The sequence below is a fragment of the Pseudomonas sp. SO81 genome, assembly GCF_030374125.1.
In the GTDB taxonomy this organism is placed as follows: Bacteria; Pseudomonadota; Gammaproteobacteria; order Pseudomonadales; family Pseudomonadaceae; genus Aquipseudomonas.
The window spans coordinates 1,066,956-1,120,154 of record NZ_CP126126.1 but is presented as its reverse complement, the minus strand read 5'-3'; the positions used below and the strand labels follow the sequence as shown (position 1 = coordinate 1,120,154).

Genomic DNA, 53,199 nt, shown 5'->3' with positions numbered 1-53,199 from the left:
CCGGCCAACTGCAACTGAGGCAAAAAGAAGGGGGCCGACTGGCCCCCTTCTTCATTAGCGCTGGATCACACTCGATCGGCCAGCGCCAGCTTGATACCCAGCGCGGTGAACAGGCCACCGGTGCAGCGCTCCAGCCACAGGCCGACACGCCGCCCGACCTGCAGGCGCTGCTGGGCGAAGGCGGTGGACAGGGCCAGGAAGTGGCACCAGAGCATGCCGTTGAAGTTGAAGATGGCCCCCAGCAGGATAAACGCCAGCGCCTTGTGCTCGGCGTCCGGGCTGATGAACTGCGGCACGAAGGCGAGGAAGAACAGCGCCACCTTGGGGTTGAGCACGTTGGTCAGGAAGCCCTGGGCGAAGATGCGCCCGTAGGGCAGGGCGGGCAGCTCGATGGCAGTCGGCTCGACAGCCTCCTTGCGTTTCGCCAGCAGCATGCCGATGCCGATGTACAGCAGGTAGGCGGCGCCGATCAGCTTGACCACCATGAACGCGGTGGCCGAGGTGGCGAGCACCGCGGACATGCCCAGCGCGGCGGCCACTATGTGCACGCAGGTGCCGGCACCGATGCCCAGCGCCGCCGCCGATCCGGCGCGCCAGCCCTGGGTGGCGCTGCGCGCCATGATCAGCAGCGAGTCGGGGCCGGGGGCCATGTTCAGCAACAGGCCGGAGATGACGAACAGGAGCAGATCATGGGTGCCGAACATGGCGAGTTCCTTTGCCGTGGGAAGGGACGATTCTGCGCCGTTGCTGAGCGCCCGGTCAAAACGGCGTGACGTCAGGAGCAGCGCTGTCGATGAGCCTTGCCTGCGGTTTTTGCCAAGCCCGACACAATGCTGCCGCTTTTGCCGAAAATCGCCGCAATTACCCTGTGCCTTGCCGGCCTTATCGAGCATCTCCACTGAAAGCGCGCTGCCGCACCGCCAGTCTGGTGTCGTGTCGCGATGGCAGCGCCACAGGCCCCGGCTATGGCAAACTCCGCACTTTGCAGAGCTGCGCCACTGCCTGGCCCCGAACAGCAGCCGCACCGAATTCGCGCCGCCGTGGCGCAACCGACAAGCCAGCCGCTCCGGGCGGCCATAGAAGAAGAGGAATGTCCCGTGCACAAAGCCGTAATCAGTGGCACTGGCCTGTACACCCCCGCCAACAGCATCTCCAACGAAGAGCTGGTGGCCTCCTTCAACGCTTACGTCCAGCAGTTCAATGCCGACAACGCCGCCGCCATCGAGCGCGGTGAGATCGAGGCGCTGACCGAATCCAACAGCGCCTTCATCGAGAAGGCTTCCGGCATCAAGAGCCGCTACGTGATGGACAAGGCCGGCATCCTCGACCCGCAGCGCATGACACCGCGCCTGCCGCAGCGCAGCAATGAAGAGTGGGGCATCCTCTGCGAGATGTCCGTGGCCGCCGCCAAGGAAGCGCTCGAGCGTGCCGGCAGGACCGTTGCCGATATCGACGGGGTGATCGTCGCCTGCTCCAACCTGGAGCGCGCCTACCCGGCGGTGGCCATCGAAGTACAGGCCGCCCTGGGCATCGACGGTTGGGGCTACGACATGAACGTGGCCTGCTCCTCGGCCACCTTCGGCATCCAGGCCGCCAACAACGCCATCGCCACCGGCCAGGCGCGCGCGGTGCTGATGGTCAACCCGGAGATCTGCACCGGTCACCTGAACTTCCGCGACCGCGACAGCCACTTCATCTTCGGCGATGGCGCCACCGCGGTGATCATCGAGCGCGCCGACCAGGCCACCTCCAAGCACCAGTGGGACATCGTCGGCACCAAGCTGCTGACCCAGTTCTCCAACAACATCCGCAACAACTTCGGCTTCCTCAACCGCGCGGCGGAAGAGGGCATCGGCGCCAAGGACAAGCTGTTCGTCCAGGAAGGCCGCAAGGTGTTCAAGGACGTCTGCCCGATGGTGGCCGAGCTGATCGGCGCGCATCTGCAAGAGAACCAGCTGAACGTCAGCGACGTGAAGCGCTTCTGGCTGCACCAGGCCAACCTCAACATGAACCTGCTGATCGCCCGCAAGCTGCTCGGCCGTGACGCCGAACCACACGAGGCGCCGGTGATCCTCGATACCTACGCCAACACCAGCTCCGCCGGCTCGGTGATCGCCTTCCACAAGCACCAGGATGATCTGCCGGCCGGCAGCCTGGGCGTGCTCAGCTCGTTCGGTGCCGGGTACTCGATCGGCAGCGTGATCCTGCGCAGAAAGGCCTGATCGCCGCGCATGTCAGGGACTGACGCCGAGCTGCTCGCCCGCCTGCTGGCCGGCGAGCAGCATGCCTTCCGCGAGCTGGTCAGTACCTACCAGGGCGCCATGCGCGCCGTGGCTTACGCCATCGTCGGCAGCCGCAACGCCGACGAAGTGGTACAGGACGCCTGGCTGGCCGTGGTGCGCAACCTGCCTGGTTTCCAGCAGCGTTCCAGCCTCAAGACCTGGCTGCTGACCATCACCGCCAACACCGCCAAGAGCCGCCTCAAGCAGCAGCGCCGCGAACCGCTGCTCGACGATCTGCCGGCGCCCCATGGCAGCGTCGGTGCCGAGCGTTTCGCCGAGGACGGTCACTGGCAGACCCCGCCCAGTCAGTGGGAGCAGGACACCCCCGAAGCCCTGCTGGCCGCGACGGAACTGCGCGAGTGCCTGGAGAAGACCATCGCCAGCCTCTCCGAGACGCAGTCCAGCGTGCTGCTGCTGCGCGAGCGGCAAGGGTTGGAGCTGGAGGAGATCTGTAATCTTCTCGATCTCTCGCTCTCCAATGTCAGAGTGCTGTTGCACCGCGCCCGGCTCAAGGTGTTCGCCACCCTGGAGCATTTCGAGGAGACCGGCCAATGCTGAGCTGCAAGGAACTGGTGGCCCATTCCAGCGATTACCTCGACGGCCAGCTGCGCCTGCGCGAGCGCATCAGCGTGCGTACCCATCTGGCCGTGTGCAGCCATTGCCGGCGCTTCATCCGCCAGCTCAGGCTGAGCCAGGCGGTGCTGCGGCAGCTCCCGGACGAAGCGATTCCCGAGCTGGATGCCCTGGCTGAGAAGCTCGCCCGCCAGCGTCGCCAATCCTGATCCGCAGAAATTTTTCCAACCCGCTGTAACGAGGCGCAACGACCTCCGTCTAGTGTTGCGAAGGGGCCAATTGCTCCTCGCACAATAACCACGACTGGAGAGATTCCATGAAACAGCGCAATTCCGTAGCCATCACCCTGGGCGCCGCCCTGCTGAGCACTGCCTTCGCCGCCCAGGCCGGCAGTAATCCGTTCGCCGCTCAGGAACTCTCCAGCGGCTACAGCCTGGCGGCCCACGAGAAGGGCCACGAAGGCTCCTGCGGCGAGGGCAAGTGCGGTGCCGAGATGATGGGCGCCGAGAAAGCTGCCGAAGGCAAGTGCGGCGAGGGCAAATGCGGCGGCGACAAGGCCACCAAGGAAGGCAGCTGCGGCGAGGAGGGCAAGGCCGGCCACGAGGGCAAGTGCGGCGCCGAGAAGACCGAGTAAGGGCGCCGGGACATGGCCTACGGCAACTTCGTCAGCGGCGCCGGCCTGGGCCTGCGCCGCGGCCTGCTGGCGGCGCTGCAGGACAGCGCCTCCGGCTCGGTCGACGAGCAGGTGGATTTCCTGGAAATCGCCCCGGAGAACTGGATCGGCGTCGGCGGTCGCTTCGGCCGCCAGCTGCGCGCGCTGACCGAGCGCGTGCCGTTCCTCTGCCACGGCCTGTCCCTCAACCTCGGCGGCGTCGCCCCGCTGGACACCGAGCTGCTGCGCGCGATCAAGGTCTTCCTCGATGAGCACGGCATCCGTGGCTACAGCGAGCATCTGTCGGCCTGCGCCGACGATGGCCAGCTCTACGACCTGATGCCGCTGCCGTTCAGTGATGGGGCGGTGCGCCGTGTGGCCGCGCGTATCCGCCAGGTGGAAGAGGTGCTGGAGCGGCCGCTGATCATCGAGAACGTCTCGGCCTATGCGCGCCTGCCCGGCGAGCTGGACGAGATCGAGTTCGTCCGCGCCGTGCTGGAGGAAGCCGACTGCCAGCTGCTGCTGGATATCAACAACGTGCAGGTCAACGCCCACAACTTCGGCTTCGACCCGCGCGCCTATATCGAGGCGATGCCCAGCGAGCGCATCGCCTATCTGCATGTGGCCGGGCACCTGGACCAGGCCGCCGACCTGAAGATCGACACCCACGGTGCGCCGGTGTGCGACCCGGTGTGGCAGTTGCTGGCGCACAGCTATGCCGTGCATGGCATGCGTCCGACCCTGCTGGAACGCGACTTCAACTTTCCGCCGCTGGCCGAGCTGTATGCCGAGGTGGGACAGATCCGCAGGCTGCAGCGGGAGGTCGGCGCATGAGTTCGCGCGACCAGGCGGCGTTCGCCGCGCGCATTCGCCAGCCCCAGGCAGAACCGCTGTTGCCGGGGATATCGGCCGAGCGCATGGCGGTGTACGAGGAGCTGTTCTTCAACAACCTCGACGGCTTTATCACCAGCGGCTTTCCGGTGCTCTGCCGGATCCTCGGCGAGGCGCGACGGCAGCGGCTGGTGCGCGAATTCATTGCCGGGCACCGCTGTGCCACGCCGTATTTCCTGGCGATAGGCGAGGAGTTCGTCGCCTGGCTGGAGGCCGGCGGTGGTGCGGAGCAGGGCGATCCCGGCTTTGTCGCCGAGCTGGCCCACTACGAGCGCGTCGAACTGGCGCTGGATGTGGCCACTGATCGCTTGCCGGCCCACGGCTGGTCGCCATTGGCCTGGCCGCTGGCCTATGCCTGGCCGGTACAGCGCATCGGCGCCGATTACCAACCCCGCGGAGTGCCCGCCGAGCCCACCTGCCTGCTGGCCTGGCGTGATTCGGCGGAGCGGGTGCGTTTCCAGCAGCTATCGCCCTTTGCCTATCACCTGGCCCTGCGTCTGCAGGCCGGTCAGCCGCCGCTGGAGGTCCTGCTGGATCTGGCCGAGGCCAGCGGGCTGGCGGCTGACGAACCCTTCTTCACCAATGCCCGCGCGCTGCTGGATGGCTGGCAGCGCCAGGACATCTGGTATCCCTGACGGAGAACATCATGCTGAGCCTGCTCAACCGACTCCAGGATGGCCTGGACGCAACCCGCCGCCTGGATTTTCTCGCGCCGCTGCTGCTGCGCCTGTATCTGGTGCCGATCTTCTGGATGGCTGGCACCCACAAGCTGGCGGACATGGACAGCACCATCGCCTGGTTCGGCAATCCGGACTGGGGCCTGGGCCTGCCGTTTCCTGGCGTGCTGGCCTGGCTGGCGGCGCTGACCGAAGTGGGCGGTGCGCTCCTCCTGCTGTGCGGCCTGGCCGTGCGCTGGATCAGCGTGCCGCTGATGGTGACCATGCTGGTGGCGATCTTCGCCGTGCACTGGGAGTTCGGTTGGCAGGCCATCGCCGATGCCTCCGCGCCTTTCGCCAACGAGCGGGTGCTGGCGGCGGGAGAGAAGCTGGAGCGTGCCCGTGAGCTCCTGCAAGAACACGGCAACTACGAATGGCTGACTGCCAGCGGCAAATTCGTGGTGCTGAACAACGGCATCGAGTTCGCCGTCACCTACCTGCTCATGCTGCTGGCGCTGTTCTTCGCTGGGGCGGGGCGCTGGTTGAGCATCGACTATTGGCTGGCGGTGCGTTTTCGTCAGGCTTGAAGGAGGCGCCGGCCCAGGCAGGCCGAGGCTCTCCGGCTTATTATGAAAAGGAGTAAAAAGTTCCTGTGTAATTTAACTTTCATATAAATAAAACCGGGCTGAAATAACCCGCCGCCAAGATTCCCCCCCAACACGCAGGGCCGAAGCCCAGTGTTTTCCAAAGACCAATAGGGGAATCCTTCATGAAGCACTTCGCCGGTTTTGCTGCCAGCGCCCTGGCTCTGGCCATTTCCGCCCAGGCTTTCGCCGGTACCGTCACCACTGACGGCGCCGACATCATGATCAAGACCAAAGGTGGCCTGGAAGTAGGCACCACCGACAAGGCCTTCAGCTTCAAGCTGGGTGGCCGCGTTCAGGCTGACTACAGCCGCTTCGATGGCTTCTACACCAAGAACGGCAACACCGCCGACGCCGGTTACTTCCGCCGCGCCTTCGTCGAGCTGGGCGGCGTGATGTATACCGACTGGGCCTACCAGATCAACTACGACCTGTCGCAGAACGCCGGCGGCGACAACCGCAAGGAAGATGGCTACTTCGACGAGGCTTCCCTGGCCTACAACGGCTTCGCCCCGGTCTCGATCAAGGCTGGCCGCTTCGATCCGGAGTTCGGTCTGGAGAAGGCCACCAGCTCCAAGTGGGTGACCGCTCAGGAGCGTACCGCTGCCTATGACCTGGTCGACTGGGCCAACGCTCACAACGGTGGCATGGGCATCCAGGTTTCCGGCGCCGCAGGTCCGACTCTGTACGGTTCCGCCGGCCTGTACGCCAAGGACGCCACCAACTCCACCGAAGATGGCGACAGCGCCACCCAGTTCAACCTGCGCGGTGTGTTCGCGCCGATGTACGAAGCCGGCAACGTCCTGCACTTCGGCCTCAATTACGCCCAGCGCGACCTGTCCGACACCGAGTTCGACAGCCGCGTCCGCAGCCGTCTGGGCATGCGCGGCGTGAGCACCGACGGTGGCCAGGACGCTGGCGACAACGGCAACCGCCTGACCCTGGCCGGTGCCGAAGACACTCCTGCCGGCGCCTTCGGCGACGATGCTGCCTGGGGCGTGGAAGCTGCCTGGGCCATGGGCGCGTTCTCCCTGCAGGGTGAATACGTGTCGCGCAGCCTGGAAGCCGATGACGATGCCTACGAGGACATCGACGCCGATGGTTACTACGTACAGGCCGCCTACACCCTGACCGGCGAGCCGCGTGGCTACAAGCTCGGCAAGTTCGACGCGATCAAGCCCGCCAACAAGCAGCTGGGCGCCTGGGAAGTCTTCTACCGCTACGACAACATCAGCGCCGAAGACGACAACGGCAGCTTCGCCAGCAAGGACGACGTCGAAGGCAAGGTGCACAACGTCGGTCTGAACTGGTATGCCAACGAGTCCGTGAAAATCAGCGGCGTGTACGTCAAGTCCAAGGTCGACAACGCCGAGAACGCCAACGGCGACGACAGCGGCGACGGCTTCGTGATGCGCGCCCAGTACGTCTTCTAAGCACAACGAACGCTTCTCCGCTCCTACTTCCAAGCCCCGCTTCTGCGGGGCTTTTTTTTGCCTCGGCGAGCCGCCAGACTGACGGCATGCCGCTTATTACCCTGCACCGCCTCGCCGATTTCGACCCCACCGTCTGGGACGCCCTGTTGCGCGAGCCGCAGCCGTTCCTGCGTCATACCTTTCTCTCGGCGCTGGAGGACAGTGGCAGTGTCGGCGGGAGTTCCGGCTGGCAGGCGGCGCATCGCTTGCTGTACGACGCGAACGATACGTTGCGGGCGGCGCTGCCGGCCTATCTTAAGCAGCATTCCTATGGCGAATACGTATTCGACATGGGCTGGGCCGATGCCTGTCATCGTGCCGGCATCGCCTACTACCCCAAGCTGCTCGGCGCCGTGCCCTTCAGTCCGGTGAGCGGCCCGCGTCTGCTGGGCGATGGGCAGGCTGCCGGCCAGTTGCTCGACGAGCTGGTGGCGGAGCTGGCGGGGGAGGGGTTGTCCGGGCTGCATATCAACTTCCTGCGGGCCGAGGACGATGCGCTGTTCCAGGGGCGCGACGGCTGGCTGCAGCGCCTCGACTGCCAGTACCACTGGCACAACCGTGGTTATCGCGACTTCCAGGATTTCCTCGACGCCCTCAGCTCGCGCAAGCGCAAGCAGCTGCGCAAGGAGCGCGAGCAGGTGGCCGGGTACGGCATCGACTTCCGCTGGCAGCTGGGCCATGAGCTGAGCGAGGTGGACTGGGATTTCGTCTATGCCTGCTACGCCAGTACCTACCATGTGCGCCGTCGCGCGCCATACCTGACTCGCGACTTCTTCAGCCTGCTGGCCGAGCGTATGCCCGAGGTGGTACGCGTGGTCAGTGCTCTGCGGAACGGTCGTCCAGTGGCTATGGCCTTCAGCCTGGTGGGCGGCGACAGCTTCTACGGGCGCTACTGGGGCTGCCTGGGCGACTTTGATCGTCTGCATTTCGAGACCTGTTTCTACCAGGGCATAGAGCGCGCCATCGAGGAGGGCCTGCAGCGCTTCGATGCCGGCGCCCAGGGCGAGCACAAGCTGATCCGTGGCTTCGAACCGCAGATCACCCGCTCCTGGCACTACCTGCTGCATCCCGGTTTGCGCGCCGCCGTGGATCAGTTCCTCGCCGAGGAGCGGCCGGCCGTACTGACCTATGCCGAGCAGGCGCGGCAGCTGCTGCCCTATCGCCAGGAAGGAACCTGAGATGCAGAAGCTGTTGCTGGGCCTGGGTGTTCTGGCACTGAGCCTGCCACTCGGCGTATTGCTGGCCTTGCTGCTGGTGCCGTTGTGGCGCTGGCTGGAGGATGTCGGCGGTGTCGAAGCCATCGGCCATTCCGGGCCTGCGACCTGGTGCTATGGCATCTGCATCGGTCTGTTCGCCTTGCTGGGTTTGCTGCTGTTGTGGCGCCGGCCGTGACCCGTGCCCTGTTCATCTGCAGTCGCAACCGCCTGCGCAGCCCCACGGCCGAGCAGATCTTTGCCGCCTGGCCGGGCGTGGAGAGCGACTCGGCCGGGCTGGCGCCGGATGCCGAGGTGCCGCTGTCCGCCGAGCAGGTGCAGTGGGCCGAGCTGATCTTCGTCATGGAACGGGTGCACCAGCGGCGCCTGCAGCAGCGCTTCGGCCCGCTGCTCAAGGATCGGCGGGTGATCTGCCTGGGCATTCCGGACGACTACGAATACATGCAGCCGGAGCTGGTCGAGCTGCTGGAGCGCAAGGCGGGCGCCTATCTGCGCTGAGTCCGGGATGGCTCGCGGATCGGCAGGAGAGAGAGGTTGGCGCAGCCGCTGCAGCGGCCGCGCCAGGCGTCGCAGTTCAGAGCTTCTTCGCGCTGAGGATCAGCACCGGTTCGACCGGCACGTTCTGGTGCATGCCGCGGTTGCCGGTGCGTACCTTGGCGATGCGGTCGACCACGTCCATGCCGCGCACGACCTTGCCGAACACCGCGTAGCCGAAGTCGCGGCCGCCGTGGTTGAGGAAGTCATTGTCCTTGTGGTTGATGAAGAACTGGCTGGTGGCCGAGTCCACCACCTGGGTGCGCGCCATGGCGAGGGTGCCGCGGTCGTTGCGCAGGCCGTTGTCGGCCTCGTTCTTGATCGGCTTGAAGGTGTCCTTCTCGCCCATGTCGGCATCGAAGCCGCCGCCCTGGATCATGAAGCCCGGGATCACCCGGTGGAACTGGGTGCCGTTGTAGAAGCCGGCGTCCACGTAGCCGAGGAAGTTCTGCGTGCTGATCGGCGCCTTCTCGGCGTTGAGCTCGATCTCGATGTCGCCGAGGCTGGTGGTCAGCAGCACGTGGGGATTGCCGGCGGCCAGCAGGCTGGTGCTCAGCAGCAGGCCACAGGCGGAGAGGAGGAGTTGCTTCAGCATGGTTGTGGGTCCTTGTTTTTCTCTTGCGGTTGATTGCGCTCGACCTGGGCGAGGAACTCGTCCAGGACGGCATTGAAACGTTGCGGCTGGTCCATCGGGGTGGCGTGGCGCGAGCGCTCGATTACCACCAGGCGCGCGTTGGGAAGCTCGCGTACATAGGCCTCCTTGCTGGCGACCGATGTGTAGTCGCGGTCGGCCGTGACCACCAGGGTGGGACAGGTGATCGCGGCCAGGCGTTCGCGCACGCTCCAGCCGATGATGGCGTCCAGGCTGGCGAGGTAGGCGCGCTTGTCGTTCTCTGGCCAGCGCTGTTCGATCTTGGCGCGCAGCTCGGCCTGTTCCGGGTGCGGGAAGAGGATGCGGCCGAGGCCCTGGCCGATGGTCTGCATGCTCAAAACCCGCGACAGGGTCCAGCGCTTGGCCAGCATCCACCAGTCGGCGGCGCTCTTGGCGCGCACCTCGGGGCCGCTGTTGACGATGGTCAAACTGCGTAGCAGTTCGGGCCGGTCGACGCCCAGCTGGAAGCCGACCATGCCGCCCATGGAGATGCCGACCAGATGTACGCGTGGCAGGCCCAGGTGTTCGATCAGCGCCGCCACGTCGGCGGCGAAGCCGGCCATGCTGTAGCGCTCGCGCGGCTTGCCGGAACGGCCGTGGCCGCGCAGGTCGATGGCCAGCACGCGGCGGCCTTGCAGCAGGTGCGGCATCTGGTATTCCCAGTCCTGGATGCTGGAGCCGAGGCCGTGCACCAGCAGCACCGGCTCGCCCTGGCCGCGGTCTTCGTAGTGCAGCTGGCAGCCCTGATGTTCGAAGTAGGACATGGTGTTGGCCTCAGTTGCCCGACAGTGGCGCGGCGAAGGGTGCCTCCAGCGGCGCGCCGTCGAAGTTCTTGATCAGCTCGATGAGAATCTGGGTGGCCGGGCCGAGCACCTTGTCCTTGTTGCTGTAGAGGAAGAAGCGCGGCCGGCGGGTGCCGCCCTGTTCCATCGGCAACGGCTTGAGCAGGCCTTCTTCCAGTTCGCGGGCGATCAGGTGGTGCGGCAGCCAGGCGAAGCCCAGGCCGCTGCTGACGAAGGTGCGCGCAGTGGGCAGGCTGCCGACCGTCCAGCGCTGCTCGGCGCCGAGCCAGCCGGCGTCGCGCGGCTGCACGCGGCCGCTGTCGCGGGTCACCACCTGCATCTGGCCCTCCAGGTCCTGGAAGGTCACTGGGCGTTGCAGGCGATGCAGCGGATGTTCCGGGTGCGCCACGGCGAGGAACTCCACCTCGCCCAGTTCGATGGGCAGGTAGCCGGTGATGTTGAGGGCGCTGATGGCCAGGTCCGCGGAGCCTTCGCGCAGCACTTCCTCGACGCCGGACAGCACCTCCTCGCGCAGGCGCACGCGGCAGCCGCGGCTCTGCGGCATGAAGGCGGACAGGGTGCGCACGATGTTGGCGGTGGGGTAGGCGGCATCCACCACCAGGCGTACCTCTGCCTCCCAGCCCTGTTCCATATGATGGGCCAGCTCCTCCAGCTGGCTGGCCTGCTTGACCAGCTGCCGCGAGCGGCGCAGCAGCACTTCGCCGGCCTCGGTGAGCACCGCCTTGCGTCCGTCGATGCGCAGCAGGGGCGCGCCCAGCTGCTCCTGCATGCGCGCCACCGTATAGCTCACCGAGGACTGCGAGCGGTGCAGCGCCTCGGCCGCCTGGGCGAAGCCGCCGTGGTCCACCACCGCCTGCAGGGTGCGCCATTGATCCAGCGTGACACGGGGCGCTTTCATCGCCGCTTCCTCTTCTCTAATCTGGGCACCCCCAAAAGGAGAGTGCCGATGAAAAACTGCTGCCTGGTCCTGCTCGCTATGCTGCCGCTGACCGCCTTCGCCTACCCGACCGAGCTGAAGAAGCAGCTGAACGGCGCCGAGGTATCCGCCACGATCCAGGAGATAGACAGCAATATCGGCGGCCTCACCCTGTACAACTACGGCACTCTCGATGCCAAGTGCAGCGCCCGCTTCCAGAACGGTCCCGAGGCGCCGCGCACCCGCGCTTCCGAGCTGAAGGCCGGGGAGAGCGTGACCCAGACGGTGAAGTTCGCCCGCAACATCATCAAGCTGCGCGTGGATCTTACCTGCGAGCAGAAGTGAGCCTAGGGCTCGCTTCGCAAATAATCAACTTAATCGATTATTTGAAGCGGATATTTGCGCTTTTTAATCTTATTGGCTGACCATAACCTTCGCTCCATCGAAGCAAACAACCCCGATGGAGTTAGCCAAATGTCCCGCATCCTCGTTATCGAAAGCAGCGCCCGCCAGGAAGGTTCCGTATCCCGCCAGCTGACCGCCGACTTCATCGCCCAGTGGCAGGCCGCCCACCCGCAGGACCAGGTGACCGTACGTGACCTGGCCAAGCAGCCGGTACCGCACCTGGACGAAACCCTGCTCGCCGGTTGGATGAAGCCTGCGGAGCAGCAGAGCGATGCCGAGCGGGCCGCTGCCGCCCGCTCCAACCAGCTGACCGACGAAGTGCTGGCCGCCGACGTGCTGGTACTGGCTGCGCCGATGTACAACTTCGCCATCCCCAGCACCCTGAAAGCCTGGCTGGACCATGTGCTGCGGGCCGGCGTCACCTTCAAGTACACCGAGACCGGCCCCCAGGGCCTGCTCACCGGCAAGCGCGCCGTCGTGCTGACCGCCCGTGGCGGCATCTACGCCGGCAGCGGCCTGGATCACCAGGAACCCTACCTGCGCCAGGCCCTGGCCTTCATCGGCATCCACGACGTGCAGTTCGTCCATGCCGAAGGCCTGAACATGGGCGCCGAGTTTTCCGAGCAGGGCCTGGCCAAGGCTCGTGAGCAACTGGCTCAGGTCGCCTGATTCACCGACTCTCCCCTGGGGCCGAGCTTTGTCGGCCCATCCACCGGTTCGCACGGGTGCTCCTCCCGGCGGGCCGGTTTTTTATTGGCCGCGAGAAAGCCCGCGAGCGCGTTGCCAGGCGCAACCAATCGGCTGTTTCCGTAGCGCGACATGACTTCGCCGAGCTGTACTCATCCGCCTGTTCATAACTGTGTTTGAAATATTGAACGGCATGTGTTGCCATAGCCCCACCTTGAATCGGGTGGTCGGAGGCGACGGTGCAGTTGTCGGGTCGTGGTGTGGTGCTGTCGGTGGTGGCGTCGGTGCTGTTCGTGCTGATTCCCGGCTATGTGCGCGAGCTGGCGCCGCTGGACGGCCTGCAGGTATTCGCCCAGCGCATCCTCTGGTCGATTCCGGCCGTCCTGCTGCTGGTGGCGCTGGCCCGGCAATGGGATGTGCTCGGCGCCGCCTTCGTGCGCCTGCGCCGCGAGCCGCTGCTGTTGGCTGCCTTGCCGCTGGCGGCGGCGCTGATGGGCGTGCAGTGGCTGCTGTTCGTCTGGGCGCCGCTGGCCGGCAGGATGCTCGATGTGTCCCTCGGCTACTTCCTGCTGCCACTGGCCATGGTGCTGGTCGGCCGGCTGTTTTACGGCGAGCGCCTGCGTCCGTTGCAGCGCATCGCCGTGGCCTGTGCGCTACTGGGCGTGGCGCACGAACTGTGGCTTACCCGCGCCTTCTCCTGGGTGACCCTGGTCGCCGCCCTCGGTTATCCGCCGTACTTCATGCTGCGCCGCTGGATGCGCCTGGACGCGCTGTCCGGCTTCGTCCTGGAGATGCTGATGCTGGCGCCGCTGGCCATCTGGCTGATCCATGCCTATGGCCCGCCGGCGGTGTTCACCGAGGCGCCGCAGCTGTGGTGGCTATTGCCCGGCTTGGGCCTGCTCAGCGCCCTGGCCTTCGGCGCCATGATGGCGGCCAGCCGCCTGTTGCCGCTGGGGCTGTTCGGCATCCTCAGTTATGTGGAGCCGGTGCTGCTGTTCGGCGTCGCCGTGCTGTTCCTCGGCGAGGCCTTCGCCCCGCAGCAGCTGTGGACCTATGTGCCGATCTGGCTGGCGGTGCTGCTCACCGGCTGGGACAGCGCGCGCCTGTTGCGCAAGCAGGCGCGGCAACTGGGCTAGTCAGGCGTCTTCCGCCAGCACCTGGTAGTGCAGCTGCGTCACGCCGCTGGGGAACACCCGGTGTGCCTGCAGACTCAGGCGATGCTCTAGGCCGGTGGCGAACAGCTGGATACCGGCGCCGAGCAGGTGCGGGATAACGCTCACTATGAGTTCGTCGAGCAGACCGGCGGCCAGGCAGTTGCCGGCCAGGCTGCCACCGCCGACCAGCCAGACTCGCTTGCAGCCCCTCGTGGCCAGCTCATCCAGGGCCTCGCTCGGGGTGCAGTGACGCCCCTGCACATCGGCCGGCGGCTGCTCCAGCGGATTGCGCGCGAGGACCAGGCAGGGCTTGCCGGGGTAGGGCCAGTCGATGCCGAAGCCGCGCAGCATGTCGTAGGTGGCGCGGCCCATCAGCAGACCATCGATGCTCTGGTAGAAGCCTTCGTAGCCGTGATCCTCGCCAGAGGCCTCGATGCTCTCCAGCCAGTCCACGGCGCCATCCGGGCGGGCGATATAGCCATCCAGGCTGGCGGCCACGTAGTAGAGCAGTTGCGGCTTCATGCGGCGCCGATCAGTCCAGCACGTTCTCGATGATCTCGTAGATCAGCCCGCTGGCCAGGGCCACCAGCACCACGTCGGTACCGACCTGGCGCCACTCGTAGCCGTCGTAGTGCGGCAGCTGGCCGAGCAAGCGGTTGTCGAAGCGCTTGGCGATGCCCGGTGGCAGCGGCTTGCCGCGTGCCAGGTTCTTGCGGATGCCCGGCGGCAGCGAGTCGGCGGGGCCGATCAGGTTGCGGTTGTCGCCGAGGACGACACGCACCCGGCCGATGTCGATGCTCGGGCCGCGCAGGTCGACGGTGACGTCGGGATCACCGCCGCCGCCGTGCTTGTCATGCTTGTCGTGTTTGGGTGCGGCGCCGGCGTTGTTCAGGCCGAGGGCGAGGGCGGCGGCGAGCAGGGTAAGCGGCAGGATGCGAGGCATGGCGCCTTCTCCGATAGGGTGTACAGATTCGAGCCCCGCCTCGCTTGAATGTTCCTTCAGGCCGGCGCCTGGGCTCGGTTGTCCAGCACTCGCAGTATGGCTCGCAGCAGCACGCCGTACAGCGGCACGAACAGCATCAGGCTCACGGCCAGCTTGACCCCGTAGTCCACCGTGGCGATTTCCACCCAGTGCTCGGCCATGAAGGGATTGTCGCTGCGCCAGAAGGCCACCGAGAAGAAGGCAAAGGTGTCCAGCAGGTTGCCGAGGATGGTCGAGGCGGTCGGCGCTATCCACCACTGCGGCAGCTGGCGCAGACGGTCGAACACCTGGATATCGAGCAGTTGGCCGAGCACGTAGGCGAGGAAGCTGGCCACCGAGATGCGCAGGACGAACTCGTTGTACTCGCCCAGCGCGGCCAGGCCGCGGAAGGCGCCCTCCTGGAACAGCACCGAGACCACGTAGGAGGCGAGCAGGGCGGGCAGCATCACCCGGGCGATCACCTGGCGCGCCGGGCTCTTGCCGAGCAGGCGCACGGTCAGGTCGCTGGCCAGGAAGATGAACGGGAAGCTGAACGCGCCCCAGGTGGTGTGCCAGCCGAACAGGGTGATCGGCAGCTGCACCAGATAGTTGCTGGCGATGATGATGAGGATATGGAAGGCGATCAGCACGGCCAGGGCCGAACGCTGGTGCGCCGCATGGGGCAGAAGCATGGAAGCTACCTTTTTAATGGATGGGGTTAGGGAACCCATGCCGGCCGGAATGGCGGGCGGCGCGCATTCTATCCGTTCGGACGGTTTTGTACAAAATTCGATCAGATGCGGCCTTTTGCCCCGACAACCGTTACCCTATGCAACCTGTTTTCGATCTGTGCCGAGGTAAGTCGCCCGTGTTTTCCCAATTCGCCCTGCATGAACGCCTGCTCAAGGCCGTCGCCGAGCTGAACTTCACCGAGCCGACGCCGGTGCAGCTCGCGGCCATTCCGCCGGCTCTGGAGGGGCGTGACCTGCGGGTGACGGCGCAGACCGGCAGTGGCAAGACCGCGGCCTTCCTGCTGCCGCTGCTCAACCGCCTGCTCGGCGATGCCAACTCCAAGCAGCGCACCGACGTGCGCTCGCTGATCCTGCTGCCGACCCGCGAGCTGGCCCAGCAGATCCTCAAGGAAGTCGAGCGTTTCTCCCAGTTCACCTTCCTCAAGTCGGCGCTGGTCACCGGCGGCGAGGACTTCAAGGAGCAGGCGGCCATACTGCGTCGCCAGCCGGACCTGCTGATCGCCACGCCCGGTCGCCTGATGGAGCACCTCAACGCCGGCAGCCTGAAGCTCAATGGCGTCGAGGTGCTGGTGCTGGACGAGGCCGACCGCATGCTCGACATGGGCTTCGCCGAGGACATCGAGCGCATCACCGCCGAATGCGCCAACCGACAGCAGACCCTGCTGTTCTCCGCCACTGGCGGCGGCAAGGTGCTGCGCGAGATGATCGCCAAGGTGCTGCGCGAGCCGGTGCACCTCAAGCTCAACAGCGTCGACCAGCTCAGCGAGACCACCGTCCAGCAGATCATCACCGCCGACGACCCGGGCCACAAAGAGCGCCTGGTGCACTGGCTGCTGACCAACGAGACCTACCGCAAGGCCATCGTCTTCACCAACACCCGGGTGCAGGCCGACCGCCTGTACGGCCATCTGGTGGCGGCCGACTACAAGGCCTTCGTGCTGCACGGCGACAAGGACCAGAAGGACCGCAAGCTGGCTATGGACCGCCTCAAGCAGGGTGGCAGCAAGGTGCTGGTGGCCACCGACGTGGCGGCCCGTGGCCTGGATATCGAGGGTCTGGATCTGGTGATCAACTTCGACATGCCGCGCTCCGGCGATGAGTACGTGCACCGCATCGGCCGCACCGGTCGCGCCGGCGCCGATGGCCTGGCGGTATCGCTGATCTGCCATAACGACTGGAACCTGATGTCGAGCATCGAGCGCTACCTCAAGCAGCGCTTCGAGCGCCGGGTGATCAAGGAGCTCAAGGGCAGCTACCAGGGGCCGAAGAACGTCAAGGCATCCGGCAAGGCCGTCGGCGTGAAGAAGAAAAAGACCGACAAGAAGGATGGTGCGAAGAAGAGCGCGGCCAACAAGCCGGCTGCCGCCAAGCGCCGCTCGAACGCGCCGAAGGCCGCGCCCTCCAGCCTGGTCAGCCAGGACGGCATGGCCCCGCTGAAGCGCAAGAAGCCGGCGGCGGAGTGAAACGAAGAGGGGGCCTGATGGGCCCCCCTGTTTTTTACGGCTCGGTGGGCGGCGGACTGTCGCTGCGCTCGGAGTCCAGTCTACGACTAGGCTCCCCTCTCCCTTGGGAGAGGGGCTGATACAGGCCGCTTCGAGTTGCCTATGATCCCCCTCACCCCGACCCTCTCCCGGAGGGAGAGGGTGCCTACTACGGCACGATCAGAATCTTGCCGTCGCGCTCGCCGGCGGCGGCCGCGGCGATGGCTTCCTTGATCTGGCTGATGTTGTAGGTGGCGGCGACACGGGCCTTGAGCTTGCCGCTGGCGATCAGCTGGGTCAGTTCGCCGAACACGCGGAACTGGTCGGCTTGGCTGGCCTTCTGGAACCACTTGGCCAGCCAGAAGCCACGCAGGGTCACGTCGCGGAACACGAAGGACGCCGCCGACACCTGGCACGGCTCGCCGCTCATCAGGCCATAGTTCACCAGGGTGCCGCCCTCGCTCAGGCAGGCCGCCACGTGGTCGGTGGCCGCGCCACCCACGGCGTCGATGCCGAGCATCACCGGCGCACCACCGGTGGCCTCTCGTACGCGCTTGTGCAGGTCCGGGCCGTCCAGCAGCACCACGTCACCGCCCTCGGCCTTGACCCCGGCTACCGCGGCCTCGCGACGCACCACGTTGATGGTCTTGAAGCCGCGCAGCTTGGCCAGCTGGATCAGGTAGCCGCCGACGCCGGAGTTGGCGGCGTTCTGGATCACCCAGTCGCCCGGCTTGAGGTCGACGAATTCGCTGAGCAGCAGCGAGGCGGTCGGCGGGTTGATGGTCATCATCGCCAGCTGCTGCGGATCGGCGTCCGGCAGGGGGATCAGCTTGGCGGCGGGGGCGTGCAGGTGGGTGACCCAGGTACCGATGCCCACCGGCAGCAGCACGGTCTGGCCGACCTTGACGTTGCTCACGCCTTCGCCCAGCGCTTCGACGCGACCGACGCCCTCGTTGCCGCCGATGGCGGGCAGAGGCGGCAGCATGCCGTATTCGCCGGTCAGGGTCAGCACGTCGGAAGGGTTGATCGGTGCCGCCAGCACCTTGACCAGGGCATGGCCGGCAGGCAGCGGCGGCAGTTGCAGTTCCACCGCTTCGATCACGTCCTGTGGGACCTTGCCGCGGTGTTGGTATTCGGCTTTGAGCATGGCAGTTCTCCATCGTCTGAGAGCGCTGAGTCTAGACCCAAGATGCCGCCATGGGATGAATCGCCCTGCATATGCGCGGGTGATGGCGCCCGCCATGGGCGAACACCTATGCTTGGTCCATCGCTAAGGGGGACCGCATGTTTTCACGCGTCTGGCCGTGGCTGGTTCTGCTGCTGGCTCCCGCCGCCCCGGCAGAGCCGCTGCGCATTGGCTTCGGCACGCACAAGCCGCCCTACGTATTCGAGGGCGAGAGCCGTGGGCTTGAGTACGACATAGTGGTGGCCGCCGTGCGCGCCGCCGGCGACGAGGTGGAGGTGCGCTACGCACCGATGGAGCGGCTGCACCTGGCCCTGGGGCGTGGCGACCTGGATGGCATCGCCACCACCAATGCCTATAGCGGCCTGCCGGCGTACTACTCGGCGCCCTATATCCATTGTCAGAACGTCGCCCTGGCGCTGTCCTCGCGGGGCTATCGCATCACCAGCATCGCCGACCTGGGGCGCTACTCGATCAGCACCTTCCAGCGCGCCCGCCACCTGCTGGGGCCGGAATTCCAGGCCATGGCCGAGGCCAACCCGCGCTACCGCGAGGAGGCCCAGCAGATCAACCGCAACCGCCTGTTGTACAGCGGGCGCATCGACGTGGTGGTGGGCGATCCGCGCATCATGCGTTACTTCAACCGGGAGGTCGGCGAGCAGGTCGATACCACACAGCCGGTGACCCAGTACATGCTGTTCCCGCCGACTGCCTACAGCGTCGGTTTCCGCCTGGCGGCGCAGAGCGAACGCTTCAACCGTGGCCTGGCGGCCATCCGCGCCAATGGCGAGTATCGGCGCATAGAACAGCGCTACGCCGACTATTGATCAGAATTTCTCGTTGAGCCCCAGATAGCGCCACTGGCCGACCGGCACCTTGGCCAGGCCGGTGCGGCCGAAGCGCAGGCGGCGGATGCCCAGCACCTGCAGGCCGACGTTTTCGCACATGAAGCGCAGCTGGCCGGGCTGCACGGCCTTGATGGCGAAGCGCAGGCGCGTCTCGCTCTGCCAACTGACCTTGCACGGCGGCACCGTCACGCCCTTGTAGGTCTGGCCGAAGCTCAGGCGCTTGAGGCCTTTTTCGTCCAGGCTGCCGGCGACCTCCACCAGGTATTCCTGCTCCAGCGTCGCGCCTTGTTCCTTGAACAGGCGCACCACCGCATGGCTTTGACTGAACACCAGCAGGCCGCTGGCGTCGGTTTCCAGCGGGGTGAGCAGTTCCAAGCGGCGCAGGTGGCGCTGCAGCGGGCGGATGCCGCTGGCGTCCTCGGCCCAGTGGTGGGCATGGCTGAGCAACTGCTGGGTGGAGTTGGCGCCCATACCGCAACCGAGGCCGACCGGCTTGTGCAGCAACAGGGTGATCGGTGGCTGGGTCTCGGCCTTGGCGCCGGGCAGCAGCACGATCTGCTCGTCGCGCACCGGGTGCTGCGGCTCCTCGATCACCTGGCCATCCACCGTGACCCAGCCGCCCTCGATATACAGCTCCGCCTCGCGGCGCGAGCAGGAGATCTGCTGGATCAGTCGTTTCGACAGGCGTTCGGCTTCGGTCATGGCAGTGGGTGTCACATCAGGAAATGAAAGGCATTGTAACCGGCCTGGGGCCCGCACCGGGATTGGGCTAAAAGAAAGGTCGGGCGAAGGCCGGTTGAGAGCGAGAGCGAGGACGAACATGCGGCGGATATGGGCAATCCTGATCACGGGCACGCTGTTGGCGTCGCCGGCCATGGCCGAGCGCAGCGAACTGGGCGAATTGCAGCTGACCGAGGTGGTGGGCGGTCTGGAACATCCCTGGAGCCTGGCCTTCCTGCCGGATGGCCAGGGCAGCCTGATCACCGAGCGTCCCGGGCGCCTGCGCTGGCTGGATGCCCAGGGCCGCCTGCAGGCGCCCCTGGCCGGGGTGCCGCAGGTGTATGCCCGGGGCCAGGGCGGTTTGCTGGACGTAGCGCTGTCGCCGGACTTCGCCCGCGATCGCCTGGTCTACCTGAGCTACGCCGAGGCGGACGAGTCCGCTGACAAGGCCGGTACGGCGGTCGGCCGAGGGCGGCTGAGCGAGGACATGCGCGGGCTGCAGGACTTCCGGGTGATCTTCCGCCAGCAGCCCAAGCTGTCCGAGGGCATTCATTTTGGCTCGCGCCTGGCCTTCGATCGTCAGGGTTTTCTGTACATCAGCCTGGGCGAGAACAACCAGCGCGCCACCGCCCAGGAGCTGGACAAGCTGCAGGGCAAGCTGGTGCGGCTGAACCCGGATGGCAGTGTGCCGCCGGACAACCCCTTCGTCGGCAAGCCCGGTGCGCGCGCGGAGATCTGGTCCTACGGCCACCGCAATCCCCAGGGGATGGCGCTCAATCCGTGGAGCGGCGCCATCTGGCTGCACGAGCACGGCCCGCGTGGCGGCGACGAGATCAATGTTCCGCTGAAGGGGCGTAACTACGGCTGGCCGCTGGCTACCCACGGGGTCAACTACAGCTTGTTGCCGATTCCCGAGGCCGAAGGCGAGCAGGTGGCCGGCACCGAGGCGCCGCAGCATGTGTGGGAGAAGTCGCCGGCGGTTTCCGGTATGGCCTTCTATTCCGCCGAGCGCTTTCCGGCCTGGCGGCACAACCTGTTTATCGGCGCGCTGGCCGACCAGTCGCTGATCCGCCTGCAGCTGGATGGCGACAGGGTAGGGCACGAGGAGCGGCTGCTGCAGGACAAGGGCTGGCGCATCCGTGATGTGCGCCAGGGGCCGGATGGCTATCTGTATCTGCTGACCGACGCGCCGGACGGCAAGCTGGTCAGGTTGGGGCTAGCGAAGTAGTAGAGCGGCGGCCCTCAGTGGGCCGCCGCCTCCATCGCCGAGTCGACTTCCTGGTTGGCCACCAGCTCCGGCGGCAGCGGCTCGGTGACTACGCTGAAGTCGCTGATGCGGATGGCGCCACGGCCTTCGCCGAGCAGATGGAAGGAGAAGGCCTTGCGGGTTTCCGGGTTGTCGAAGTCGAAGCTCAGCTCGACGCTCTCGCCGCGCTTGAGCGCCGGCAGCGGCGGAATGACCAGGCTGTTGTTGCGATCGAACTCCTTGGTGATCAGGCGTAGCGCGGCGCCGCTGCGATCCAGACGCACGGCGTCGATCTTCAGGGTCACGCGGGTGCGGGTCCCCTTGGGCATCTCCAGGTATTGGGCGCCGATCAGGTTGTCCGCCCAGTCGTCACGCGACTCGAGCTTGAGGTCGATGCGCTCGCGGTTGGCAAACTGATAGCGCTGGCCGATCTGCCCACCGGTAATCGACTGGTCGAGCAGGGCGGCGCGCTGGCTGACCAGGCGTGCCTGGCGGCCGCTGACACGGCCCAGGTACTTGGGATGGTCGGCGATGAAGCTCGTGCTCTCGTAGCGTCGGCAGACCTGCTGGAAGTTGCACTCGGTGAACACCTTGCCATCGTGCTGGCGCAGCAGACCGTTGGTGTAGGACATGATCTCGCGGGGCGTGGCGTAGTCGCGGAACAGCGAGCGGCCGGCGATGTTGTCCGGCACCGGCAGGTCGAAGTAGTCCAGCACCGAGGCGGTCAGGTCGACATGACCGTACACGCCGGGTTTGACCTTGGGCAGCTTGTCGCCGTCCGGCGCGAGAACCAGGTTGAAGCCCCAGGCCGAGGCCAGGCGCACGTTCTCCAGACCGTGGGACTCGTCCGAAGTGACTATCACCAGGGTGTCTTTGAGCACGCCCTGTTTCTCCAGGCCGGCGAGGAAGTCCGCAACCGCATCGTCCAGGTAGCCGATGGCGGCCTGCTTGGCGGTGGGGTAGCGATCCAGGTATTCCTTGGGCGCGGAATAGGGCTGATGGGTGCCGACGGTGAGCAGGGTGAGCATCCACGGCTGCTGGTTGCCGCGCAGCTGCTTGACGTACTTCAGCGCGCCCTCGAAGTAGGCCTTGTCGTCCATGCCCCAGGGGAATTCCAGGTACGGCTTGTTCTTGAACCAGCCGCGGCCATGGGTCTGCTGGAAGCCCATGTGCGGCATGATCTGGTCCTTGGCCATGAAACGCAGCCCGGCGCCCTGCAGGAAGTGGGTGCGGAAGCCCATGGTGCGCAGCTGGTGCGGCAGGCACTGCAGGTTGCGGGTCTGGCTGTTGAGCAGCTCCACGCCCTTGGGCGTGCCGGAATCCAGCTTGCTGTAGTCGCCGCAGAGCATGGCGTACAGGCCGCGGATGGTCTGGTGGCTGTGTAGCACGTAGTCGGGCGTGGTCATGCTGCGCTCGGCCCATTCGCTCAGGCGCGGCATCAGGTCTTCCTGGTAGCTGCTGCCGATCAGCTGGCGGTTCTTGGCGATGTAGGCGCCAGGAATGCCTTCCAGGGTCACGATCAGCACGTTGCGCGCCTTGCCGCCGCCCGGCAGCAGCGGCGTGCCGGATAGGTCCAGCTTGCTCAGGCCGTCGATATCCGGCGGCAGGCCGGAATCCTCGCCGGCGTACCAGTCCTCCACCGCCACCCGGGCGCGGCTGGTGCCTTCGGCCAGCACCTTGTGCGGCAGGTTGAACAGGCGCCACTGGTCGTCTTCGCTGGGCTCGATGTACTGGTCGATGGCGTGGCTGAACAGCAGGGCGACCGGCAACACGAAGGCGTAGCGGGAAATCTTCGGTCCGGCCTTGCGTCCGAGCAGCAGGCAGGCCAGCACGCTGACCACCAGGGCGCCGGCCAGCAGCGGGTAGCGCAGGCCGCTACCCTGAGTGGACTGGCTGACGAACTGCGGATCGCTCAGGTACTTGATGTCGCTGGGCTCGGGCATGCGGCCCACGGCGTTGACCAGCTCGGCATTGCTCAGCAGCAACAGGGCCCAGGCGGCGCTCAGTGGCGCCGCGAGCAGCGGGCGGCGATAGCACAGCAGCAGGAGCAGCCCGCCGATGCCCAGATCGGAGACATAGCCCGGCCAGCTCGACCAGCCTAGCCAGTAGCGAGCGGCGATTGGCAGCACAACGAACAGCAGGCCGAGGGCGAAAAGCGACGCGGCAGGGTACGGCAGCCAGCGACTGGAAAGGCGCACAGGAGCTCCTGAGATAGGGCAGCGAGAATCCGTGTAATTCAGACAGATGGAGCGGGTCGAAGTTGCGGGATGCCATGATTCTGAAACATGCCCGTGCTAGACGCCAGTGGCGCATGTTACCGGCTGTCTCCCACATAGGGCCTGTTGACGTTTTGTCGCGATCCGCGTTGCTGCGCCAAATCGCGCCAGGCTAGGCGCGGGACGCAGGGAATGGTGATCCCTTGCCAAGTCGCGCAACGACGCATGGCGCGATTTGGCGCGCAACCCGTAGGGGCGGGCCGGCTTTTGCGCGGAACGTCGTTACTCGACGTCTCATTTGGGCGACCAAACTTCGCGTCTCGCGCCTAGCCCCGCGCAAAAGCCGGCACCGTCGCGGCCGTGACAAAACGTCAACAGGCCCTAGGGTGTAGAATGCCCGCCTCTTCGAATTGGGTGGTGAACATGGCTCTGATCGGGCGCTACAACTCTCTGCAGGTGGCCAAGCTGGCCGACTTCGGCCTCTATCTAGACGGCGATGCCGACGGCGAGATCCTCCTGCCCAAGCGCTACATCCCCAAGGGCGAGCCGTGCGAGGTCGGCGACTGGCTCAACGTGTTCGTCTATCTGGACAGCGAGGACCGCCTGATCGCCACCACCGAGAAGCCCAAGGTGCAGGTCGGCGGTTTCGCCAGCCTCAAGGTGGTGGATATCAACCGCATCGGACTGTTCTTCGACTGGGGCCTGTCCAAGGACCTGCTGATGCCGCATTCCGAGGAGAAGCGCCCGCTGCAGGTCGGTGACTACTGCGTGGTGCACGTCTACCTCGACCGCAGCCGGCGCATCACCGCCACCGCGCGTCTGGATCGCTACCTGGACAAGACCCCGGCGAACTATCAGGTCGGCCAGGAAGTGGACCTGCTGGTGGTGGAGCAGACCGATCTGGGCTTCAAGGCCATCATCAATGGCCAGCACTGGGGCCTGATCCACAAGAACGAAGTGTTCAAGTTCATTCGTGGTGGCTCCCAGGAAAAGGGCTTCATCAAGGAGCTGCGCGCCGACGGCAAGATCAGCCTGAGCCTGCAGCAGGTCGGCCAGCAGGCCCGTGACGAGCTGTCCGAACAGATCCTGGCGCGCCTGCGCGAAGCCGGCGGCAGCCTGGCGCTGTCCGACAAGAGTTCGCCCGAGGCTATCAGCAAAATCTTCAGCGTCAGCAAAGGCAACTTCAAGAAGGCCATCGGCGGGCTGTTCAAGCAGGGCCTGATCCGCATTCACGACGACCGCATCGAGCTGGTCTGAGACGATCCGCGAGGCGGAGGGCCGTCTAGCGGCCGATTCCGCCATGCTCGCGGGCTGTCCGGCCGTGCTGAGTTCGCCGTCTGCAGAGCGCGATAGAGTGGGGCGAACCCAGAATAACGGAGTCGCCATGAGCCCCGAGGAACACTATCAGCGTCTGCAAAGCATGTATGCCGCCGCCCCGGTCAACGCCTTCTACCAGCCGGTCATGCGCGTCAGTGATGGCGCGGCGGAGATCGAGATCCAGGTGGAGGAGAAGTTCTTCCATGCCGCCGGCGCGGTGCACGGCTCGGTCTACTTCAAGCTGCTCGACGATGCCGCCTTCTTCGCCGCCAATTCCCTGGAGCCCGAGGTGTTCGTGCTGACCACGGCCTTCACCACTTACCTGCCCCGCCCGGTGTCCGCCGGCCGGCTCAAGGCGGTGGGCAAGGTGGTCAACCGCAACCGGTCACAGTTCATCGCCGAGGCCGTGCTCTACGGCGAGGACGGCAAGGAAGTGGGGCGTGGCAACGGCGTGTTCGTGCGCAGCAAGATCAACCTGGCGGACGCCCTGGGCTACGCCGACTGAGTTGCCGCCCTCAGGGCTTGCGCGCCAGCAGTACCGCCCGGGTCGGTGCCGGCAGGCCTTCGAGGGTGCGGCTGTGGTCGGCCGGGTCGAGGAACTCCGGCAGCGACTGGTAGCGCATCCAGTCGGTACTGCGTTGTTCCTCGACGCTGGTGGTGGAGACATCCACGCAGCGCACATCGACGAAGCCGGCGCGGCGCAGCCACAGTTCCAGTGCCGGCACCGAGGGCAGGAACCAGACGTTGCGCATCATCGCGTAGCGGTCCTCGGGCACCAGCACCTGCTGGGCGTCGCCTTCCACCACCAGGGTCTCCAGCACCAGTTCGCCGCCCTTGAGCAGGCAGTCCTTGAGCTCCAGCAGATGGTCGATGGGCGAACGGCGGTGATACAGCACGCCCATGGAGAACACGGTGTCGAAGCCTTCCAGCTTCGCCGGCAACTCCTCCAGGGCCAGCGGCAGGTGCCAGGCCGGCGCATCGGGCAGGTAGTTCTTCACCGCGAGGAACTGGTTGAGGAACAGCCAGTTGGGATCGACGCCGATCACCGCATCGGCACCGGCGCCGAGCATGCGCCACATGTAATAGCCGTTGCCGCAGCCGACATCGAGGATGCGCTTGCCGGCGAGATCCAGGTGCGGCGCGACCCGCTGCCATTTCCAGTCCGAGCGCCATTCGGTGTCGATATGCACGCCGAACAGTTCGAACGGCCCCTTGCGCCAGGGAATCAGTCCCTGCAGCGCGGTTTTCAGCGCGGTGCGGGTAGTCTCGTCGCAGGCGCCGTCCAGACGCAGCGCATTGCGTAGCTCGGCTGTTCCCACAGTCAGCGCCGGCAGCGACTCAACGGCGGCGAACCAGCGCGCCAGGTCGCCATGGCCCACGGCGAGCTTGGCGTCGAGCTGGGCGGGCAGGTCGGCGGCCCACTCCTGCAGCGGACTGCCGGCCAGTTGCTGTTGCAGGGCGTCGAGGTCGAGGCGGGAGAAGATCATGGCAGGGCGATCAGCGAGGCGAAGTTGAGGCACTGGAACCAGGGCACGACCCTGGAGAAGCCGGCGGCCAGCAGGCGTTCGCGATGCTGTTCCAGGCTGTCGGGTTTCATCACGTTTTCGATGGCGCTGCGCTTCTGGGCGATCTCCAGTTCGCTGTAGCCATTGGCGCGCTTGAAGGCCAGGTGCAACTCGCCGAGCAGGGCCTGCTCTGCGGCATCTTCGAAGCGCAGCTTCTCCGAGAGGATCAGCGCGCCGCCTGGCAGCAGGGCCTGGCGGATGCGGCTGAGCAACTCCAGGCGCTGTTCCGGGGCGACGAACTGCAGGGTGAAGTTGAGCGCCACCAGCGAGGCGGGCTGGAAGTCCAGGGTGAGGATGTCCGCCTCGATCACCTCGACCGGCAGCAGCTCCTGGAACATGGCGTCCTGGGCATGCAGGTATTCCGAGCAGCGCTCCACCATGGCATGGGAGTTGTCCACCGCGATCACCCGGCAGTCGTCGGTGCGCACGTGGCGGCGCAGCGCCTGGGTCACGGCTCCGAGGGAACAGCCGAGGTCGTACAGGGCACTGTGCGGCTGGGCGAACTGGGCGGCCAGCACGCCGAGGTTCTCGACGATGGTCGGGTAGCCCGGCACCGAGCGCTTGATCATGTCCGGGAAGACCTTGGCCACGTCCTCGTTGAAGACGAAGTCGGGTACCTGGTCCAGGGGCTGGGCGAAGAGGCGGTCGGGTTGCTGTTTCACGGTGATCGGTCGGCTGCGACAAAGGCCGGCATTCTAGCCAAGAGCGGTGCGTGGCCCAACAGCCTTCATTTCAACTGGTCGGAAAAGAACTCGCCGGCGCCTTGGAGCGGGCCGAGCGGATTGCGCTTGACCTCGTAGCGACGGATGTTCGGCTCGCCGTTGCTGACCTTGTGTACCAGGGTGTCGTCGACCAGCACGAATACGGCGCGGAAGGCCCAGCCTTGCAGCTCGCGTTTCTTGCGGAAGTTGAATACGTCGGCCCAGAAGTTGCCGACGCGCTGGGTATCGGTCTTGTTGAAGTCGAAGGCATAGCCGATGCAGCGGTCTTTAGCCTCCAGGCACATCAGCAGGCCGTCGGGCAGGTACTCGATGGGCACATTGGGCTGGACGAACATCAGGCGCAGGTCGATGAACGAGAGCATCTTGCCGTTGCCCTGGGCCAGCGGGTCGAAGCCCAGAGAGAACAGCTCGGAGCGGGTGGTCTTACCCGGCTGCGCCTGGGAGTAGCGAATCTCGGCGTCCAGATAGTCGTTGAAGGGGGAGAGCACCTCGGCCTGCTCGCTGGGCAGGAGGCTGCCACAACCAGGCAGCAGAAACACGGAAAGCATCAACAGCGTCCACGAGTCGCCGCGCATGGCAGCCTCCTTGAAAGGTCCCGACTCTTTTCTATAGACGATTTGGCGAAGCGCTGCCGTTTCAGCCGCGAGACAGTCGGCTTATCCACGGCGATGGCCGGGAGCGGGTGGGCTATCCACGCTGCAGGGGTTACTCTTGTGCTATCTGCCCGATAAGGAATGGAAATGCGGACAGCAACCCGACTCCAGGCCGGTTTCATACTTGCCATCCTGATGCTCTGCCTGAACCTGCTGGTGCCGCTCTTCGGTGAGCGCTGGGTCAACGCCACCCAGGTTCGCTATGAGCAGGAGGAGAAACTGTTGGCGAACAGCCAGCTACTGCTGGCGGCCCTGACCGACGGGGAGACCGGGCAGCGTGGCTTCGTCATCACCGGCCGTGACGATTTCCTCTCGCCGCTCTACCTGGGTTTTTCCGAAGTGGACCGTCTGCTGCTGGTGCTTGAGCAGAGCGCGGTCGAGGATGCGCAGCTCAAGCACCACCTGGACAGATTGAAGCCGGTGATTGCCGAGCAGCGCAGCTACCTGCAGGGCATAGTCGATGTGCGCCGCCAGGCGGGGATGGATGCCGCCGTGGCACGTATCTCCACTGGCAAGGGCAAGCAGCTGATGGACGCACTGCGCATTTTCAGTAGCGAGATGCAGGCCGACTTGAATGTGCGTCTGCAGATACTCGAACAACGCCGCGAGTGGCAGCAACGTGCGCTGGTGGGTGGGCTGGTCGTAATCGGCCTGCTCGACCTGCTGCTGATCGCCCTGCTGTTCCATTTCACCTTCCGCACGCTCAAGGAAGGCCGCGCCGCCCGCAACAGTCTGCGCAACCTGAGTGAGCAGCTGTCCAGTGGCATGCAGCGCCTGGAACTGCGCAATCGCCAGATATCGCTGCTCAGCCGCATGGCCGGTGCGTTGCATTCGATCAACAGTTTCGACGAGTGCTACGGCATCATCGGTCGCTTCGCCGCTCAGCTGTTCCCGCGCAATGCCGGCAGCCTGACGCTCTACCATCCTTCGCGCGACGTGCTGGAAAGCGTGGCTCATTGGGGCGACTGGCCGCAGGACATGGATCTGTTCGAGCCGCATTCGTGCTGGGCCATCCGTCGCGGCCAGACTCATCAGGTGGCGGACCCCGGCAAGGACCTGCTGTGCCCGCATCTGCTGGGCACGCCCCTGGTCGAGCATGGCTATATCTGCGTGCCGCTGATGGCCCAGGGCGAGCCGCTGGGCGTGCTGACCCTGAGCGGCGAGCAAGCCGCCGACCTGGAGCTGGCCGAGGCCTTCGCCGAGCAGGTGTCGCTGGGTGTATCCAATCTGTCGCTGCGCGAGAGCCTGCGCCAGCAGTCGCTGGTGGACGCACTGACCGGCCTGCACAACCGCCGCTTCCTCGACGAGACCCTGCGCCGCGAACTGCTGCGGGCCTCGCGCAAGCAATCGCCGGTGGCCGTGGTGCTGCTCGATGTGGACCACTTCAAGCGCTTCAACGACACCTTTGGCCACGAGGCCGGCGACCTGGTGCTGCGCCATCTGGCCATGGAGATGAAGCGCAGCGTGCGTACCAGCGACCTGGCCTGCCGCTATGGCGGCGAAGAGTTCTGCCTGGTGATGCCGGAGATCAGCCGCGAGGATGCCATTGAGCGCTGCGAGTCTCTGCGGCTGGCGGTCAGTCGCCTGCAGGTGCGCTACGGCGGCCAGCCCCTGGGACCGATCAATATTTCCCTCGGCCTGGCCTGGTTCCCGCTGGACGGCGAGCAGATGGACGCCCTGCTGCACGCCGCCGACCTGGCCCTGTATCAGGCCAAGCGCGGCGGGCGTAACCGCCTGTGCGTCTATCGTCGGGAAATGGATGGCGCCGAGGAGACACCTTCCAGCTGAGCCGGTCGGGCGAGCAGGGCCACCGCCGAGGCGGTGATGCCGAGCTGCCCCAGCCAGTAGCTGAGGATGATGGCGTAACTGGCGCCCTCGAACGGTGCGACGAAGCGATTGATGCCGATCAGGCTGTCCGACAGCACGAACAGCGCCGCACCGCCTGCCGCCAGCCAAGCCGAGGTGCTACCCACCACGCCGATCCGCGCCAGCGCCCGCCACAGCATCGCGCCGATGGCCAGGCTGTACAGCGCCACCGGCAACAGCAGTGGCCCGAGGCCGGCGCCGGCCAGCACTAAGAACGTGCCGCCGGCCGCCAGGACTGCTAGCAGCAGGTCCATCGGCGCCAGGCGGCGTGTGTCGCTCAGGTAAGCCACCAGATAGGCCAGGTGGGCGAGCAGGAAGGCGCCCAGACCGAACACGAACAGGTCGGCCGGCCACTGCAGCAGCATGTCACCCAGCAACGACAGTCCCAGACCAATGGCGATCCAGCGCCGGTAGGCGCCGGCGGGCGCCTGGCGCAGCCAGATCAGCAGACAGAGCATCGGCAGTGGCTTGCTCAGCAGCATCAGCCACTTGAGTTCGAGGTGCAGGCCGAGCAGGAACAGGGCGACGCCGGCGAGGGCGGCGATCAGCAATAGTGGGCGCATGGCGGGGCTCTCTTGTTGTTTGCGCCATTATTGCCATCGCGTGGGTCGAGGCCAGTGCATCAAGTGCCAGGCGAGGTGCTTTATCGCGTCAATTGCTAAAGCCAGATTTCTTCTTGCTTGTCGCTTTCCTTGATTCTCTGCAGAACTTGCTCGGCCTCTTCGAGATTGCGGCAGGCGACCAGAAAACGATTCTTTCCGGACTTGCGATTCCAGATGGCAGGGCTGCCAGCTTTGGTGGTGATGATTTCGCAATCACCAAGGTTCTTGGGCAGACGTACCCTGGCCATGGTTATGCCGCTCAGCGCACTTCGATCTTGCAGTCGATGATCTTGGCCGGCTTCACTTCCGCTTCCCAGGGACGCCGATACTGCATCAGCAGGCGGCCCGTGCCGGGCTGATAGGCCTGGTAGCGCCAGGTGGACTGGCCGCCGGCGCCCACCAGCCCAGCGTCCTCCGGCGTCACGTAAACCTCCTTGCCCAGGCTGCGCAGAACGCCGGGTGCGGCATCGGCCACTACCCAGCGAAAACCGGTGGTGGGATTGCTCGGCAGGGTGATGTTCAGGGTCTGGCCACTGTGCAGCTCCATCGGGCATTTGCCGAGCTGCTTCTCTTCCACGCTCACGCTGGGTTTCGGCTGCGGGGTGCAGGCGGCGAGCAGGGCGAGGCTGCAAGGCAGCAGCAGGCGGTGGGCACGGTTCATGGCGGACTCCTGTCGATCGAAAACTCGCACAGCATAGCCGCTGGCTCCGCGTGCGGGCGAGAGGGCGCGGCTAGGGTGGGTTAAGCCCATACGCGGCTGTAAGGACTTCACCGACCTGAGAATCAGCCGAACAGCACCTTGGCCACCTCCGAGTAGCGCCTGGCGAAGTGCACGGTCAGCCCTTCCTTGAGGTAGTCCGGCAGCTCGGCGAAGTCGCCGCGATTGGCCTCGGGCAGGATCAGCTCGAAGATCTTCTGCCGCCTTGCGGCGATCACCTTCTCGCGCACCCCGCCGATGGCCAGCACCTGGCCGGTGAGGGTCAGCTCGCCGGTCATGGCTACGCCCTTCTTCGGCGCCTGGTTGCGGGCCAGGGAGAGCAGGGCGCTGGCCATGCTGATACCGGCGCTGGGGCCGTCCTTGGGCGTGGCGCCTTCCGGTACGTGCAGATGGACGAAGGCCTTGTCGAAGAAGGTCGCATCGCCGCCGAACTTCTTCAGGTGGGCGCCGATGTAGCTGTAGGCGATCTCCGCCGACTCCTTCATCACGTCGCCGAGCTGGCCGGTGAGCTTGAAGCCGCGGTTCAGGGTATGGATGCGCGTGGCCTCGATCGGCAAGGTGGCGCCGCCCATGCTGGTCCAGGCCAGGCCGGTAATCACGCCGGTGCCGTTGAGTACCTGCTCGCCGCGAAACACCGGCATGCCCAGGTAGGCCTCCAGGTCGCGTGGGGCAATCTTCACCTGACTGCCAGGGTTATCCAGCAGCTTGACCACCGCCTTGCGCACCAGTTTGCCCAGCTGCTTCTCCAGCTGGCGCACCCCGGCCTCGCGGGCGTAGCCCTCGATCACGCCTTTCAGCGCCGCATCGCTGATACTCAGCTGGCTCTTGCTCACCCCGGCCTTTTGCAGCTGGCGCGGCCACAGGTGACGCTTGGCGATGGCCAGTTTTTCCTCGGCAATGTAGCCGGACAGGCGGATCACCTCCATGCGGTCGAGCAGCGGCCCGGGGATGGAGTCGAGAGTGTTGGCGGTGCACACGAACAGCACCTTGGACAGGTCCAGGCGCAGGTCCAGGTAGTGGTCGAGGAATTCGACGTTCTGCTCCGGGTCGAGGGTCTCCAGCAGCGCCGAGGCCGGGTCGCCCTGGTAGCTGGCGCCCATCTTGTCGATCTCGTCGAGCATGATCACCGGGTTCATCACCTCGGCTTCCTTCAGCGCCTGCACCAGCTTGCCGGGCATGGCGCCGATGTAGGTGCGGCGGTGGCCCTTGATCTCCGCCTCGTCGCGCATACCGCCCACACTGAACCTGTAGAACGGCCGGCCGAGGGATTCGGCGATGGACTTGCCGATGCTGGTCTTGCCCACGCCGGGCGGGCCGACCAGCAGCACGATGCTGCCGGAGATCTCGCCCTTGAAGGCGCCGACGGCGAGGAACTCGGTGATGCGCGCCTTGATGTCGTCCATGCCGGCGTGATGCTTGTCCAGCACCTTGCGCGCGTGCCCCAGGTCGAGCTTGTCCTGGCCGAACACGCCCCAGGGCAGGGCGGTGGCCCAGTCCAGGTAGTTGCGGGTCACGGCGTATTCGGGCGAGCCGGTTTCCAGGATCGCCAGTTTATGCAACTCCTCGTCGATGCGCTTCTTCGCCTGCTCGGGCAGGGTCTTGCCGGCCAGACGTGCGCGGAACTCGTCGGCATCGGCGCTACGGTCATCCTTGGTGATGCCCAGCTCCTGCTGGATCACCTTGAGCTGTTCCTTGAGGAAGAATTCGCGCTGGTGCTGGCCGATCTTGCGGTCCACCTCGGCGGACAGCTCGTTCTGCAAGCGCGCGACTTCCACTTCCTTGCGCAGCAGCGGCAGCACCTTCTCCATGCGCTTGAGGACCGGCACGGTATCCAGCACTTCCTGCAGTACACCTGCTGGTGCGGTGGTCAGGGCGGCGGCGAAGTCGGTCAGCGGCGACGGGTCGTTGGGGCTGAAGCGGTTGAGGTAGTTCTTCAGCTCTTCGCTGTACAGCGGGTTGAGCGGCAGCAGTTCCTTGATCGCGTTGATCAGCGCCATGCCGTAGGCCTTGACCTCGTCGCGCTGGTCGTTGGCGCTCGATGGATACTCGACTTCGGCCAGGTAGGGCGGGCGATGGCGCTTGAGCCAGCCGCGGACCTTGACCCGGCTCAGGCCCTGGGCGACGAACTGCAGCTTGCCGTCCACCCGGCTGGCCTGGTGGATCTTCACCAGCGTGCCGTGTTCGGGCAGGGAGGCGGTATCGAAATGGCGCGGGTCGGTCACCGGCTGGTCGACGTAGAACAGCGCCAGGCACTTGTGCTCGGTATTGGCCACCAGCTCCAGGGTCTCGGTCCAGTGTTCCTCGCTGACGATCACCGGCAGCACCTGGGCCGGGAAGAACGGCCGGTTGTGGATGGGCAGCACGTAGAGCTTGTCCGGCAGCGTCTGGCCGGGCAGGGCGAGGTGGGTGGCCTGGCGGTGCGCCTCGGCCTCGATGTACTCGGAACTGTAGTCGGAGCTGTTGTCCTGATCGCTCATGGCGGCCCTGTTCAGTCGATCGATGATGCGGTTTAGATGGGGCGAGGGCGCCGGTATTTCAATCCTGTTGTTTGGTTGCGCCTTTTCTTGTGAAGGTGCAACCGATGCCATTTGTCGGTGCTACTGCCTCTTTGCGGCTTAACTGGTTAAAGTGCAACCCTCGCTTCGCTTGGTGCATCGCCATGCTCAATGCCCGCCTCGCATGCCTGGATAGCCAGGCCCACGAACACGCCCATGACTATCACCAACTGGTGATGTCGCTGTCCGGGCGCGCGGAATTCGAGGTCAGTGGCCGTGGTGGCGAAGTCAGCCGCATGCGCGCCTGCCTGGTGCCGGGCGATGCCGATCACCAGTTCGCCGGCATGGGCGACAACCGCATGCTGATTCTCGATCTGGACGAACGCGATACCTCGCCGGAAGACCTCAGCCTGCTCGCCGAGCTGTTCGAGAGCCCGCGCTATCCGACCCTGGATGCCGATTTCCAGAACCTGCTGAGCTACGCCGGCGCGGAGCTGGCTCGCTATGGCAGCGACCCGCACCTGGCCCGCGCCCTCGGCGGTGTACTGCTGCGCGCGCTGCACCTGCGCCTGTTCGGTGAGAGTGGACGCGGCGCCATCGCCAATCTGGATCTGGGGCGGCTGGATGCCTACATCGCCGAGCACCTGGCACGGCGGATCACGGTGATCGAACTGGCCCAGGTGGCCTGCCTCAGCCCGAGCCATTTCCACGCCCAGTTCAAGGACAGCGTCGGCCTGACGCCGCACCAGTACCTGCTCAAGGCCCGCCTCGACCACGCCGCGCGCCTGCTGCGCGAGAGCCCGCTGGCGCTGGTGCGGATCGCCGAGGAATGCGGGTTCTCCAGCCAAAGTGCGCTGACCACGGCCATGCGCCGCTACATGGGGCTGACGCCCAAGCGGCTGCGCGGTCTGCAGTAGCTCCTCAGTCGCCGGTCGCCACCGGCCGCGTCGGATCGGTGATCCATTCGCTCCACGAGCCGGCGTATAGCGGCGCCAGCGGGTAGCCGGCCAGGCTCATGGCGAACAGGTTGTGGCAGGCGGTGACGCCAGAGCCGCAATAGGCCACCAGCGATTCCACCGGGCGTGATCCGCGGAGGCCGTCGAAGCGCGCGCGCAGCTGCTCGGCCGGCAGGAAGCGGCCGTCGCCACCCAGATTGTCGGTGAACACCGCACACTGGGCGCCGGGAATATGGCCGGCCACCGGGTCCAGCGGCTCTGTCTCGCCGCGGAAACGGGGCAGGGCGCGGGCGTCGAGCAGGGTCAGCTCGGGGTTGCCCAGGCGCTGCTGCAGTTGCCCGGCGTCCAGCAACAGGGCGCCGTCCGCCTGGCCGCGGAAATTCCCCGGGGCAACCATCGGCAGCTCGGTGCTCAGCGGCAGGCCGGCTTCCTTCCAGGCCTTGAGGCCGCCATCCAGCAGGTACACGCCATCTCGCTTGCCCAGCCAGGCCAGCAGCCACCAGGCGCGGGCGGCGAAGGCACCGGGGCCGTCGTCGTACAGGGCGATCTGCGAGTCGTTGTCGATGCCCCAGGCGCGCAGCCGGTCGATCAGCGCGGCAGGTTCGGGCAACGGATGGCGGCCGGTGACGCCCTTGATCTTGGCCGAGGAGAGGTCGTGCTCCAGGTCGGCGAAGCGGGCGCCGGGAATATGCCCCTCGCCGTAGCTGCGGGCGCCATGGGTCGGGTCGTCGAGGGCGAAGCGGCAGTCGAGAATGACCAGCCCCGGCTCCTGCAGGCGGGCGTGCAGATGGTCGGCGGTGATCAGCTGGGCGAGTGGCATGGGACCTCCTGTGTCGTATTCATGGCCAGACGCATCATAAGGACAGCCACGAATAACCAGAAGCGAACCCGGGAGCCTTTTGGCACTCTCACTGCGGTTCGCCACACGAGGTAACCCCATGCTCAGCCTGCATCCTGCCATCGAAAGCGCCAACCTGGCCCGCCGCGTCGGCGTGGTCCTGGGGTCGCTGCTGGTGACCTTCTACTACTGCAGCAAGGTGTTGCTGCGCGCCGTCAGCGGGCGCCTGCGGCGTGCCGACGTGGATCGCTACACCCGCCGCTGGTCGGGCCTGCTGCTGCGCCTGGTGCGCATGAACCTCAGCGTGCACGGCGCGATGCCCGACTTCAACGACGGCCGCCGCTACATCCTGCTCAGCAGTCACGCCAGCCATTACGACATCCCCGCCAGCTTCGTCGCCCTGCCGGGGTCGATCCGCATGCTGGCGAAGAAGGAGCTGTTCGGCATCCCGGTGTTCGGTGCGGCGATTCGCGCCGCCGAGTTCCCCTCGGTGGACCGGCACAATCGCCAGCAGGCGGTGAAGGACCTGGAAAACGCCAAGCGCATGATGGAGAGCGGCATCGTGCTGTGGGCCGCGCCCGAGGGCACCCGCTCTCGCGACGGCCAGCTGCTGCCGTTCAAGAAGGGCTGCTTCCACCTGGCCCTGGATACCAATGCGGTGATAGTGCCGATCGTCTTCCGCGGCATCTCCGAGGTGCTGCCGGCGCGCACCTGGCGCTTCAATCTCGGCCTGCCGGTGCAGCTGCACATCGGCGCGCCGATCGACGCCAGCCGCTACGACGTCGAGCGGTTGCCCGAGCTGATGGCCCAGGTGCGCCTGAGCATGCAGGACCTGCTGGGTGAACCGGTGCCCAGCGTGCTGCCGGCCAGGCTGACCGAACAGCCGGTGTGAACGAAAAAAGCCCGCCAGATGGCGGGCTTTTTTTCTCCCTCTCCCTTTGGGAGAGGGCTGGGGTGAGGGGGTTACAAGATTGTTGCTAGCAAACCCCTCACCCCCGGCCCCTCTCCCAGGGGGAGAGGGGAGAATCATCAGCGGATCTTCAGCTTACCGATCCGATCATTGTCCAGGCTGCCCAGGTACAGGTAATCGCCCACCGGCTTCACCGAGGTGACCATGCGCAGGTGGGTGCCGCTGGTGTCGTGCAGGCTCTGCACGATCTCGCCTTTCTCGTTGAGGGCGATGGCCAGGCCGTAGGAGGCCGGCTTCGGCCACAGCGAGCGCGGCAGCTTGGCCAGCTGGGCCTTGATCCAGGGCTGGGCCTGGAGGAAATCGGCGTCGCTCTTGCGCGGGGTCGGCAGGGCCACCCAGAAGGTGCCGGCACGGTCGCCCTGCAGGTTGTCCGGCATGCCCGGCAGGTTGTCGGCGAACAGGTCGTGGGTGCCGGCCTTGTCGCCCTTCAGCCAGTAGCGCTGGATGCGGTAGCGGTAGGTCTCGTTGACCAGCACGAAGTCTTCGTTCTGCGACAGGGCCACGCCGTTGGCGAAGTACAGGTCCTTGAGCAGCACCTGGGTCTTGCCGTTGGCCGGGTCGAACACCATCAGGCGGCCATAGGGGCGGCCTTCGAGCAGGTCGAGCAGGTAGTCCGGCTGCTGGAACTTGCTGGACGCGTCGGTGAAGTAGATGCGCCCGTCGCTGGCGATATCCAGGTCATCGGTGAAGACGAACGGGCCGCCCTCGGCCTCGGTGGCCAGCACCGTGATGCGCCCCTGCGGGTCGATGCGCAGCAGGCCCTTGTAGGCGTCGGCGACGATCAGGTTGCCCTGGGCATCGAAGTCCATGCCCAGCGGGCGGCCGCCGGTGGCGGCGAAGGTTTCCGCCTTGCCGTCCGCGCCGATGCGCACGATGCGCCCGTCATGCAGGCCGCCGTAGACCTGGCCCTGGGCATCCACGGCCGTATCTTCCGGGCCATGGATCTGCCCCTGGGCCAGCAGCTCGGCCTTCATCAGGGTGTCGTTGGGCTCCAGCACGCCGGTCATCAGCGGCGCGGTCTGAGGTTTCCAGGCCAGCGGGGCGATGGGGCTGGGAGTGATGTAGAGGAAGGCGCCGATGGCCAGGCCGACCAGCACGAGGAGGCCGAGGAGCTTTTTCATTGTGTTTCTTCCCTGGTTTGCGAATGCGCGGCAGTTTACACGCTGGCGGGCCGGGAGTTGCCAGTGCGAGGGGCGTGAATGCCCGGTATCAGCCACAGGCATATATACTGCGCGGCATCAATCAAGGAGTGCCGCGTGGCCATCGATATTCAATGGATCCTCGACGACGCCAGCCTGGCGCGTCATTGCGCCGAGTGGCGGCAGTTGCCCTTCGTCGCCCTCGATACCGAATTCATGCGGGTCGACACCTTCTATCCCATCGCCGGCCTGCTGCAGGTCGGTGACGGCCAGCGCGCCTACCTGGTCGACCCGCTCAAAGTGAAGGACTGGACGCCCTTCGCCGAGCTGCTGGAAGACCGCAGCGTGACCAAGGTGCTGCACTCCTGCAGCGAGGACCTGGAAGTCTTCCTGCGCCTGACCGGCGCGCTGCCGCAGCCGCTGTTCGATACCCAGCTGGCCGCCGGCTTCCTCAATATCGGCTTCTCCATGGGCTACTCGCGCCTGGTGCAGGAGGTGCTGAACATCGAGCTGCCCAAGGGCGAGACCCGTTCCGACTGGCTGCAGCGCCCGCTCTCGGAGACGCAGGTCAGCTACGCCGCCGAGGATGCCGTGCACCTGGCCGAGCTGTACCAGGCGCTGCTGCCCAGGCTGTCAGCGGACAAGCTGGCCTGGATTCTCGAAGACGGCGCCGAGCTGGTCAGCAACCTGCGTCGCGAGATCGACCCGGACCAGGCCTACCTGGAATCCAAGCTGGCCTGGAAGCTGTCGTCCCAGCAGCTGGCCGTGCTGCGCGTCTTGTGCGCCTGGCGCGAACGCCAGGCGCGGGCGCGCAACCAGCCGCGCAACCGCATTTTGCGCGAGCATTCGCTGTGGCCGCTGGCGCGCTTCCAGCCGGACAACACCGTGGCCCTGGCGCGTATCGAAGACATGCACCCGCGCACCGTACGCCAGGATGGCGAGACCATCCTGCGCATGATCCGCGAGGCCGCCGCGCTGCCGCCGGAACAGTGGCCGGCAACCCTGCCTGCGCCGCTGCCGATCGAGGCCGGCGCATTGCTGAAGAAGCTGCGCGCGGTGGGCCAGGCCGAGGCCGAGCGCCTGCAGATCGCCCCCGAGCTGATGCTGCGCAAGAGATCCCTCGAAGCCCTGCTCAAGAGTGGCTATCCCGACGGCCCATGGACGCTGCCGGACAACCTGCGCGGATGGCGCCGTGAACTGATGGGCCAAGCCCTGCTGGACGTACTGCAATGAAGAAAATCTGTTCCATCTACAAGAGCCCGCGCAAGAACGAGATGTACCTCTACGTGCTCAAGGCGGATGCCCTCAAGCGCGTGCCCGAGGGCCTGCTGGCCGCGTTCGGCGCGCCGCAGCTGTGCTTCGAGATGATCCTCACCCCGGAGAAGAAACTGGCCCGCGAGGACATCGCCCAGGTGCTGGAGAACCTCGACAAGCAGGGCTATCACCTGCAGATGCCGCCGCCGGAGGATGAATACATCGAGCACCTGCCGGACGAACTGCTGCGCCGTAACGACCCGGTCTGATGCGGGTCCTCCTGCTGGAGCGTGACCACGCCCGCTACGCCGAGCTGCTGAGCGCCGCCGCGCCCGATCTGCAGCTGCTGACCGGTGAGCAGGCTGCTGCTGGCGAGGCGCAGGCCTGCCCGGTCTGGCTCGGTCAGCCGGACCTGCTGCTGCCGCTGTTGCGCCAGGGCCTGCGCCCGGACTGGCTGCAATCCACCTGGGCGGGCATCACGCCGCTGCTGGGCATCGGCCTGCCGCGCGACTATCGCCTGACCCGCGCGGTGGGCATCTTCGGCCAGCCGATGGCCGAGTATGTGCTGACCTACCTGCTGGCCCATCGTCGTCGCGTGTTGCCGCGCCTGGCCAGCCAGGTCGAGCAGCGCTGGGACAACCAGGCACCGCCGAGCCTGCGCGGCTGCAAGGTGCTGGTGGTCGGGGCCGGCGATATCGGTAGCGACATCGCCCGCTTCCTGGCGCCGTTCGGCGTCGAGCTGCGCGGCATCGCCCGCCAGCCGCGGGCCATCGCGCCCTTCGCCGAAGTGCATGGCCTGGACGCCCTGGCCGAGCAGGCGGCCTGGGCCGATTGCCTGGTCAACGTGCTGCCGGATACCCCGGCCACCCGTGATCTCTACGACGCCGCGCTGTTCGCCGGGATGCGCACCGAGGCGCTGTTCATCAATGCCGGTCGCGGTGTGGCGGTGGTCGATGCCGACCTGGTAGCGGCCCTGCGCACTGGGCGGCTGGCGGGGGCGGTGATCGACGTCTGTCGCGAGGAGCCGTTGCCTGCCGGTCATCCGTTCTGGGATGCGCCGCGTCTGCTACTCACCGGCCACAGCTCGGCGCCCACCGAGCCGGCGGCCATGGCTGCGCTGTTTCTCGACAACCTGCAGCGTTACCGCGATGGCCAGCAGTTGCGCGGCGAGGTCGACTTCGCCCGCGGCTACTGACGGGCTGCGCTTGGCCGCGGATTCGTCTGCGGCTAGACTGCCGCGCCTTTACCCGCTGTACTCTCGCCATGGCCGCCATCGTTCAACCCTTCTGGAAACGCAAGACTCTCGCCCAGCTCGATCAGGACGAGTGGGAGTCGCTGTGCGACGGCTGCGGCCTGTGCTGCCTGCAGAAGTTGGAAGACGAGGACGACGGCAGCGTCTACTACACGCGCATCGCCTGCAAACTGCTGGACCTGAAGACCTGCCGCTGCAGCGATTACGCCAATCGCCGCGCCCAGGTGCCGGACTGCGTGCAGCTCACTCCGGCCCAGGCCGACGAGTTCAAGTGGCTGCCGCCGACCTGTGCATACCGCCTGGTCAGCGAGGGCAAGGACCTGCCGCTCTGGCATCATCTGGTCTGCGGCGATCCCGACGCCGTGCACCACGAACGCATTTCCCAGTCCGGGCGCATGCTTGCCGAGGGCAGCGTGGCCGAGGAAGACTGGGAGGATCATCTGATCTTCCGCGCCGGTTGAGCCTTTCCCTCCGGCGCGGGTCCAAGGTTGCTACCCCCATCGCATGGAGCCTTTCGATGCCCGCCCGCAAGTTGCTGACCGCCACCCTATTGCTCGGCCTGAGTGCGCCCCTGTGGGCGGCCAAGCGCGTTGATCTGGATTACCAGGTGCGCTTCGTGCCGGACAGCGGCCTGGCCGAAGTCAGCCTGACCCTGGAGCAGGGCGACCTGATCCGCAGCCTGACCTTCGACCTGGGCGACAAGGGCTACTACAGCGACTTCAGCGCCGAAGGCACCTGGACCCAGGACAGCCCCGAGCGCGGTACCTGGCAGCCGGGCAAGGGCAAGAGCAGCCTGAGCTACAAGGTGCGCATCGACCACCCGCGCAGCAACGACAAGTTCGACGCGCGCATGACCGCAGACTGGGCCCTGGTGCGCGGCGATGACCTGGTGCCCAGCGCGCACCTGGTCAAGGACGACAAGGTCGAGCTGGTCTCGCGCCTGCAGTTCGAGCTGCCCAAGGGCTGGAACGGCGTGGAGACCGGCTGGCCCAAGGTCGGCGAGAACAAGTTCCGCATCGACAACCCGGCGCGCAAGTTCGACCGTCCCACCGGCTGGATCCTGGCCGGCAAGATCGGCAGCCGCCGCGCCCAGCTCGGCGACACCGACGTGACCGTGGCCGCGCCGGTGGGCGAGGGCATGCGCCGCATGGATGTGCTCACCCTGCTGACCTTCATCTGGCCCGAGGCCCAGTCGGTGTTCCCGCGCGACCCGGGCAAGCTGCTCATCGTCGGCGCTGGCGACCCCATGTGGCGCGGCGGCCTGTCGGCACCCAACTCGATCTTCTTCCACGCCGAACGTCCGCTGGTCAGCGAGAACGGCACCAGTTCGCTGGTGCACGAGCTGGTCCACGTGTTCAGCCGCATCCGCGACACCGACAACAGCGACTGGATCAGCGAGGGCCTGGCCGAGTACTACGCCATCGAGCTGGTACGCCGCGCCGGCGGCATGAGCGAGGACCGCTACCAGGCCATCCGCAAGAAGCTGCTGAACTGGAGCAAGAAGGTCGAGAGCCTGCGCACCGAGGCTTCCACCGGTCCGGTCACCGCTCGCGCCGTGCTGCTGATGCAGGAGCTGGATCGCGAGATCCGCAAGAACACCGACAACCAGCGCTCGCTGGACGACGTCACCCGCGGCCTGATGCGCCTGGACAAGGCCAGCACCAAGGACTTCATCGAGATCAGCGAGAACGTCATGGGCCGCGGCTCGGAAGTGCTGGAAAGCAAACTCCTGCGCTGATCGCCGCGCCGGGCCCGTCGTCACGCAACTGACACGGGCCCTTCATCCGCCCGTCATGCAATTGCGGCAACTTGCTCGGCCATTACAACAGCCATCAGGAGTTGCCATGTCCATCCTCAAACCGTTGTCCATCGCCATGCTGGCCGCGACCCTCGCCGCCTGCGCCGCGCCCATGCAGGCGTCCAAGCCGGAGCCGTTGAACAACGAGGACTGGTATCAGGTGCGTAGCGAAACTCAGGTATTCGTCTTCGACGATTACCAGGTGTTCAAGGACTTCCTCGTGACCGGTCAGGCCCCGGTCCTGCGTCCGCTGGAAGAGAAGGATCCGGCAGGGCAGGAAGTCATCCTGGCCCTGCGTGCCGAGGATCAGGGCAAGGCCCTGGACAAGATCGCCGCCTACCGCTTCTTCAAGGTCGCCCAGGTACCGGCTGACCCGTTCTACGGTGAAGTGCGCCAGGACGGCAGCATCTACGTGTTCAAGCGCTATGGCGACATGCAGGACATGATCAAGCTGGGCGAGCCGATCTTCCGCTACACCGACATCGGCGGCGGCCCCGAAGGCAAGACAGTGACCTACGGCCTGCAGAAGGAAGAGGGGCGTCCGGAGGCGACCATTCAGCAGTTCAAGAAGAACCACATGCTCTGATCGGATCGATCAGATCGGAACAGGCGCCCGCTCTTGCAGCGGGCGTTTTCGTTTCAGGCCTCGGGCTTGTTCTTCAGCAATGCCTCCAGGCCGGCCAGGGCCTTGTGGGTGACCTTGCTGGCGGAGCCGACCACGGCCGCTTCTTCCTTCTGGTAATGCAGATCGACCTGGCGCTGGTGCTCGTTGTCGTGGCAGTACAGGCACAGCAGCTCCCAGTTGGAGCCGTCTTCCGGGTTGTTGTCGTGGTTGTGATCGCGGTGATGCACGGTGAGCTCGCTCAGGCGCTTGCCGCTGAATTCGCGGCCGCAGCGCCCGCAGATGTGCGGGTACATCCTCAGTGCCTTCTCGCGATAACTGGTTTCGCGCCGGTGCTGGGCCTCGGCGAGTATCTGGTCGAGCTTGTTCATGGGGGTACCTGCGGTCGGCTGGCGAACTACTGGATGGCGAGACTGCCAGAATAGAACGAAAGCCGACATCGCTGGAGCCGCCGATGCGTCACGTATCGTTCGTTCTGATCCTGGCGCTGAGCCTCAGTGCCCAGGCCCAGCCACCGGGCCTGCCCGGCACCGCCACGCCGCAACCCTACGGCAAGCCCGAGGTGCGCAGCATCACCCCCGCACCACGCAACAGCCCGCCACTGCTGGTCAATCCCCAGCGGCCACGCACGCCCCTGTCGGCTCCGCAGGCAATACCCAAGGACAAGCCGCTGCCGCAACTGGAGACCCAGCGGCGCAGCCAGCAACAGCATCCTGCGGAATCTATCGGCAAGCCTTGAGCGGGCGCAGCGCCAGCAGGGGCAGGGCGATCGACAGCACCGCCGCCGTGTTGAGGTAGGCATGCCATAGCAGCCCGAAATACAGCGAGATCGCGCTGTCCAGCAGACACCAGACCAGCAGGGCGGCGAAGATTGCCGGCTTGATCTGGCGGTGGCCATGTTCGCGATAGAGGAACATCAGCACGCTGAACAACAGCCCCCAGCTCGCCACGGTCGGTCCGAACAGACCGACCATGGTGCGCAGCAGTGTCTGGAATTCGGCTGGCGGCGGTGTGGTGGCGACGCTGGCGTACAGGTAGGCGAAGTAGGGCTGAGTGACCGGCAGATGGGCGGCAAATGCCAGCGCAATGCCCAGCGCCACATGACCGAGGCCGACCAGCAGCAGCCAGCGATAGAGCAGGTTCTGCATCAAGCGACTCCCAGTACCTTGAGCAGGAATGCATATTCCAGCGCCACGTCCTTGAGGGCCTGATAGCGCCCGCTCATGCCGCCGTGGCCGGCGCCCAGGTCGGTCTTGAGCAGCAGCAGGTTGGCGTCGGTGCGGGTGGCGCGCAGCTTGGCCACCCACTTGGCCGCCTCCCAGTACTGCACGCGGCTGTCGTTGTAGCCGGCCACGGCGAGGATCGCCGGGTAGGCCTGGGCGCTGACGTTCTCGTAGGGCGCGTAGCCCTTGATGCGCTCGAATACCTCCGGCTGGTTCGGGTCGCCCCACTCGTCGTACTCGGTCACGGTCAGCGGCAGGTCGGGGTTCTGCATGGTGTTGAGCACGTCGACGAAGGGCACTTCGGCGATGGCGGCGGCGAACAGTTCGGGACGCTGATTGAGCACGGCGCCGATCAGCAGGCCACCGGCGCTGCCGCCGCTGATCACCAGCTGCGCTGGAGTGGTCAGGCCATCGCCGATCAGCTTCTCGGCGCAGGCGATAAAGTCGCCGAAGGTGTTCTGCTTGTGTTCCAGCTTGCCGGCACGGTACCAGGCCTCGCCCAGTTCGCCGCCGCCACGCACATGGGCGATGGCGAAGACGAAGCCGCGCTCCAGCAGGCTCAGGCGCGCATGGCTGAACCAGGGATCGAGGCTCTCGCCATAGGCGCCGTAGCCGTACAGGTAGAGCGGCGCTGGCTGGCCGGCTGCCAATACTTCCTTGCGCGCCACCAGGCTGATCGGCACCCGGGTGCCATCGGCAGCAGTGGCCCAGAGGCGACGGCTCTCGTAGGCGTCGGCATCGAACGGGCCTTCCACCGGGGTCTGCTTGAGCACTTTCTGCTCGCCGCCGGCCAGTTCCAGCTGGCGCACCTGGGCCGGGCGGTTGAGTGCCTCGTAGCGCAGGCGGATGGCCGGGCTGTGAAATTCCAGGCTGTCCTGCACATACAGGCTGTAGGCGGCGTCCGGCAACTGCACGGGATAGGGCGCGGCCGATCGCGGATGTACCTCGATAATCGGCAGGCCGCCCTCGCGCAAACTGAGGATGAAGGCGTCCTGGTTGAGGGTGACGCCCTCCAGCATGCGTCGCTCATCGTGGCCGATCAGCTCGCGCCAGTTTTCACGGGTCGGTTGTGCCTCGCTGGCGGCGTACAGGGCGAAGTTGATGCCGGCCTGGTTGCTGCGCACGAACCAGGTCCACTCGCCGTCCAGCTGACCATGGTCGACGTCGTACTCGTGATCCTCCTGGCGTGGCGCCAGGCAGCGGAACTCACCCTGCGGCGTGTTGGCATCCAGCACCCAGGCCTCGCTGGTAGTCTTGCTGCCCAGGCTCAGCACCAGTTGGCGCTCGGAGCTGCTGCGGTAGCAGCTGAGGAAGAAGCGCCCGTCGGTCTCCTCGAACACCAGCTCGGCACTTTCATCGCCGAGTCTGTGGCGATACAGGCGGTGCGGGCGATGGGTGTCGTCGAGGGTGACGAAGAACAGGGTCTGGCTATCGCCGGCCCAGGTCATCTGGCCGTCGCAGTCGTCGAACGGCAGCTCGCGTAGCGCGCCGCCGTCCAGCTCCTTGACGAACAGCCGGTAGATCTCGTCGCCGGCGGTATCCAGGCTGTAGCCGAGCAGGCGGTGGTCCGGGCTGACGGTGAAGGCGCCGAGCGACAGATAGCCGTCGCCGGCCAGGGCATTGGGGTCGAGCAGCAGCTGTTCGGCGCTGTCGTCCACCGTCAGCGAGCCATCGGCCGGGCGCGGGCAGCGGTAGTGGCGCGGGTATTCGTCGCCGGCCGTGGTGCGCTGGTAATAAAGCCACGGGCCCCAGGGCACCGGCAGGGACAGGTCGGTCTCGCGGATGCGGCCCTTGATCTCCTGGAACAGTGCCTCGCGCAGCTCGGCCTGCGCGGCCAGCTGCTGCTCCAGGTAGGCGTTCTCGGCCTTGAGGTGGTCGAGCACCTCGGCGGCGTCGCGCTGTTCCAGCCAGCGGTAGGGGTCGGAGCCGGTGTCGCGGCGGGCGATGGGGGCGTCGGTCATGATCGTTCTCGTTCGGGCGACCGCAGGGAGGTCGGGGGGCGCAAAAGCCGTTATCATAAGCGCCCCTTTGCCGGCCAAGCCACGAAACGCCATGACCGAACAAGACTATCTGCTCGCCTGGGGCATCTACGCCATCTCGGCGCTGGGCTGCCTGCTGGTGTGGTTCCGCATGACCGGCTGGATGTGGCGCTGGCTGCGCGAACCGCTGCGCGTGATCGTGGCGGTGCTGCTGCTGACGCCGACCATCGTCGATCCGGCCAAGGAACTGTTCGCGCCGGCGATCGCCATTACCGCCCTCGATCTGCTGTTCGAAGTGGGCAAGAACGCCTGGCGTGCGGTGGCCGACCTGGCCATCTACGGGCTGATTGCCCTCGGCGTGTGGCTGGCCATCGCCTTCCTGCGCTGGCCGCTGGAGCGCTGGTGGGAAAACCGCCGGGGCCCGCGTGCGGCGGCGGTGGAAGAGGACGAGCCGACCCTGCGCGAACTGATGGACCGCGAAGAACGTCCCGACGCCGATACCCGCCTGGATGCCTACGGCGACCGCCGCCTGCGCATCGAGCCGCGACTCTAGTTGCATGTAGCGGCGTGCGCTAGCATGGCCGCATGCGACAAGGAGAGCCCATGAGCTGCGTGTTCTGCGCCATCGCCGACGGCCAACTGCCGGCACACATCATTCACCAGGACGAACATTTCCTGGTGCTGCTGGATATCTTCCCGCTGCGTCCGGCCCACGTGCTGATCGTCGCCAAGGGCCATGCGCCCTTCCTCAGCGACCTGCCGTCCCAGCCGCGCGATGCCCTGCTGGCGCTGGCCGATCGCCTGGCCAAGGCGCTCTATCGCAGCGAGCCCGACGTGCTGGGCATCAACCTGCTGCTCAACGACGGCCCGGTGGCCAACCAGCATGTGCCGCACCTGCACCTGCACCTGATTCCACGCCGTAACGGCGATCTGCCGGCGCTGTGCTGGCGCATTCTCACCCGCTTCCTGCCGCTCGGACGCAAGCGGATCGAGGCGCGCCTGGCCCGCGAGGCCGAGCGATTGCGCGCGGCGCTGCAGGAGGCCTGAGCCATGTGCGAGCTGCTCGGCATGAGTGCCAACGTGCCCACCGACATCGTGTTCAGCTTCACCGGGCTGATGCAGCGCGGTGGCGGCACCGGTCCGCATCGCGATGGCTGGGGCATCGCCTTCTACGAGGGGCGAGGGCTGCGCCTGTTCCAGGACCCGGCGGCCAGCGTCGGCTCGGAAGTGGCCAAGCTGGTGCAGCGCTACCCGATCAAGAGCGAGACGGTGATCGGCCATATCCGCCAGGCCAACGTCGGCCGGGTATGCCTGGCCAACACCCATCCGTTCGTGCGCGAACTGTGGGGGCGCAACTGGTGCTTCGCCCACAACGGCCAGCTGAGCGACTTCGCGCCGAGCTTCGACTTCTACCGCCCGGTCGGCGATACCGACAGCGAGGCGGCCTTCTGCGACCTGCTCAACCGCGTGCGCGGCGCCTTCCCCGAGCCGGTGCCGGTGGAGGTGCTGCTGCCGGTGCTGATCCAGGCGGCCCAGGACTACCGCGGCAAGGGCGTGTTCAACTGCCTGCTCAGCGATGGCGACTGGCTGTTCTGCTTCTGCTCCACCAAGCTGGCGCAGATCACCCGCCGTGCCCCCTTCGGCCCGGCGCGGCTGAAGGATGCGGACCTGACCGTGGACTTCCAGGCGGAAACCACGCCGAACGATGTGGTGACGGTGATCGCCACCGAGCCATTGACCGATAACGAGCGCTGGAACCTGTTCCAGCCGGGGGAGTGGAGCCTGTGGCGCCGCGGCGAGCGCGTCGCCCATGGGCAGATGGGGGATTGAGGATGTTCAGGGGTTACTTGCGTCTTGTGGTATTCGCCTTCGGCCTGCTGGTCGGCGTGCAGGTGCCGGGCTTCGTCGACGACTACGCCAAGCGCGTGGCCGCCCACCGCGCCGAGTCCGAGGAGAGCCTGCTGGGCTTCCGCGAGACCGCGGCGAAGTTCTTCAACGGCGACCTCAATGCCCTGGTGGCCCACTACCGGGCCAGCACCGACGAGGTGATGCGCAGCGATGCCGACAGCATCGGCCATCTGGTGACCCGCGCCGAGCTGCTGGAGGGCGAGTGGCTGGCCATGCAGGGCCCCTGGTATGCGCAGGTCTGGCACCTGGCGACCGACGCCGATCAGGCCCTGTTGCAGGAAACCTACGACGCCTACACCTACCAGGTGCTGCTGGCGCCCCAGGCGATCTACTGGGGGCTCGGCGTGGGGCTGGTACTGGCCTGGCTGGCCGAACTGATCGCCCTGGGCCTCGGCTGGACCCTCGGCATCGGCCGCAAGCACAAGCCGATCGCCTACGAGAAGCGCCACTGGCGCTAATAAAAAAGGCCCCGCGAGGGGCCTTTTTGTTGGGCGACGCTCAGGTTTCCTTGCCGTGGGCCTGGGTCGCCAGCTGGCTGGTGTCCACGCGCACGAAGACCGAGTCGCCAATAGCGGTCAGCACATCGCCCGCATACACCTCGCAGATCACCCGGGTCTTGCGCCCCGGCTCGCCGTCGATGCGGGCGCGCAGCTGCAGCGGCACGCCCATGGGCGTCGGCTTGATGAACTTGATGCCGAGGTTGCCGGTGACGCACTCGATGCGCGGCAGGCTGCCGGGCTCGCGACCTTCGGCGCGGTAGTGGTAGGCCATGGCGGCCCAGTTCGAGTGGCAGTCCACCAGCATGGCGATTAGCCCGCCGTAGACCAGCTCCGGCCAGCCGCAGTGCATGGGATCGGGCAGGTGCTCGGCCACCACGTGCACACCGTCTTCGTGCCAGCGGCTCTTGATGTGCAGGCCATGGGGATTGCGGCTGCCACAGCCGTAACAGACGCCGTCCGGTGCGGCGGCGTCCTGCAGGGAAAGGTGTTGCATGATCGGCTCGTTGCGAAGGGATAACGCGCCAAGCCTAACGGCTTTCGCCCCAAAGCAGAACGGGCCCGCCGGGCCCGTTCGTGGTCACTTGGAGAGGAAGCGCATGCCTTCCTCCAGCCCCCGCAGCGTCAGCGGGTGCATCTGATCATTGATCAGCTCGCGGACGATATTGGTGGAGGCCGTGTAGTTCCAGGCGTCCTTGGGGTAGGGGTTGATCCAGATGAGCTTCTTGTACTTCTCCATGAAGCGCTTCATCCACACGTAGCCGGCTTCCTCGTTCCAGTGCTCCACACTGCCGCCGGGCTGGGTGATCTCGTAGGGTGCCATGGCGGCGTCGCCGACGAAGATCACCTTGTAGTCCGGGCCGTACTTGTGCAGCAGGTCGAGGGTGGAGAAGCGCTCGCTGGTGCGGCGCAGGTTGTTCTTCCACACGCTCTCGTAGACAAAGTTGTGGAAGTAGAAGTATTCGAGGTGCTTGAACTCGGTCTTGCACGCCGAGAACAGCTCCTCGCAGACCTTGATGTGCGCGTCCATCGAGCCGCCGATGTCGAACAGCAGCAACAGCTTCACCGTGTTGCGCCGTTCCGGGCGCATCTGGATGTTGAGCAGGCCGCCGTCCTTGGCCGTGTGGTCGATGGTGCCGCCGAGGTCGAACTCCTCCGCGGCGCCCTCGCGGGCGAACTTGCGCAGGCGGCGCAGGGCCACCTTGATGTTGCGCGTGCCCAGCTCGACCTGGTCATCGAGGTTCTTGTACTCGCGCTGGTCCCACACCTTGGCGGCCTTGCCCTGGCGCTTGCCGGCGTCGCCGACGCGGATGCCTTCCGGGTTGTAGCCGCCGGAGCCGAAGGGGCTGGTGCCGCCGGTGCCGATCCAGCGGTTGCCGCCGGCGTGGCGTTCCTTCTGCTCCTCGAGGCGTTTCTTGAACTCCTCGATCAGCTTGTCCAGGCCGCCGAGGGACTGGATCTGCGCGCGCTCTTCGTCGGTCAGGTGGCGTTCGAATTCCTTGCGCAGCCATTCATCGGGGATCATGGTCTCGAGGAAGTCGTCGAGCTTCTCCAGGCCCTTGAAGTAGGCGGCGAAGGCGCGGTCGAACTTGTCGAAGTGGCGCTCGTCCTTGACCATCACCGTGCGGGCGAGGAAGTAGAACTCGTCCATATCGGCGAAGATCACGTGCTGTTTCAGCGCGTTGATCAGGTCGAGCAGCTCGCGCACCGAGACCGGGACCTTGGCCGCGCGCATTTCGTTGAACAGGTTGAGCAGCATGGCTGCACCCTCGTCTGTTTATCTGTGAGGCCTCAGGAGCTTCGTTCCTGGGGCAGGCCGTCGGCGATGGCGTACCAGTCGGCCTTGGATTCGCAATAGATGTGCTTCTGCGGCACCTCGCCCAGCGGCGTGTCCAGCGTGCCCAGGGCGATGCCGACCGTTTCCGGGTTGGCGTGGTCGCTGTACCACTGCAGGGTGGCGCCGCACTGCCGGCAGAAGGTGCGGGTCACGCCGGGGGAGGAGTGGTGGCGGGCTACCGAGTCCTCGCCGGCGGTCCAGCGGAAGCTGCTCCAGGGCACGTTGCCGTAGCTGCCGAACGCCGCGCCATGGCCCTTGCGGCACTGGCTGCAATGGCAATGGCTGGCGGATTCGATGGGCGCATCGAGCTGGTACTTCACTGCACCGCACAGGCAGCTGCCGCTATGCATGCTGGATACCTCTTGCGTGGGCTGGGCTTCCCTCACCCCGGCCCTCTCCCGGAGGGAGAGGGGGACGAGGTCGTCAGCGACTGGCGCGGCGGCTCATGAAGGCCAGGCGCTCGAGCAGCTGCACGTCCTGCTCGTTCTTCACCAGGGCGCCGGCCAGCGGCGGGATGGCCTTGGTCGGATCGCGTTCGCGCAGCACGGCTTCGCCGATATTGTCGGCCATCAGCAGCTTCAGCCAGTCGACCAGTTCGCTGGTGGACGGCTTCTTCTTCAGGCCCGGCACCTTGCGCACGTCGAAGAACACGTCGAGGGCCTCGGCCACCAGCTCGCCGCTGATGTTCGGGTAGTGCACGTCGACGATCTGCTTGAGGGTGTCGCGATCCGGGAAGGCGATGTAGTGGAAGAAGCAGCGGCGCAGGAAGGCGTCCGGCAGCTCCTTCTCGTTGTTCGAGGTGATGATGATGATCGGGCGCTGCTTGGCCTTGATCGTCTCGTTGGTCTCGTAAACGTAGAACTCCATCTTGTCGAGTTCTTGCAGCAGGTCGTTGGGGAACTCGATGTCGGCCTTGTCGATCTCGTCGATCAGCAGGATCACGCGCTCCTCGGACTCGAAGGCCTCCCACAGCTTGCCCTTCTTGATGTAGTTGCGAACGTCGTGGACCTTCTCCGAGTTCAGCTGCGAGTCGCGCAGGCGGCTGACCGCGTCGTACTCGTACAGACCCTGGTGGGCCTTGGTGGTGGACTTGATGTGCCAGGTGATCAGCTTGGCGCCGAAGGCGGCGGACAGTTGCTCGGCCAGCATGGTCTTGCCGGTGCCCGGCTCGCCCTTGACCAGCAGCGGGCGCTGCAGGGTGATGGCGGCGTTGACCGCGAGCTTGAGGTCGTCGGTGGCGACGTAGGACTGGGTGCCTTCGAACTTCATCTGCAAATCCTCGAACGACCGCGCCACGGGGCGCTGCCGGCTGGTTCGGTAGTGACTGAAGGCCCGACTATAACGCGCGCGGCGGTGGACTGTGAACGCAGACGCGCCATTCAGTCACTGAATGGCGGGTCAGGCCGATATCGGCTGCGAAATTGGCGGGATTGCCCTGTTCACTGTTCCGGCGGGGCGTTCTCGTAGCGGGCATTGAACGCCTGGACGAAGCCGTTGCGCAGGATGGCGATGAAGGCCTGGAAGGGGCTGACATCCTGGTCCCTGACGCTGCCCGACAGCTCCACGCGAGTGGCGAACTGGTTCTTCTGCTGGTTCTTCAGCAGCGTTTCGCTGCCGCCGACCAGTGCCTCCCAGATCGAGCGGAACAGGCTCTTGTCCTCGGCCTGCACGTCCTGCCGCCAGTTGAACACGTCGACATTGCGCAGCAGTGGCTTGATATAGCCGCTGAGCACGCCTTCGTCGGCCGTGGCCTCGATCACGATGTCGCCGCTGCCGGCGTTGAAGTCGAATTTGCCGTAGGCACCGGAGAAGTCGTTGAGCCGGCGCAGCTCGACGTCGGTGGCGCGCACGCGGAATTCGAAGTCCTCGAAGTTCTCGAACGGATCGAACACCGCCGTGGCCTCCAGCGGTGCGTGGTCGAGCAGCAGGGCATGGCCCTCGAAGCGCGCCACCCGCTCACCGTGTTCGTCGGCGACATTGGTCAGGTTGTACAGGCTGGCGTTGACGTCGCTGGCCTGCAGGTCCACCGGCGGCTGCGAAGTGAAGTTGCGGAAGGTGATGCGGCCGTTGACCACGCGGATCTCGTCGAGGGTGATCGGCAGCAGCTTTTCCAGCTGGGCGCGCCAGTCCACGCCGGCACCGGTCTGGGTGTCCTCGGGGCGCTCACCGCCATCGACGAAGTTCAGCTCGGGGCTCTCGAACAACACCCGTGCGACCACGCCGTGGTCGTACCACAGGGCATGCCAGCTCACCGCCAGGTCGATGGCCGGGGCGTCCAGCAGCGGCACCGGCACGTCGCCGTCGACTTTGACGATCTGCAGGCCGTTGATCTGGTAGGCGCCGCGCCACCAGGCCAGGTCCACGTCGGCGACCTGGCCGCGGTAATCGCCCATGTCCGCCAGTTTGTCGTTGAGGTAGTCGCGGACCAGATAGGGCAGGGTCAGGTGCAGGACCAGCAGCAGGGCGAGCAGTCCGAGCGCTATATAGAGGGGCAGGCTGTAGCGGCGTTTCATCTTGGCGTCCGTCGCAGCGGTGGTTTTTCGATGGACTGCCCAACGTGGCGCGGAGTTCGACCCGTCTGCGCTGGACGATCCGGGCGGCCGGGCTTAGGCTGATTGGCCTCGGTTTTCGACAAGGACAAAGGATCATGAGCCGCATCTATTCCGACAACGCCCAGTCCATCGGCAACACTCCACTGGTGCAGATCAACCGCCTGGGTCCCAAGGGCGTGACCATCCTGGCCAAGATCGAGGGGCGCAACCCCGGTTATTCGGTGAAGTGCCGGATCGGCGCCAACATGATCTGGGACGCCGAATCCCGCGGCCTGCTCAAGCCGGGTATGACCCTGGTCGAGCCGACCTCCGGCAACACCGGTATCGGCCTGGCCTTCGTCGCCGCCGCCCGTGGCTACAAGCTGATCCTGACCATGCCGGCCTCCATGAGCCTGGAGCGGCGCAAGGTGCTCAAGGCCCTGGGCGCCGAACTGGTGCTGACCGAACCGGCCAAGGGCATGAAGGGCGCCATCGAGAAGGCCAACGAGATCGCCTCCTCCGACCCGAGCAAGTACTTCCTGCCGGGGCAGTTCGACAACCCGGCGAACCCGGCCATCCACGAGAAGACCACCGGCCCGGAGATCTGGAACGACACCGACGGCGCGGTGGATGTGCTGGTGGCCGGCGTCGGCACCGGCGGCACCATCACCGGCGTGTCGCGCTACATCAAGAACAGCCGGCACAAGCCGATCCTCTCGGTGGCCGTGGAGCCGATCGCCTCGCCGGTGATCAGCCAGACCATGGCCGGCGAGGAGGTCAAGCCGAGCCCGCACAAGATCCAGGGCATCGGCGCCGGCTTCGTGCCGAAGAACCTCGACCTGTCCATCGTCGACCGTGTCGAGCAGGTCGGCGACGACGAGTCCAAGGCCATGGCCCTGCGCCTGATGCAGGAGGAGGGCATCCTCTGCGGCATTTCCTGCGGCGCCGCCATGGTCGCCGCCGTGCGCCTGGCCGAGAAGCCGGAAATGCAGGGCAAGACCATCGTGGTGATCCTGCCGGACTCGGGTGAGCGCTACCTGTCGAGCATGCTGTTCAGCGACATGTTCACCGAGCAGGAGCTGCAGCAATAGGACGGCTGTAGAAAAGCCGCCTTCGGGCGGCTTTTTTGTACACCCCTCTCCCTTTGGGAGAGGGGAGAGGGGCGGGGGGCGAGGGTGCAACAGACGGCTCGGAGCTGCCCGCAAGACCCTCACCCTAGCCCTCTCCCAGGGGGAGAGGGGACTACTAGGCCTTGACCGGCGCCGCTCCTGGCTCGGTCGGCCGCACCACCAGCCACAAGGCCACGGCGATCAGCGCGCAGCCCGGCAGATAGGCCCAGCTCAGTGGTTCGCCCAGCAACAGCGCGCCCCACAGCACGCCGAACGGCGGGATCAGGAAGGTGGTGGTGGAGGCCTTGATCGGGCCGATGTCGGCCAGCAGGCGGAAGTACAGGACATAGGCGAAGGCGGTGCAGACCAGGCCCAGCGCGGCCAGCGACAGCCACACTTCGGGCCC

At 66.2% G+C, this 53,199-nt stretch carries 63 protein-coding genes (2 of these 63 running past the window's edge); 35 read left to right on the top strand and 28 right to left on the bottom strand.

Features of this window, described 5'->3' with window-relative positions; all coding sequences use genetic code 11:
• On the top strand, positions 1–18 hold the 3' end of the coding sequence (locus OH686_RS05415) for a lipin/Ned1/Smp2 family protein (protein ID WP_289536666.1). Its footprint begins 948 nt before the window's first position; the window shows 18 of its 966 coding nt (coding positions 949–966); the start codon falls outside the window, past its left edge; it ends in the stop codon at positions 16–18.
• A 47-nt stretch (positions 19–65) separates the two neighbouring features.
• Here the strand turns inward: OH686_RS05415 and OH686_RS05410 are convergent, their stop codons facing one another.
• Positions 66–704: a LysE family translocator gene (locus OH686_RS05410; protein ID WP_289536664.1), complete on the bottom strand. Its 639-nt coding sequence runs from the start codon at positions 702–704 to the stop codon at positions 66–68.
• Positions 705–1,097: 393 nt separating this feature from the next.
• Here OH686_RS05410 and OH686_RS05405 point away from each other — a divergent pair, with 393 nt between their 5' ends.
• From OH686_RS05405 to OH686_RS05355, 11 genes are all read left to right on the top strand, one after another.
• Positions 1,098–2,222 carry a beta-ketoacyl-ACP synthase III gene (locus tag OH686_RS05405; protein WP_289536663.1) on the top strand — a complete coding sequence of 375 codons (1,125 nt, stop codon included), beginning with the start codon at positions 1,098–1,100 and terminating at the stop codon, positions 2,220–2,222.
• A 9-nt stretch (positions 2,223–2,231) separates the two neighbouring features.
• The gene (locus tag OH686_RS05400) at positions 2,232–2,840 is read left to right on the top strand and encodes an RNA polymerase sigma factor (RefSeq protein ID WP_137972294.1); all 609 of its coding nucleotides are present in this window, start codon (positions 2,232–2,234) and stop codon (positions 2,838–2,840) included.
• Positions 2,834–3,064 (top strand): anti-sigma factor family protein, encoded by a 231-nt coding sequence (locus tag OH686_RS05395; RefSeq protein ID WP_289536661.1) that lies wholly within the window; start codon positions 2,834–2,836, stop codon positions 3,062–3,064. The genes OH686_RS05400 and OH686_RS05395 overlap by 7 nt, the downstream gene beginning before the upstream one ends.
• Before the next feature lie 107 nt (positions 3,065–3,171).
• Positions 3,172–3,489: an HvfA family oxazolone/thioamide-modified RiPP metallophore gene (locus OH686_RS05390; protein ID WP_289536660.1), complete on the top strand. Its 318-nt coding sequence runs from the start codon at positions 3,172–3,174 to the stop codon at positions 3,487–3,489.
• 12 nt (positions 3,490–3,501) lie between these two features.
• Positions 3,502–4,341 (top strand): HvfB family MNIO-type RiPP peptide maturase, encoded by an 840-nt coding sequence (locus tag OH686_RS05385; RefSeq protein WP_289536659.1) that lies wholly within the window; start codon positions 3,502–3,504, stop codon positions 4,339–4,341.
• Entirely contained in the window at positions 4,338–5,033 is a 696-nt protein-coding gene (locus tag OH686_RS05380; protein WP_289536658.1) for an HvfC family RiPP maturation protein, read from the top strand. Before OH686_RS05385 ends, OH686_RS05380 begins: the two co-directional genes overlap by 4 nt.
• An 11-nt stretch (positions 5,034–5,044) precedes the next feature.
• A complete protein-coding gene (locus tag OH686_RS05375; protein ID WP_289536657.1) occupies positions 5,045–5,641 on the top strand; it encodes an HvfX family Cu-binding RiPP maturation protein in 597 nt (198 codons plus the stop codon).
• A 182-nt stretch (positions 5,642–5,823) separates the two neighbouring features.
• On the top strand, positions 5,824–7,131 hold the full coding sequence (locus tag OH686_RS05370; protein WP_289536656.1) for an OprO/OprP family phosphate-selective porin: 1,308 nt from the start codon (positions 5,824–5,826) through the stop codon (positions 7,129–7,131).
• A gap of 86 nt (positions 7,132–7,217) precedes the next feature.
• On the top strand, positions 7,218–8,348 hold the full coding sequence (locus OH686_RS05365) for a GNAT family N-acetyltransferase (RefSeq protein WP_289536654.1): 1,131 nt from the start codon (positions 7,218–7,220) through the stop codon (positions 8,346–8,348).
• Position 8,349: 1 nt separating this feature from the next.
• Positions 8,350–8,562 (top strand): hypothetical protein, encoded by a 213-nt coding sequence (locus OH686_RS05360; RefSeq protein WP_289536652.1) that lies wholly within the window; start codon positions 8,350–8,352, stop codon positions 8,560–8,562.
• A complete protein-coding gene (locus OH686_RS05355; protein ID WP_289536650.1) occupies positions 8,559–8,882 on the top strand; it encodes a low molecular weight protein tyrosine phosphatase family protein in 324 nt (107 codons plus the stop codon). Before OH686_RS05360 ends, OH686_RS05355 begins: the two co-directional genes overlap by 4 nt.
• 76 nt (positions 8,883–8,958) lie before the next feature.
• On the opposite strand, the gene OH686_RS05350 is transcribed toward OH686_RS05355, so the two are convergent.
• From OH686_RS05350 to OH686_RS05340, 3 genes are read right to left on the bottom strand one after another with little or no spacing between them, the layout of a single operon-like run.
• On the bottom strand, positions 8,959–9,513 hold the full coding sequence (locus OH686_RS05350; RefSeq protein ID WP_137972304.1) for a peptidylprolyl isomerase: 555 nt from the start codon (positions 9,511–9,513) through the stop codon (positions 8,959–8,961).
• On the bottom strand, positions 9,507–10,334 hold the full coding sequence (locus tag OH686_RS05345) for an alpha/beta fold hydrolase (protein WP_289536646.1): 828 nt from the start codon (positions 10,332–10,334) through the stop codon (positions 9,507–9,509). Before OH686_RS05345 ends, OH686_RS05350 begins: the two co-directional genes overlap by 7 nt.
• Positions 10,335–10,344: 10 nt before the next feature.
• Positions 10,345–11,271, bottom strand: a complete 927-nt coding sequence (locus OH686_RS05340; protein ID WP_137972306.1) for a PA3225 family LysR-type transcriptional regulator — start codon at positions 11,269–11,271, stop codon at positions 10,345–10,347.
• Between the two features lie 48 nt (positions 11,272–11,319).
• Here OH686_RS05340 and OH686_RS05335 point away from each other — a divergent pair, with 48 nt between their 5' ends.
• The 3 genes from OH686_RS05335 to rarD all read left to right on the top strand — a co-directional run bounded on the left by OH686_RS05335 (position 11,320) and on the right by rarD (position 13,517).
• Positions 11,320–11,634, top strand: a complete 315-nt coding sequence (locus tag OH686_RS05335) for a 3-phosphoglycerate kinase (RefSeq protein ID WP_137972307.1) — start codon at positions 11,320–11,322, stop codon at positions 11,632–11,634.
• 129 nt (positions 11,635–11,763) lie between these two features.
• Positions 11,764–12,363, top strand: coding sequence for an FMN-dependent NADH-azoreductase (locus OH686_RS05330; protein WP_289536643.1), 600 nt, complete (start codon positions 11,764–11,766; stop codon positions 12,361–12,363).
• A gap of 257 nt (positions 12,364–12,620) precedes the next feature.
• Positions 12,621–13,517 carry an EamA family transporter RarD gene (rarD, locus tag OH686_RS05325; protein WP_289536642.1) on the top strand — a complete coding sequence of 299 codons (897 nt, stop codon included), beginning with the start codon at positions 12,621–12,623 and terminating at the stop codon, positions 13,515–13,517.
• Here rarD and OH686_RS05320 read toward each other — a convergent pair whose 3' ends face one another.
• Genes OH686_RS05320 through OH686_RS05310 form a run of 3 tightly spaced genes read right to left on the bottom strand, consistent with a single transcriptional unit; the run spans position 13,518 to position 15,188 of the window.
• The gene (locus OH686_RS05320) at positions 13,518–14,057 is read right to left on the bottom strand and encodes a dihydrofolate reductase family protein (RefSeq protein ID WP_289536641.1); all 540 of its coding nucleotides are present in this window, start codon (positions 14,055–14,057) and stop codon (positions 13,518–13,520) included.
• Positions 14,058–14,067: 10 nt separating this feature from the next.
• Positions 14,068–14,478, bottom strand: a complete 411-nt coding sequence (locus OH686_RS05315) for an anti-virulence regulator CigR family protein (protein WP_289536640.1) — start codon at positions 14,476–14,478, stop codon at positions 14,068–14,070.
• Between the two features lie 56 nt (positions 14,479–14,534).
• Entirely contained in the window at positions 14,535–15,188 is a 654-nt protein-coding gene (locus OH686_RS05310; RefSeq protein ID WP_289536639.1) for a 7-cyano-7-deazaguanine/7-aminomethyl-7-deazaguanine transporter, read from the bottom strand.
• Positions 15,189–15,364: 176 nt separating this feature from the next.
• Here OH686_RS05310 and OH686_RS05305 point away from each other — a divergent pair, with 176 nt between their 5' ends.
• A complete protein-coding gene (locus OH686_RS05305) occupies positions 15,365–16,711 on the top strand; it encodes a DEAD/DEAH box helicase (RefSeq protein WP_289536638.1) in 1,347 nt (448 codons plus the stop codon).
• Positions 16,712–16,898: 187 nt separating this feature from the next.
• On the opposite strand, the gene OH686_RS05300 is transcribed toward OH686_RS05305, so the two are convergent.
• The gene (locus OH686_RS05300) at positions 16,899–17,876 is read right to left on the bottom strand and encodes a zinc-dependent alcohol dehydrogenase family protein (protein ID WP_289536637.1); all 978 of its coding nucleotides are present in this window, start codon (positions 17,874–17,876) and stop codon (positions 16,899–16,901) included.
• Between the two features lie 137 nt (positions 17,877–18,013).
• On the opposite strand from OH686_RS05300, the gene OH686_RS05295 reads away from it, so the two are divergent.
• Positions 18,014–18,739: a substrate-binding periplasmic protein gene (locus OH686_RS05295; RefSeq protein ID WP_289536636.1), complete on the top strand. Its 726-nt coding sequence runs from the start codon at positions 18,014–18,016 to the stop codon at positions 18,737–18,739.
• Here the strand turns inward: OH686_RS05295 and OH686_RS05290 are convergent, their stop codons facing one another.
• Entirely contained in the window at positions 18,740–19,462 is a 723-nt protein-coding gene (locus OH686_RS05290; RefSeq protein ID WP_289536635.1) for an rRNA pseudouridine synthase, read from the bottom strand.
• Positions 19,463–19,634: 172 nt separating this feature from the next.
• On the opposite strand from OH686_RS05290, the gene OH686_RS05285 reads away from it, so the two are divergent.
• Entirely contained in the window at positions 19,635–20,708 is a 1,074-nt protein-coding gene (locus tag OH686_RS05285) for a PQQ-dependent sugar dehydrogenase (RefSeq protein WP_289538833.1), read from the top strand.
• 14 nt (positions 20,709–20,722) lie between these two features.
• On the opposite strand, the gene OH686_RS05280 is transcribed toward OH686_RS05285, so the two are convergent.
• A complete protein-coding gene (locus OH686_RS05280) occupies positions 20,723–22,924 on the bottom strand; it encodes an LTA synthase family protein (protein WP_289536633.1) in 2,202 nt (733 codons plus the stop codon).
• Between the two features lie 441 nt (positions 22,925–23,365).
• On the opposite strand from OH686_RS05280, the gene OH686_RS05275 reads away from it, so the two are divergent.
• Positions 23,366–24,199, top strand: coding sequence for a CvfB family protein (locus OH686_RS05275; RefSeq protein WP_289536631.1), 834 nt, complete (start codon positions 23,366–23,368; stop codon positions 24,197–24,199).
• A gap of 127 nt (positions 24,200–24,326) precedes the next feature.
• On the top strand, positions 24,327–24,764 hold the full coding sequence (locus tag OH686_RS05270) for a PaaI family thioesterase (RefSeq protein WP_289536630.1): 438 nt from the start codon (positions 24,327–24,329) through the stop codon (positions 24,762–24,764).
• Positions 24,765–24,774: 10 nt separating this feature from the next.
• On the opposite strand, the gene cmoB is transcribed toward OH686_RS05270, so the two are convergent.
• The 3 genes from cmoB to OH686_RS05255 all read right to left on the bottom strand — a co-directional run bounded on the left by cmoB (position 24,775) and on the right by OH686_RS05255 (position 27,121).
• Positions 24,775–25,746, bottom strand: a complete 972-nt coding sequence (gene cmoB, locus OH686_RS05265; RefSeq protein ID WP_289536628.1) for a tRNA 5-methoxyuridine(34)/uridine 5-oxyacetic acid(34) synthase CmoB — start codon at positions 25,744–25,746, stop codon at positions 24,775–24,777.
• Positions 25,743–26,486 carry a carboxy-S-adenosyl-L-methionine synthase CmoA gene (cmoA, locus tag OH686_RS05260; RefSeq protein WP_289536626.1) on the bottom strand — a complete coding sequence of 248 codons (744 nt, stop codon included), beginning with the start codon at positions 26,484–26,486 and terminating at the stop codon, positions 25,743–25,745. Before cmoA ends, cmoB begins: the two co-directional genes overlap by 4 nt.
• 65 nt (positions 26,487–26,551) lie before the next feature.
• Positions 26,552–27,121: a hypothetical protein gene (locus OH686_RS05255; RefSeq protein WP_289536624.1), complete on the bottom strand. Its 570-nt coding sequence runs from the start codon at positions 27,119–27,121 to the stop codon at positions 26,552–26,554.
• A 165-nt stretch (positions 27,122–27,286) separates the two neighbouring features.
• On the opposite strand from OH686_RS05255, the gene OH686_RS05250 reads away from it, so the two are divergent.
• Positions 27,287–28,987, top strand: coding sequence for a diguanylate cyclase (locus OH686_RS05250; protein WP_289536623.1), 1,701 nt, complete (start codon positions 27,287–27,289; stop codon positions 28,985–28,987).
• Here OH686_RS05250 and OH686_RS05245 read toward each other — a convergent pair.
• From OH686_RS05245 to lon, 4 genes are all read right to left on the bottom strand, one after another.
• Complete coding sequence (locus tag OH686_RS05245; RefSeq protein ID WP_289536622.1) at positions 28,942–29,628, bottom strand: lysoplasmalogenase; 687 nt, start codon at positions 29,626–29,628, stop codon at positions 28,942–28,944. The two genes, OH686_RS05250 and OH686_RS05245, sit on opposite strands and share 46 nt — an antisense overlap.
• Positions 29,629–29,723: 95 nt before the next feature.
• Positions 29,724–29,915, bottom strand: coding sequence for a hypothetical protein (locus OH686_RS05240; protein WP_289536621.1), 192 nt, complete (start codon positions 29,913–29,915; stop codon positions 29,724–29,726).
• An 11-nt stretch (positions 29,916–29,926) separates the two neighbouring features.
• On the bottom strand, positions 29,927–30,328 hold the full coding sequence (locus tag OH686_RS05235; protein WP_289536619.1) for a protease inhibitor I42 family protein: 402 nt from the start codon (positions 30,326–30,328) through the stop codon (positions 29,927–29,929).
• 122 nt (positions 30,329–30,450) lie between these two features.
• Entirely contained in the window at positions 30,451–32,862 is a 2,412-nt protein-coding gene (lon, locus tag OH686_RS05230) for an endopeptidase La (RefSeq protein WP_289536617.1), read from the bottom strand.
• A gap of 182 nt (positions 32,863–33,044) precedes the next feature.
• Between lon and OH686_RS05225 the strand changes: the two genes are divergently transcribed.
• The gene (locus OH686_RS05225) at positions 33,045–33,797 is read left to right on the top strand and encodes a helix-turn-helix transcriptional regulator (RefSeq protein ID WP_289536615.1); all 753 of its coding nucleotides are present in this window, start codon (positions 33,045–33,047) and stop codon (positions 33,795–33,797) included.
• A gap of 4 nt (positions 33,798–33,801) precedes the next feature.
• Here OH686_RS05225 and OH686_RS05220 read toward each other — a convergent pair whose 3' ends face one another.
• On the bottom strand, positions 33,802–34,656 hold the full coding sequence (locus OH686_RS05220; RefSeq protein ID WP_289536614.1) for a sulfurtransferase: 855 nt from the start codon (positions 34,654–34,656) through the stop codon (positions 33,802–33,804).
• A gap of 118 nt (positions 34,657–34,774) precedes the next feature.
• Between OH686_RS05220 and OH686_RS05215 the strand changes: the two genes are divergently transcribed.
• Positions 34,775–35,566 carry a lysophospholipid acyltransferase family protein gene (locus OH686_RS05215; protein ID WP_289536613.1) on the top strand — a complete coding sequence of 264 codons (792 nt, stop codon included), beginning with the start codon at positions 34,775–34,777 and terminating at the stop codon, positions 35,564–35,566.
• Between the two features lie 137 nt (positions 35,567–35,703).
• Here the strand turns inward: OH686_RS05215 and OH686_RS05210 are convergent, their stop codons facing one another.
• Positions 35,704–36,765 carry an SMP-30/gluconolactonase/LRE family protein gene (locus tag OH686_RS05210; protein ID WP_289536612.1) on the bottom strand — a complete coding sequence of 354 codons (1,062 nt, stop codon included), beginning with the start codon at positions 36,763–36,765 and terminating at the stop codon, positions 35,704–35,706.
• Between the two features lie 135 nt (positions 36,766–36,900).
• Here OH686_RS05210 and rnd point away from each other — a divergent pair, with 135 nt between their 5' ends.
• The 6 genes from rnd (at position 36,901) to OH686_RS05180 (ending at position 41,673) form a co-directional block, all read left to right on the top strand.
• Positions 36,901–38,016, top strand: a complete 1,116-nt coding sequence (rnd, locus tag OH686_RS05205; RefSeq protein WP_289536611.1) for a ribonuclease D — start codon at positions 36,901–36,903, stop codon at positions 38,014–38,016.
• Complete coding sequence (locus tag OH686_RS05200) at positions 38,013–38,306, top strand: YcgL domain-containing protein (protein ID WP_137972332.1); 294 nt, start codon at positions 38,013–38,015, stop codon at positions 38,304–38,306. Before rnd ends, OH686_RS05200 begins: the two co-directional genes overlap by 4 nt.
• On the top strand, positions 38,306–39,232 hold the full coding sequence (locus OH686_RS05195; protein ID WP_289536608.1) for a D-2-hydroxyacid dehydrogenase: 927 nt from the start codon (positions 38,306–38,308) through the stop codon (positions 39,230–39,232). Before OH686_RS05200 ends, OH686_RS05195 begins: the two co-directional genes overlap by 1 nt.
• Positions 39,233–39,300: 68 nt before the next feature.
• Entirely contained in the window at positions 39,301–39,750 is a 450-nt protein-coding gene (locus OH686_RS05190) for a YcgN family cysteine cluster protein (RefSeq protein WP_137972334.1), read from the top strand.
• A 56-nt stretch (positions 39,751–39,806) separates the two neighbouring features.
• Entirely contained in the window at positions 39,807–41,027 is a 1,221-nt protein-coding gene (locus OH686_RS05185; RefSeq protein WP_289536606.1) for a hypothetical protein, read from the top strand.
• A gap of 106 nt (positions 41,028–41,133) precedes the next feature.
• The gene (locus tag OH686_RS05180; protein ID WP_289536604.1) at positions 41,134–41,673 is read left to right on the top strand and encodes a hypothetical protein; all 540 of its coding nucleotides are present in this window, start codon (positions 41,134–41,136) and stop codon (positions 41,671–41,673) included.
• Positions 41,674–41,726: 53 nt separating this feature from the next.
• On the opposite strand, the gene OH686_RS05175 is transcribed toward OH686_RS05180, so the two are convergent.
• Positions 41,727–42,080, bottom strand: a complete 354-nt coding sequence (locus OH686_RS05175) for a YajD family HNH nuclease (RefSeq protein WP_289536602.1) — start codon at positions 42,078–42,080, stop codon at positions 41,727–41,729.
• Positions 42,081–42,163: 83 nt separating this feature from the next.
• Between OH686_RS05175 and OH686_RS05170 the strand changes: the two genes are divergently transcribed.
• Positions 42,164–42,448 (top strand): hypothetical protein, encoded by a 285-nt coding sequence (locus OH686_RS05170; RefSeq protein WP_289536600.1) that lies wholly within the window; start codon positions 42,164–42,166, stop codon positions 42,446–42,448.
• Here OH686_RS05170 and OH686_RS05165 read toward each other — a convergent pair.
• Both OH686_RS05165 and OH686_RS05160 read right to left on the bottom strand, forming a co-directional pair.
• Entirely contained in the window at positions 42,432–42,857 is a 426-nt protein-coding gene (locus OH686_RS05165; protein WP_289536598.1) for a hypothetical protein, read from the bottom strand. The two genes, OH686_RS05170 and OH686_RS05165, sit on opposite strands and share 17 nt — an antisense overlap.
• The gene (locus OH686_RS05160) at positions 42,857–44,893 is read right to left on the bottom strand and encodes a S9 family peptidase (protein WP_289536596.1); all 2,037 of its coding nucleotides are present in this window, start codon (positions 44,891–44,893) and stop codon (positions 42,857–42,859) included. The genes OH686_RS05165 and OH686_RS05160 overlap by 1 nt, the downstream gene beginning before the upstream one ends.
• 91 nt (positions 44,894–44,984) lie before the next feature.
• Here OH686_RS05160 and OH686_RS05155 point away from each other — a divergent pair, with 91 nt between their 5' ends.
• The 4 genes from OH686_RS05155 to OH686_RS05140 are packed head-to-tail and all read left to right on the top strand — an operon-like array spanning position 44,985 to position 47,277.
• Entirely contained in the window at positions 44,985–45,464 is a 480-nt protein-coding gene (locus OH686_RS05155; RefSeq protein ID WP_289536595.1) for an MFS transporter, read from the top strand.
• Between the two features lie 50 nt (positions 45,465–45,514).
• A complete protein-coding gene (locus OH686_RS05150) occupies positions 45,515–45,958 on the top strand; it encodes an HIT family protein (RefSeq protein ID WP_289536594.1) in 444 nt (147 codons plus the stop codon).
• Between the two features lie 3 nt (positions 45,959–45,961).
• Entirely contained in the window at positions 45,962–46,741 is a 780-nt protein-coding gene (locus OH686_RS05145; protein ID WP_289536593.1) for a class II glutamine amidotransferase, read from the top strand.
• Positions 46,742–46,743: 2 nt separating this feature from the next.
• Entirely contained in the window at positions 46,744–47,277 is a 534-nt protein-coding gene (locus tag OH686_RS05140; RefSeq protein ID WP_289536592.1) for a DUF2937 family protein, read from the top strand.
• A 40-nt stretch (positions 47,278–47,317) separates the two neighbouring features.
• Here the strand turns inward: OH686_RS05140 and OH686_RS05135 are convergent, their stop codons facing one another.
• The 5 genes from OH686_RS05135 to OH686_RS05115 form a co-directional block, all read right to left on the bottom strand.
• Positions 47,318–47,812, bottom strand: a complete 495-nt coding sequence (locus OH686_RS05135) for a PaaI family thioesterase (RefSeq protein ID WP_289536590.1) — start codon at positions 47,810–47,812, stop codon at positions 47,318–47,320.
• 84 nt (positions 47,813–47,896) lie between these two features.
• Positions 47,897–49,075: a vWA domain-containing protein gene (locus OH686_RS05130; protein ID WP_289536588.1), complete on the bottom strand. Its 1,179-nt coding sequence runs from the start codon at positions 49,073–49,075 to the stop codon at positions 47,897–47,899.
• 32 nt (positions 49,076–49,107) lie between these two features.
• The gene (locus tag OH686_RS05125) at positions 49,108–49,503 is read right to left on the bottom strand and encodes a GFA family protein (RefSeq protein ID WP_289536586.1); all 396 of its coding nucleotides are present in this window, start codon (positions 49,501–49,503) and stop codon (positions 49,108–49,110) included.
• A gap of 73 nt (positions 49,504–49,576) precedes the next feature.
• Complete coding sequence (locus OH686_RS05120) at positions 49,577–50,422, bottom strand: AAA family ATPase (RefSeq protein ID WP_289536585.1); 846 nt, start codon at positions 50,420–50,422, stop codon at positions 49,577–49,579.
• Between the two features lie 170 nt (positions 50,423–50,592).
• The gene (locus OH686_RS05115; RefSeq protein ID WP_289536584.1) at positions 50,593–51,666 is read right to left on the bottom strand and encodes a DUF748 domain-containing protein; all 1,074 of its coding nucleotides are present in this window, start codon (positions 51,664–51,666) and stop codon (positions 50,593–50,595) included.
• Positions 51,667–51,800: 134 nt separating this feature from the next.
• Between OH686_RS05115 and cysK the strand changes: the two genes are divergently transcribed.
• Positions 51,801–52,775: a cysteine synthase A gene (gene cysK, locus OH686_RS05110; RefSeq protein WP_289536583.1), complete on the top strand. Its 975-nt coding sequence runs from the start codon at positions 51,801–51,803 to the stop codon at positions 52,773–52,775.
• 154 nt (positions 52,776–52,929) lie between these two features.
• Here the strand turns inward: cysK and OH686_RS05105 are convergent, their stop codons facing one another.
• A protein-coding gene (locus tag OH686_RS05105) for a DMT family transporter (RefSeq protein WP_289536582.1) crosses the window boundary here: on the bottom strand, positions 52,930–53,199 show its 3' end. It continues 636 nt past the right edge of the window; 270 of the gene's 906 nt are visible here — the last part of the coding sequence; the start codon falls outside the window, past its right edge; it ends in the stop codon at positions 52,930–52,932.

Coding starts and splice junctions, on each gene's coding strand:
- OH686_RS05410 (WP_289536664.1), bottom strand. CDS start 704: ATGTTCGGCACCCATGATCTGCTCCTGTTCGTCATCTCCGGCCTGTTG.
- OH686_RS05400 (WP_137972294.1), top strand. CDS start 2,232: ATGTCAGGGACTGACGCCGAGCTGCTCGCCCGCCTGCTGGCCGGCGAG.
- OH686_RS05395 (WP_289536661.1), top strand. CDS start 2,834: ATGCTGAGCTGCAAGGAACTGGTGGCCCATTCCAGCGATTACCTCGAC.
- OH686_RS05390 (WP_289536660.1), top strand. CDS start 3,172: ATGAAACAGCGCAATTCCGTAGCCATCACCCTGGGCGCCGCCCTGCTG.
- OH686_RS05385 (WP_289536659.1), top strand. CDS start 3,502: ATGGCCTACGGCAACTTCGTCAGCGGCGCCGGCCTGGGCCTGCGCCGC.
- OH686_RS05380 (WP_289536658.1), top strand. CDS start 4,338: ATGAGTTCGCGCGACCAGGCGGCGTTCGCCGCGCGCATTCGCCAGCCC.
- OH686_RS05375 (WP_289536657.1), top strand. CDS start 5,045: ATGCTGAGCCTGCTCAACCGACTCCAGGATGGCCTGGACGCAACCCGC.
- OH686_RS05370 (WP_289536656.1), top strand. CDS start 5,824: ATGAAGCACTTCGCCGGTTTTGCTGCCAGCGCCCTGGCTCTGGCCATT.
- OH686_RS05365 (WP_289536654.1), top strand. CDS start 7,218: ATGCCGCTTATTACCCTGCACCGCCTCGCCGATTTCGACCCCACCGTC.
- OH686_RS05360 (WP_289536652.1), top strand. CDS start 8,350: ATGCAGAAGCTGTTGCTGGGCCTGGGTGTTCTGGCACTGAGCCTGCCA.
- OH686_RS05350 (WP_137972304.1), bottom strand. CDS start 9,513: ATGCTGAAGCAACTCCTCCTCTCCGCCTGTGGCCTGCTGCTGAGCACC.
- OH686_RS05345 (WP_289536646.1), bottom strand. CDS start 10,334: ATGTCCTACTTCGAACATCAGGGCTGCCAGCTGCACTACGAAGACCGC.
- OH686_RS05340 (WP_137972306.1), bottom strand. CDS start 11,271: ATGAAAGCGCCCCGTGTCACGCTGGATCAATGGCGCACCCTGCAGGCG.
- OH686_RS05335 (WP_137972307.1), top strand. CDS start 11,320: ATGAAAAACTGCTGCCTGGTCCTGCTCGCTATGCTGCCGCTGACCGCC.
- OH686_RS05330 (WP_289536643.1), top strand. CDS start 11,764: ATGTCCCGCATCCTCGTTATCGAAAGCAGCGCCCGCCAGGAAGGTTCC.
- OH686_RS05320 (WP_289536641.1), bottom strand. CDS start 14,057: ATGAAGCCGCAACTGCTCTACTACGTGGCCGCCAGCCTGGATGGCTAT.
- OH686_RS05315 (WP_289536640.1), bottom strand. CDS start 14,478: ATGCCTCGCATCCTGCCGCTTACCCTGCTCGCCGCCGCCCTCGCCCTC.
- OH686_RS05310 (WP_289536639.1), bottom strand. CDS start 15,188: ATGCTTCTGCCCCATGCGGCGCACCAGCGTTCGGCCCTGGCCGTGCTG.
- OH686_RS05300 (WP_289536637.1), bottom strand. CDS start 17,876: ATGCTCAAAGCCGAATACCAACACCGCGGCAAGGTCCCACAGGACGTG.
- OH686_RS05295 (WP_289536636.1), top strand. CDS start 18,014: ATGTTTTCACGCGTCTGGCCGTGGCTGGTTCTGCTGCTGGCTCCCGCC.
- OH686_RS05290 (WP_289536635.1), bottom strand. CDS start 19,462: ATGACCGAAGCCGAACGCCTGTCGAAACGACTGATCCAGCAGATCTCC.
- OH686_RS05285 (WP_289538833.1), top strand. CDS start 19,635: ATGGCCGAGCGCAGCGAACTGGGCGAATTGCAGCTGACCGAGGTGGTG.
- OH686_RS05275 (WP_289536631.1), top strand. CDS start 23,366: ATGGCTCTGATCGGGCGCTACAACTCTCTGCAGGTGGCCAAGCTGGCC.
- OH686_RS05270 (WP_289536630.1), top strand. CDS start 24,327: ATGAGCCCCGAGGAACACTATCAGCGTCTGCAAAGCATGTATGCCGCC.
- cmoB (WP_289536628.1), bottom strand. CDS start 25,746: ATGATCTTCTCCCGCCTCGACCTCGACGCCCTGCAACAGCAACTGGCC.
- OH686_RS05255 (WP_289536624.1), bottom strand. CDS start 27,121: ATGCGCGGCGACTCGTGGACGCTGTTGATGCTTTCCGTGTTTCTGCTG.
- OH686_RS05250 (WP_289536623.1), top strand. CDS start 27,287: ATGCGGACAGCAACCCGACTCCAGGCCGGTTTCATACTTGCCATCCTG.
- OH686_RS05245 (WP_289536622.1), bottom strand. CDS start 29,628: ATGCGCCCACTATTGCTGATCGCCGCCCTCGCCGGCGTCGCCCTGTTC.
- OH686_RS05240 (WP_289536621.1), bottom strand. CDS start 29,915: ATGGCCAGGGTACGTCTGCCCAAGAACCTTGGTGATTGCGAAATCATC.
- OH686_RS05235 (WP_289536619.1), bottom strand. CDS start 30,328: ATGAACCGTGCCCACCGCCTGCTGCTGCCTTGCAGCCTCGCCCTGCTC.
- lon (WP_289536617.1), bottom strand. CDS start 32,862: ATGAGCGATCAGGACAACAGCTCCGACTACAGTTCCGAGTACATCGAG.
- OH686_RS05225 (WP_289536615.1), top strand. CDS start 33,045: ATGCTCAATGCCCGCCTCGCATGCCTGGATAGCCAGGCCCACGAACAC.
- OH686_RS05220 (WP_289536614.1), bottom strand. CDS start 34,656: ATGCCACTCGCCCAGCTGATCACCGCCGACCATCTGCACGCCCGCCTG.
- OH686_RS05215 (WP_289536613.1), top strand. CDS start 34,775: ATGCTCAGCCTGCATCCTGCCATCGAAAGCGCCAACCTGGCCCGCCGC.
- OH686_RS05210 (WP_289536612.1), bottom strand. CDS start 36,765: ATGAAAAAGCTCCTCGGCCTCCTCGTGCTGGTCGGCCTGGCCATCGGC.
- OH686_RS05200 (WP_137972332.1), top strand. CDS start 38,013: ATGAAGAAAATCTGTTCCATCTACAAGAGCCCGCGCAAGAACGAGATG.
- OH686_RS05195 (WP_289536608.1), top strand. CDS start 38,306: ATGCGGGTCCTCCTGCTGGAGCGTGACCACGCCCGCTACGCCGAGCTG.
- OH686_RS05190 (WP_137972334.1), top strand. CDS start 39,301: ATGGCCGCCATCGTTCAACCCTTCTGGAAACGCAAGACTCTCGCCCAG.
- OH686_RS05185 (WP_289536606.1), top strand. CDS start 39,807: ATGCCCGCCCGCAAGTTGCTGACCGCCACCCTATTGCTCGGCCTGAGT.
- OH686_RS05180 (WP_289536604.1), top strand. CDS start 41,134: ATGTCCATCCTCAAACCGTTGTCCATCGCCATGCTGGCCGCGACCCTC.
- OH686_RS05175 (WP_289536602.1), bottom strand. CDS start 42,080: ATGAACAAGCTCGACCAGATACTCGCCGAGGCCCAGCACCGGCGCGAA.
- OH686_RS05170 (WP_289536600.1), top strand. CDS start 42,164: ATGCGTCACGTATCGTTCGTTCTGATCCTGGCGCTGAGCCTCAGTGCC.
- OH686_RS05165 (WP_289536598.1), bottom strand. CDS start 42,857: ATGCAGAACCTGCTCTATCGCTGGCTGCTGCTGGTCGGCCTCGGTCAT.
- OH686_RS05160 (WP_289536596.1), bottom strand. CDS start 44,893: ATGACCGACGCCCCCATCGCCCGCCGCGACACCGGCTCCGACCCCTAC.
- OH686_RS05155 (WP_289536595.1), top strand. CDS start 44,985: ATGACCGAACAAGACTATCTGCTCGCCTGGGGCATCTACGCCATCTCG.
- OH686_RS05150 (WP_289536594.1), top strand. CDS start 45,515: ATGAGCTGCGTGTTCTGCGCCATCGCCGACGGCCAACTGCCGGCACAC.
- OH686_RS05145 (WP_289536593.1), top strand. CDS start 45,962: ATGTGCGAGCTGCTCGGCATGAGTGCCAACGTGCCCACCGACATCGTG.
- OH686_RS05140 (WP_289536592.1), top strand. CDS start 46,744: ATGTTCAGGGGTTACTTGCGTCTTGTGGTATTCGCCTTCGGCCTGCTG.
- OH686_RS05135 (WP_289536590.1), bottom strand. CDS start 47,812: ATGCAACACCTTTCCCTGCAGGACGCCGCCGCACCGGACGGCGTCTGT.
- OH686_RS05130 (WP_289536588.1), bottom strand. CDS start 49,075: ATGCTGCTCAACCTGTTCAACGAAATGCGCGCGGCCAAGGTCCCGGTC.
- OH686_RS05125 (WP_289536586.1), bottom strand. CDS start 49,503: ATGCATAGCGGCAGCTGCCTGTGCGGTGCAGTGAAGTACCAGCTCGAT.
- OH686_RS05120 (WP_289536585.1), bottom strand. CDS start 50,422: ATGAAGTTCGAAGGCACCCAGTCCTACGTCGCCACCGACGACCTCAAG.
- OH686_RS05115 (WP_289536584.1), bottom strand. CDS start 51,666: ATGAAACGCCGCTACAGCCTGCCCCTCTATATAGCGCTCGGACTGCTC.
- cysK (WP_289536583.1), top strand. CDS start 51,801: ATGAGCCGCATCTATTCCGACAACGCCCAGTCCATCGGCAACACTCCA.